We start from the raw sequence: 56,450 nt of genomic DNA, 5'->3' as shown, positions 1-56,450 counted from the left end.
CGAGGGCAAGCAACGAACGCCAGGTGGCGCCGCTGATTTCCCTTAAGGTGTTCATGGCTGTTTTCAATGGTAGTGGCCTCCTGTCGGGCGGCGAAGCGCCTCTGGGTCGAATTCGTCGGGGAGCCAGTAGGTGCCGCGGTGCTGTGCGGTCATGTTGTCGTGTTCGAGCGCACCACCGTGCCCGGATGCGATGTCGGCGATGCTGAACAACGATTCGTTCCCGGGTGTGAAGTAGGAGCTGTGGTCCTTCAGCGGGAAGGTCAGTCCTGGAGCTTCGGCCTTGAACCGTGTCGAACCCCAGCCTTCGACGGCCGGGTCGCTACCGAGGCCGACCGTGACGCCGGTCCCGGGCAGGTGTCCTTGGATGCCGCCGAGGTGGGTGATCGGGTCCGTGGATGCAGCGCCCACATAGACGTGTCCGCCTGCGGGAAGGTGGAAGTCACCGGCGTTGTGAGCAAGGTCGGTTCCCGGGCAGCCCACCAGGACAATGTCATTGGCGTGCATCCCGGATCCCGCCGCGGCATCGGCCACCGTGGTGGAGCCATAGGAGTGTCCGACCACGGTGACATGGGAGCCTCCCGGTTGATGAGTTACGCCGAGCGCGTCGACGTCTCCTGCCAGTAGGCCGCCTCCGTTTCTGGCGAGCGTCGTCTGCCCGATCTGGGGATCGATTGCGCTGTCGGGGGCGTGATATCCCATCCACACCAGGACCGAATTCAATCTGTTGGGATCGGCTCGTTGGGCTTCGTTGTAGACGTTTCGTCCGTCCGTGTGACTCAGATAGCCGTCGCGCACGCTGCTGCCCGTCCCCGGGACCAGCACCGTGGTGTTGTCGGCCTTGTCGGGGTTGCCGATGGCGATGGCTTCTCTGCCTCGACCGTCGAACGCTTCGGGATCGTAGGTCTGTAGAAACACCGGGTTTTTGCTGCCATCGGGGTTCGTACCGTTGGTCCTGAGACCGTCCTGCGTCTTGAGCGCGTTGTTGTAGCGGGTGATGGCTGATGGCGTCAGGCCGTACAGTTCCGGGTGTTGGGTCACCTGGTCAACGCCGACGTGGGCTCGGTCAGCGGCGGTTTGCACACGGGCGATGTCGTCATGCATCACGGCCTGGTTGGCCGTGTCTCGGTCGACGGTCTCAATGCCGTTGCGGTTTCCCAACTCTGACGGATGCTGCGCGAGCAACTGATCGCGTTGTTGCTGGCTCAGCGATTCCCACCACCGTTTGACGTCCTCGGGCTTGCTGCTCGGCGGCGGGATTTGAATCAGCTCGGGTCTGTCCTGCGCGTCTACCGGTGCGAGAGGCCTGGGATCATATCCGTCAGCGCGCAGATTTCCCAGCGAGTTCTGCAGCGTGGCCGAGTAGCCGTTGCGGGTCGAGTTCAGCTGATTGAGAGCATCTTTGGTGTCGTTGACGGCGGCCGCTTTGAGGGCATTGATGATCGCATGCAGTTCTTGCTGGCTTTGCGCGTCGGGGTGGTCACGCAGATCCTGTTCCGCCAAATCGATCAGATGGTCGAGCTGTTCCAATTGGGTTTCCAATTGGGCGATCTCGTGGGCTCCGGCCCGCTGCGCCTCGGCCAATGCGGCGGCGATGTTCTCCAAGTAGGCACCGATTTTGGGCAATTGCTCGGACTGCGCGCCAAGCGATTTGGCGGCGCGCTGCACCTGAGCGGCTTCGTTGATCGGGCTGGCGCCGTCCTGATGATTCCAGGCGGCGTTGAAGCGTTGCTGCGCCTGCGCGAAAGCGTGATCGGCCTCGGCGGTGTGCCGACCCGCCCCATGGAAGGCTTGCGCCAGACGTGCGATCTGGGCCGGGCTACCGGCCTGCAGGGTTCGGTTTATCGCCCACGGGTCGCCGCCGGCCGCCGCGATCAGCTCCGCGATGCTGAGATGCTTCAGCTGCATCGCATGCCCATGCCGGGCGGCGGTGACCGGTCGGCGATCCCCGCCGCGCACCGGTCGGGGCAGCGGGCGGCAGCGCGCCGCCAACCTCTGGCGATACGCATCGCCGCCCCTGCGCGCACGGCAGAAAGATTACCGCCGCGAGGTGGTCGAGCAATTCAGTTCAACGGCATCGGCCTGGTTTGACGGCCCTGCCGCCTCCCAACGCTGTCCCACTACCGTGATTAATCGGGGCGCCAAGGGATTTCGCCAAGCGGCGGGAAGAGCGAACCGCCATGAAAGCTCCACTTTCACCATGGTCTTGCGGCCGTCGTGGATGGGGAATCGCAGCGGGCGGTCCCACCGGGGGCGCGGCACAGGACACCCTCCCGGCGGACTTGGAGTTGGCGGAAGTACCGAGAGGGTGCCTGGCATTTGTCGACGGTGGTCACCTGGCCCGCGTATCACCTTCCACCACGAACAAGAGCCGATCAACGAAGGCGAGATCGTCGGCCAGCTTTTCGACCAGTTCGGCGGCGCGAGCCTGTCGGACACCGGCCAGGCGATCACGCGCGGACTCCGCCCACTCACGGGCACCGCTTACCGCGGTGCGGCATTCGCGCAGCGCACCGAGAGCGTCGGGAGAACCGGCCATGATCGCCCCCTGGCTGATGCTGTGGGGATGGATTCCCCCGAGCACGCCCGGCAACACCGGCTTCACCGAATCGTTACGACTTGTCTCGTATAAATTGCGCACGTGTCGCACAACCGGCACCCACGGCGAGCGTGAAAGAGGCACGGCACCGGTGAAAACTCTGGTGGCAGGTACAGGATTCGAACCTGTGAAGCTTTCGCGACGGATTTACAGTCCGCTCCCATTGGCCGCTCGGGCAACCTGCCGCCAGACAGGTTACAACGAGCGAGTAGACAAAGCACAAACGCCTATCACCGGATGAAGGGACGGAATGCATGGCGGACTCATCGTTCGACATCGTCAGCAAAGTGGATCGCCAGGAGGTCGACAACGCGCTCAACCAGGCCGCCAAGGAGCTGGCCACCCGCTTCGACTTTCGCGGCACCGACACCACGATCGCGTGGAAGGGTGACGAGGCTATCGAGCTGACCTCGTCCACCGAAGAACGCGTCAAGGCGGCCGTCGACGTCTTCAAAGAGAAGTTGATCCGCCGGGACATCTCGATGAAGGCGTTCGACGCCGGCGAACCGCAGGCCTCGGGCAAGACCTACAAGGTCAACGGCTCCCTCAAACAGGGCATTAGCAGCGAGAACGCCAAGAAGATCACCAAGCTGATCCGTGACGACGGCCCCAAGTCCGTCAAGACGCAGATCCAGGGCGACGAGATCCGGGTGACCAGCAAAAAGCGTGACGACCTGCAGGCCGTCCAAGCGCTGCTCAAGCAGGCCGACCTGGACGCGGCGCTGCAGTTCGTCAACTACCGCTGACCGGCGCGAGCCGCGTGGTGTGACGCGGCTTCGCGAGTTTCTGGCCCGACCAACCGGTGGGTCTCTAGGCTAGTGACCAGTCCCACAATTTCCAGCGAGGTTCGCGATGACCGTGACTCCCCAGCAAGCCGCCGATGGTGATGCGCCCGAGGCCGGGTACACCGACGTGATCATCGTCGGTGCCGGCATCTCCGGCATCGACGCGGCCTATCGGATCACCGAGCGCAATCCGCACCTGACGTACACCGTCCTGGAGCGGCGCGAGCAGATCGGCGGGACGTGGGACCTGTTTCGCTACCCCGGGGTGCGCTCGGACAGCAGCATCTTCACGCTGTCCTTCCCGTTCGAGCCGTGGACCCGAAAAGAGGGCGTGGCCGACGGCGTGCACATCCGCGAGTACCTGGCCGCCACCGCGCGCAAGTACGGCATCGACCGGCACATCCGGTTCAACAGCTACGTGCGCTCGGCCGACTGGGACTCCGCCACAGACACCTGGACGGTCACCGTCGAGCAGGACGGGGCGTGCAAGCTCTACCGCGGGCGCTTCCTGTTCTTCGGCAGCGGCTACTACAACTACGACGAGGGCTACACGCCGGACTTCCCGGGCATCGAAGTGTTCAACGGCACCGTGGTGCACCCCCAGCACTGGCCGGAAGACCTCGACTACACGGGCAAGAAGGTGGTGGTGATCGGCAGCGGGGCGACCGCGGTCACGCTGCTGCCCTCGTTGTCGGACCGGGCCGCCAAAGTCACCATGCTGCAGCGCTCGCCGACCTATCTCATTTCGGCGTCCAGGTACGGCACCGTCGCCGCCATCTCCCGAAGACTGTTGCCCCGCAAGCCCGCGCATCTCGTCGTGCGCATGTACAGCGCCCTGACCGAGGCGGTGTTCTTCGCGTTGTCGCGCAAGGCGCCGGGGTTCGTACGGTGGCTGCTGCGGCGCAAGGCGATCAACAGCCTGCCGGCCGGCTTCGACGTCGACACCCACTTCAAGCCGCGCTACAACCCGTGGGATCAGCGGATGTGCCTTATCCCCGACGCCGATCTGTACAACGCGATCACCGCGGGATCCGCCGAGGTGGTCACCGACCACATCGACCACTTCTATGCGACCGGCATCGCGCTCAAGTCCGGCGGACACCTCGACGCCGACATCATCGTCACCGCCACCGGCCTGCAGCTGCAGGGGCTGGGCGGGGCCGCGATCAGCCTGGACGGCAACGAGATCAAGACCAGCGACCGGTTCGTCTACAAAGCGCACATGCTCGAAGACGTGCCGAACCTGTTCTGGTGTGTGGGCTATACGAACGCGTCGTGGACGCTGCGGGCCGACATCACCGCCCGGGCGACCGCAAAACTGATGGAGCACATGGCCGCTCACGGCTACACCCATGCCGCCCCGCATCGCGGCAACGAGCCGATGGCCGAGAAGCCGTCGTGGGACATCAACGCCGGCTACGTGTTGCGCTCGGTGCACGCGCTGCCGAAGTCGGGCACCAAGCGGCCGTGGAACGTGCGGCAGAACTATCTGGCCGACGCCCTGGACTACCGGTTCGACCGGATCGAGGAGGCGATGGTGTTCGGCCGGGTCGGCGACCGGGCGCCGCTGGCGGGTTAGCCGAGCGAGAGTTCGTGAACTGCTACTAAATCGCAGGTGTCGGCAATACGCTGATCGCCATGGCATCTGACAAGCGCGAACCCAAAGTCGTTGTCCTCGGTGGCGGGTCCTGGGGCACCACCGTGGCGTCAATCTGCGCGCGTCGCGGCCCGACGCTGCAGTGGGTGCGCTCCGAAGAGACGGCCGCCGACATCAACGACAACCACCGCAACACCCGCTACCTCGGCAACGACGTTGTGCTCAGCGACACCCTGCGCGCCACCACCGACTTCGCCGAGGCGGCGAACTCCGCCGACGTCGTCGTGATGGGCGTTCCCTCGCACGGCTTTCGCGGGGTGCTGAGCGAGCTGGCCAAGGAACTGCGGCCGTGGGTGCCGGTGGTGTCGCTGGTCAAGGGGCTCGAGCAGGGCACCAACCTGCGGATGTCGCAGATCGTGGAGGAGACGCTGCCCGGTCACCCCGCCGGCATCCTGGCCGGGCCGAACATCGCACGCGAGGTCGGCGAGGGCTACGCCGCCGCGGCGGTGCTGGCGATGCCCGACCAGCATCTGGCGACCCGGCTGTCGGGCCTGTTCCGCACCCGGCGCTTCCGCGTGTACACCACCGACGATGTCATCGGGGTGGAGATGGCCGGGGCGCTGAAGAACGTCTATGCCATCTCGGTCGGAATGGGCTACTCGCTGGGGATCGGGGAGAACACCCGCGCGCTGGTGATCGCCCGCGCGCTGCGCGAGATGACCAAGCTGGGCGTCGCCCTGGGCGGCCATCCCGATACCTTCCCGGGCCTGGCCGGCCTGGGCGACCTCATCGTCACCTGTACCAGCCAGCGCAGCCGCAACCGGCACGTCGGTGAACAACTGGGGGCGGGCAAACCGATCGACGAGATCATCGCCTCGATGAACCAGGTCGCCGAGGGCGTCAAGGCCGCCAGCGTGATCATGGAGTTTGCCAACGAGTTCGGCCTCACCATGCCGATCGCCCGTGAGGTCGACGCCGTGATCAACCACGGCTCGTCGGTCGAGCAGGCCTACCGGGGGCTGATCGCCGAGGTTCCCGGCCATGAGGTGCACGGTTCCGGCTTCTGAACTGGTTGTTCGCGTCGGCGAATTCAAATCTTTGCGTTCTCTATGGGCACGGCCCGCCGGCTTGACCGGTCTTGGCCAGCACAATACCGTCGTTCTAGGCGGCCAGCGGTATCCGGCGCGATCACGCGGGTCAGCCCGGCGTAATCGTCTGTACGCCAGCGCGTTACGAAGAGGTAATGAGCGCAAGATGGGGCGGATATCGGAACATCCCCCGCAACTTTCGAACGAGGGACGCGACCGATGCACAACGTTGAGCAGTCGAGTGTTCAAACCCGTGAGAGCCGGCTGACCGAATCGCGCATCGATCGGTTGCGCGACGTCATCCGGCACGACCTACCGTCATCGCTCGTGGTTTTCCTTGTCGCGCTCCCGTTGTCGTTGGGTATCGCGATCGCTTCGGGCGCCCCGGTGCTCGCCGGCCTGATTGCCGCGATCGTCGGTGGCATCATCGTCGGTTCGCTGGGCGGATCCCCGCTGCAGGTCAGTGGTCCCGCGGCCGGCCTGACGGTCGTCGTCGCGGATCTGATCTCCGATTTCGGTTGGGGCATAACGTGTTTGATCACCGTCGCCGCTGGAGTAGTGCAGGTGCTGCTGGGGCTGAGCCGGGTGGCGCGTGCGGCCCTGGCGATCTCGCCGGTCGTGGTGCACGCCATGCTGGCCGGCATCGGCATCACGATCGCCCTGCAGCAGGCGCACGTGTTGCTCGGCGGGAAGTCCAAGAGCACGGCCTGGCACAACCTCATCGGCCTCCCGAGCCAGATCGCCGGTGCGCACCGTCCGGGGGTGATCCTGGGCGTGCTGGTGATCGTCATCCTGGTGGGCTGGCGATGGGTTTCCGCCAAACTGCGCCGCCTGCCGGGTCCCCTGGTCGCCATAGTGGCCGTGACGGTGATTTCGGTGGTCTTCGGATTCCAGGTGCGCCGGATCAACCTGGAGGGGTCTCCGCTGGACGCGCTGCGGTTGCCGGAGCTTCCCCACGGCAACTGGGGCGCGGTCGCGACCGGGGTGATCACCGTCGCACTCATCGCCAGCGTCGAGAGCCTGCTGTCGGCGGTGTCGGTCGACCGGATGCACAACGGGTTGCGCACCGATTTCAACCGTGAGTTGATCGGGCAGGGAACCGCCAACATCGCGTCGGGCGCCGTCGGCGGGTTACCGGTGACCGGCGTCATCGTCCGTAGTGCGACAAATGTCAACGCGGGCGCCAAGTCTCGCGCCTCGGCGATCATGCACGGCATCTGGATCCTGCTATTCAGCATCCCGTTCGCCGGGTTGGTCGAAGAGATCCCCACCGCCGCCCTCGCCGGTCTGCTCATCGTGATCGGCATTCAGCTGCTGAAGCCGGCTCACATCGAAACCGCAATGAAGCACGGCGATCTGGCGGTGTACGTCGTGACGGCCGTCAGCGTCATCTTCCTCAACCTGCTGCACGGCGTCATCATCGGGCTCGCGCTGGCCATCGCGCTGACCGGATGGCGCGTGATCCGGGCCAAGATCGAAGTCACGCCGACCGACGATGAATGGCGGGTGAGCATCGAGGGCGCGGCATGCACCTTCCTGGCGCTACCGAGCTTGACGCGGCTGCTGGCGTCGGTTCCGCAGGGCGCGACGGCGACGCTGACCGTTGCGGTCCACTACCTCGATCACGCCGCCCACCAGACGATCACCGACTGGCAGCGTCAGCACGAGGCGACGGGCGGGACGGTTCACATCCGGGGCGGGACCGACGTGGGCCGGCGCGGCGCGCACCAGTCGCTGGTCGAAGCCGACAGTCCTAACGCCGCAGCGTAATCGGATCTCCCACTGCCCGAGCCGGGGTCAGTCGATGTCGATACGGATGTGCAACCGCTTGCCGCAGACCTGCGCCAGCCGGTGCAGCTCGTCGACGCGGGGCACCTCGGTCCCGTTCTCCCACGCGGCGACGGTCGCGTGCGAAATACCGAGCGCCTCGGCCAGTTGGGCCTGCTTCATGCCCGCGCCGGCGCGTGTCTCGAAGATCAAGTCCGGCAGATCCAGGGCCAGCCCGGCCTCGTGAATATCGATTGAGTTGGATTCAGTCATCGCCAATCACCGTCCAACTCAGATGGTACGTGGGTGTGGGCCTACCGTCCGGCCATTTCCTCCAGTCGGCGGATGCGGTCCTCGATCGGCGGGTGCGTCGAAAACAACGACCCGATTCGCTCCCCCGCGCGGAACGGGTTGGCGATCATCAGGTGCGCCTGGCTGGCCAGCTGTGGCTCCGGCGGCAACGGGGCCGCCTGCACGCCACCGGATATCTTGCGCAGGGCCGACGCCAGGGCCAGCGGGTCACCGGTCAGCACCGCACCCGATTCGTCCGCCTGGTACTCACGTGACCGCGACACCGCCAACCGCACCACCGTCGCGGCGATGGGGCCCAACAACGAAACCAGCAGCAGTGCAAAGGGATTCTCGCCGTCACGGTCGTTACCGCCGAACATGCCGGCGAACATGGCCATGTTGGCCAGCGCGGTGATCACCGACGCCAGGGCGCCGGCGATGCACGAGATCAGGATGTCGCGGTTGTAGACGTGCGAAAGCTCGTGTCCCAATACGGCACGCAGCTCGCGCTCGGTGAGCATGCCCAGAATCCCGGTGGTACAGCAGACCGCCGCGTTGCGGGGATTGCGTCCGGTCGCGAATGCGTTGGGCGCGTTGGTGTCGCTGATGTACAGGCGGGGCATCGGCTGGTGCGCGGCGGTGGCCAGCTCCCGCACGATCCGGTACATGGCCGGCGCCTGCACCTCCGATACCGGCTGCGCGTGCATCGCCCGCAGCGCCAGTTTGTCGCTGTTGTAGTACGTGTAGACGTTCATCCCGATGGCGAACAGCACCGCGAGGAACATCGCGGTCCTGCCGAACAGCGAGCCGACGAACACGATCAACGCGGACATGCCAACCAACAACGCGAACGTCTTGAACGTGTTGTGATGCGGATGCCAGGTCATCGGTGTCTCCTCGGAACACTCGGATGCGCGTTATTGCCGATTACAGCTCATTGAACGCCCGAGGTGGCCCCATTGGTTCCACAGTGCGATTGCGGGCGGCGCTAGCCGTGCCGGCTGATCGTGTAGTCGACAAGCGTCTGCAGCGCGTGCCGGCCCGGCACGTCCGGCAGCTGGGCCAGCTCCTGGCGCGCCTGGTCCGCGTACTCCTGAAGCGACCGCTTGGCCCTGACCATGCCCGGCGATGCCCGCAGCAGTCCCAGCGCCTCGGCCACCGCCTCGTCGTCGTCGACGGGCCCGACCAGCAACTCGCGCAGCCGCGCCGCCTCGGGCCCGGGTTCGCGCAGCGCGTAGACCATGGGCAAGGTGTGCACCCCTTCGCGCACGTCGGTGCCGGGCAGCTTCCCGGATTCGTGCGAGTCGCTGTCGATGTCGATGATGTCGTCGGAGATCTGGAACGCGGTGCCCACGATGCCGCCGAGCCGGCTCAGCCGTTCCACCTGATCGGGGTCGGCGCCCGAGAACATGGCCCCGAACCGGCCCGCCGCGGCGATCAGGCAGGCGGTCTTCTCGTACACCACCCTCAGGTAGTGCTCGATCGGGTCGGAGCCCTCGACTAACCCGCGGGTCTCGCGCATCTGCCCCGTCACCAGTTGGGCGAACGTCTCGGCGATCAGCCGCACCGCCTCGGGACCCAGCCGCGACACCAACCGTGATGCCGTCGCGAACAGATAGTCACCGGCCAGGATCGCGACATTGTTGCCCCAGCGCACGTTGGCGGTGGGGGTGCCGCGGCGCACCTCCGCCTCGTCCATCACGTCGTCGTGGTACAGCGTGGCCAGATGCACCAGTTCGATGACGGCGCCGGCGATGGTCACGTCCGCGCTGTCCGGGTCGGGCCCCATCTGGGCCGACAGCACCGTGAACAACGGCCGGAACCGCTTGCCGCCGGCCTTGAACAGGTGGGTCAGCGACTCGGTCATGACGTCGTCGGCGCTGCGAAATTCCGCCTCCATGAGCTGCTCGATCCGGCCGACGCCGGCGCGTACGGTCGCCGCGAAAGCCGGGTCGCCGAAGTCAACGCCCGCCACCACCGTCGCCGGAGTACTCACGGGACCAAACATACTGGTGTGCATGAAGACGGCAGCGACCCGAGCCCAAGTGGTGGTCGTGGGCGCAGGGCCCGCCGGTGCGGCGGCGGCGGCCTGGGCGGCTCGCGCGGGCAATGACGTACTGGTCATCGATTCGGCGAGCTTTCCCCGCGACAAGGCCTGCGGCGACGGGTTGACCCCGCGCGCGGTCGCCGAGCTGGAACTGCTGGGGCTGCGCGACTGGCTGGACACCCGCATCCGGCATCGGGGACTGCGGATGAGCGGCTTCGGCGGCGAAGTGGAGGTCGATTGGCCCGGCCCGTCGTTCCCGTCGACGGGCAGCGCGGTGGCCCGCTTCGAGCTGGACGACCGGATCCGCAAGGTCGCCGAGGATTCCGGGGCGCGGATGCTGCTCGGAACGAAGGCCGTTGCGGCGCAACATGATTCATCGGGTCGGGTGACGTCGGTGACGTTGGCCGACGGCACCGAGGTCGGGTGCGGCCACTTGATCGTGGCCGACGGCGCGCGTTCGTCGCTCGGCCGCAAGCTGGGCCGGCGCTGGCACCAGGAAACGGTGTACGGCGTCGCCGCGCGCGGGTATCTGACCACCCCGCGCGCCGACGACCCCTGGCTGACGTCGCACCTGGAACTGCGCGGACCCGACGGCTCCACGGGCAAAGTGCTGCCGGGCTACGGCTGGATATTCCCGCTCGGCAACGGCGAAGTGAACATCGGCGTCGGAACGTTGTCGACGTCCAGACGGCCCGCCGACCTGGCGCTGCGGCCGCTGATCGCTTACTACACCGACCTGCGCCGCGACGAGTGGGGATTCACCGGGCAGCCCCGCGCGGTGGCCTCGGCGCTGTTGCCGATGGGCGGCGCGGTGTCGGGGGTGGCCGGCGCCAACTGGATGCTCATCGGGGACGCCGCGGCCTGCGTCAACCCGCTCAACGGCGAAGGCATCGACTATGGGCTCGAGACCGGGCGGCTGGCGGCGGCGCTGCTGGACTGCCCCGACCTGTCCCAGGTGTGGCCGTCGCTGCTGCGGCAGCACTACGGTCGCGGCTTCTCGGTGGCGCGCCGGCTGGCGCTGCTGCTGACGTTTCAGCGGTTTCTGCCGTCGACCGGACCCATCGCCATGCGCTCGACGCCGCTGATGACCATCGCCGTGCGGGTGATGGCCAACCTGGTAACCGACGACGACGCGGACTGGGTGGCCCGTGCCTGGCGCGGCGGCGGGCGGCTGTCGCGGCTGCTGGACCGCCGCACGCCGTTCAGCTGACCGGTGCGCGTATCGCCGCTGGTCGGCGGGCTGGTCCGGTCCGGCGGGGCCGGCGATCGGCGATCGGCTTTCACCCGCGCGCCCCCAGCGAGGCGTGTATAGTCCAGCTAATGAAGGGAACGAGGCTGGCTACTATCGGGGCCGCTGCCGCCGCCGCTGCTGCTGCTATCGCGCTGGCCGGGCCGACGCAGCTTTCCGTGCCGGCGCAGGCGGACCCGCCGCCGACGGCGCCATACCCGACACCGCGCACACCGTCGCCCCCGAGCGACTACGACGCCCCATTCAAGAACACCGTCAACGGCTTCGGCATCTACCAGCCGCAGGACCAGTTGGCGTGGCTGGGCAAGATCACCTGCGAGCGCATCGGCAGGGGCGTGGACGGCGACGCGTACAAGTCGGCCACCTTCATCCAGCGGAACCTGCCGCGCGGCACCACTCAGGGCCAGGCGTTCCAGTTCCTCGGTGCCGCGGTCGACCACTACTGCCCCGAACAGGTCGGCTTCGTGCAAGCCGCCGGCAATCACTAGAAGCCCTTCAGCGCAACGGTTTGTGACCGGCGTGTAAGGCGACGATGCCGCCGGTCAGATTGCGCCAGCGCACCCCCGACCAACCGGCCCGGCTGATCTGACGCGCCAACCCCGCCTGATCCGGCCACGCCCGAATCGATTCCGCGAGGTACACGTACGCGTCGGGATTGCTGGACACCGCCCGGGCCACCCGCGGCAGCGCCCGCATCAGGTACTCCTTGTACACCGTGGCGAACAGCGTGTGGGTGGGCGTGGAGAATTCGCAAACCACCAACCGGCCGCCCGGACGGGTGACGCGGGCCATCTCGCGCAGCGCGGCCTGGGTGTCGACGACGTTGCGCAGCCCGAAACTGATTGTCACCGCGTCGAATACGTCGTCACCGAACGGCAGCCGGGTGGCGTCGCCGGCGACCTTCGGAACGTTGCGCGCGGCGCCGGCCGCCAGCATGCCGACCGAGAAGTCAGCGGCCACACACCACGCCCCGGATTTCTTCAGCTCCACGGTGGATACCGCGGTGCCCGCGGCGAGGTCCAGCACCTTTTGGCCGGCGCCGACTTTCAGCGCCGTCCGGGTGGCCTTGCGCCAGTACCGGTCCTGACCCATCGACAGCACGGTGTTGGTCAGGTCATACCGGCGGGCGACGCCGTCGAACATCGACGCGACATCCCGGGGATCCTTGTCCAGCTCCGCGCGACTCACCAGAGAAACGCTACCTGTTCGGGGAATGACGTGGCGCGGTCGGCGTTGTATGGGGGCGTGACTGAAAAAGTTTGGTTTATCACCGGGACATCTCGAGGTTTCGGACGGGCGTGGACGATCGCGGCGCTGGAGCGCGGGGACAAGGTGGCCGCCACGGCGCGCGACACCGCCGCGCTGGACGACCTGGTGCGCAAGCACGGTGACGCGCTGCTGCCGATCCGACTGGATGTGACCGACCGAGCGGCGGATTTCGCGGCGGTCAAGGGAGCGCACGAGCACTTCGGCCGGCTCGACATCGTGGTCAACAATGCCGGTTACGGCCAATTCGGCTTCATCGAGGAGCTCTCGGAGCGGGACGCACGCGATCAGATCGAGACCAATGTTTTTGGGCCGCTATGGATCACGCAGGCCGCGCTGCCGTATCTGCGCGAGCAGGGCAGCGGCCACATCATCCAGGTGTCCTCGATCGGGGGTATCACCGCCTTTCCGTTGGTCGGCATCTACCACGCGTCCAAATGGGCGCTGGAGGGCTTCTCGCAAGCGCTGGCGCAGGAGGTCGCGCCGTTCGGCGTGCACGTCACGCTAATCGAGCCGGGCGGCTTCGACACCGACTGGGCCGGAGATTCCGCCAGGCACGCCGATCCGATTCCGGCCTACGACGACGTCCGCGCCGCCGTCCAGGAAGAGCGCAGCCGCCGGTGGGCCAGCCCGGGGGACCCGTCGGCGTCCGCTGCCGCGCTGCTGAAGGTGGTTGACGCCGAAAAGCCGCCGCTGCGAGTCCTTTTCGGTGCCTCGCCGCTGGAAACGGCCAGGGCCGACTACGAGAGCCGGCTGCGCAACTGGGAAGAATGGCAGCCCGTGGCGGAGCTGGCGCAAGGCTGATCGGACCCGCGACCTATTCGGTGGGGGCGTTCAGTTCTGAACGGGCCTGGTCGATTTGGTCGTAGGCGCACCGAGCCGTTTCAGCTGTGGTCATCGCCTTACCCTCGCCGGCGAATGATTCGTAGGTCTGCTCGCCGAGCGCATCACGTAGGTGAATGATCACCCTGCTGATCTCAGTGACCCAGTCTTGGTGATCGGACTGAACGCGTACGCGGCGATGGTTGCGGCCGGTGTGCTTGAACAGGAAGCCGCCGCGCGCCTGGATCGCGGAGCGCAACACCTCGTCATGGTCGGCCAGGGACACCCGCATGCCGTCCGCGTCCGATTCCCACCGACGGGTCGAACCCTCGATACCGGTGAACAGAAACGTCACCGCCCCCGAGGGGGCGGGTACCGCGGACACGCTCACAGGAATTCACGAGGAGCCCACCACCATCCAGCAAAGCGCTGCCGACTTTCCAAGGCCGGGGGTCAGGCAGCGCTCGGTGAGACTCCGCAACCCACGAAGCCTGAGGACAAGCGCGTGGCTCGGCAGGAAAAGGGGTAAGCGCTGCAGTACACCTGCAACGCAATTGAAGGACAAGCTATGGGCGGCGCGAATAAGGCTCGAAACAAGGTGCGGTTGGTCGCGGGCAAGCTCAAGGCGGCGACCGGCCGCGCCACCAACGACCCGGCGTTGGAGGCTGAGGGCAGGGCGGACCAGCGGACCGCCCATTTGCGAGACGCCGGTGAAAAGGTCAAAGACGCATTGCGGCCTCGCCGGCGCCGACAGGTCTAGCCGACGAATCCTCGCGGATGTCAACCGCGCGTCGTGGCATCGCCTCGGCCCCCGCACGTGCCCCTTCAAGCCCAGCCAGGTCGCCATGTCGGTAGCGGAGTCGCTGCGACGCCTCGTGCACCCGGTCCTGATGCGCGTAGCCAACCACCATCCCTGCCGTCGCGATCCCAAGTGACGCCTTGTCCCCCGCGGCGCCGCACAGCTGCCGCAATTCATCGAAGCGGTCACCGTCAAGGCTGGCGTGGACTCGCCAGCCGGTCCCGCACAACATGGTGCGCGGCGTGATGCGCATGGCCGGCCGGCGCGGGTGATCGGCGGGCAAGGCGTCGGCGATCTCTGCCGCCCGCCCCCAGCTCGCCCGCGCGGCGTTGATGTCACGGTTTGTCGCCCAGGTGGCGGCGCGCATGTGCCATTCGTATGCGGCGTGCAGATCACCGGCGGCCTGCAGATGTTCGGCGATCAACGCCGCGTTCTCGTCCGCCGATTGCGGATCGCGGACTTCGATTGCGGCGGCCACCCGCCGATGCAGCTCCGATCGGTCCGCTCTGAGTTGTGCGTCGTAGGCCACCGAATGAATGAGCGGATGGTGAAACACATACTCCGGTCGGCGAGTAAGGCTGACCGCGTCGATGAGCTGGGCCCTCAACAGTTCGTCGATCTCGGGCTCAACATCCAACGCCGTGAGTAGGTCGAGGCCGAACCGCGAGCCGATGACAGCCGCCGCGCTCAGCGTGCGCTTGGCTTTCGGATCGAGCCGGTCGATGCGCGCGGCGATGGTCGCCTGCAATGTGGCCGGCACGCTCACTTCGCTGATCTCCGTCGCCGACGTGTAGGCACCCGGCCCGCCTCGTAAGACACCGCGCTGCGCCAGTTCGCGCACCAATTCCTCGGCGAAAATATGGATTACCGGCGGCCCGCTCGGCGACTCTGCGGCCCAGGGCACCGACCGACAGGCCGGGCCCGAGGAGATGTGCGACCAATGCCGCGGTTTCTGAATTGCTCAGCGGCGCAAGGGCTATGGGGTGGGAATCGGACACTCGGGTCAACGCGCCCCGGTATTCCGGCCGGTGGGTGACCAACACCAGCGTGGGCGTCCGCGGGATCACCTCAAGGAAATCGGTCAGCATCGACTCGCTGATCTCGTCGATCCAGTGGGCGTCCTCGACGACATAGACCGCCGGGCGTTCGTCCGCCAGTCGGGCGGCGTGCACCAGCGCGGCCAACCGCCTTCGACGCGCATTGGGATCGACCGCGGGTACGGCCGTGCTCGGGTCGGCGATACCCAGCAGGTCGTCGAGCAGCAGCACGTCCTCGGGATCTGCGTTCGGAAATCGGTCCCGCACTCGTGCGCGGGCCACCTGCCCCTGTAGACCTTCGATGCCGGTCGTCGCCCGCAGCAGCCGCGCCACGGCATGGAATGGGACCTGGCTGGTGTGTGATTCACAGCAGGCGGTCAACACCTCCACACCCCGGACTGCCGCCATCGCGGCCACCTCGCGCACCAACCGGCTCTTCCCGATGCCGGGTTCGCCCACCACCACAACCACAGCGCCGCGACCGTCACGTGCGCGGTCCAACAAGCCCTCGACCGCGGACATCTCCCTCCGACGACCCACCAGTTCCGAGTCGGCGCGTCCGGCAGGCCGGTGCCGGTCTCCGATGCCCAGCAGCCGGTAGGCGGCGACCGGTTCGGTCACGCCCTTGATGCGGACCATCCCCGGATCGCTCAACGCCGCTGCGTCGTCAACCAGTCGCGCGGTGGAGACGCTGAGCATCACCCCGCCCGGCGGCGCGACCGATTCCATCCGCTGGGCCAGGCCCACCTGATCTCCCATCGCGGTGTAGCCGAATGATCCGGAACCGAGCTCGCCGGCGATCACCTGACCGGAGTTCAGCCCTACGCGCACGAGCAATGTCGCGTCGTCTCGGGCCTGCACCTCGAGGCCGAGAGCGTTCGCTTGCTCCTGAATGTTCAGCGCCGCGAGGCATGCGCGAAGGGCATGGTCCTCCATTGCCGCCGGCGCGCCGAACACCGCCATGATGCCGTCGCCGGTGAACTTGTCCACGGTGCCGCCGTACCGCCGGACGACCGCCGCGCAGCGGTCGGCCAGGTTGACCATGATCTCGCGCAGCCGCTCCGTCCCGACGGTCGCGGCGATGTCCATCGAGCGAACCACGTCGGCGAACAGGACCGTGACCTGCTTGTACTCGGCGCGGGTGGCACCGTCGCGGATCGGTGCGCCGCAGTGATGACAAAACCGGGCGCTATCCACAGTTTCGGTGCCACACGTCCGGCACGCTGCTATGGCCGTCATCCGACCCTCCGCTGATCCGGCGCCCACGTCTGCAGTCGTTCTGGCGAAAGGATAGGCCGCTGCACGCCCGCGAGGGGGCTGTTCGTTGCGGGGGCGCCAAGATCCCGCCACCAAGCCCTGAGCGCCTCGGGTACCGGTCATGCCGGACAGGTAGTCGACTACGCGTGTGCCGCGGGATCGTGCCGCCAAGACTTTTGGGGAGAAGGCAATCCATCGACGACGTACGGGACCTCACCATGACCATCACGATTGACACGCCGATTTGTGCGAACGTCTTTGATGCCGGCCTACCGACGATCGACTATGAGCTTTGCCAGAGCCTCGACGAGGCCCACGCGATCATCGGCGAGGCGCGCCGCCAGGCGCCGATAGCCATCGGCCCGCACGGGCCGGAATTTCTGACCTATGAACTGGTGCGGACGGTGCTACGGGACCCCCGATTGCGTGTGCCGCAAGGCATGTTCCTTGCCTCGCAAGGGATTACGAGCGGACCACTGTGGGAACGCGTCGCGACGAACCTGATCAGTCTCGACGGGCCCGAGCACCACCGGCTGCGCCGACTGGTCTCCCATGCCTTCACGCCGCGAGCCACCGCGCGTCTCGACACAACGATCGTCGAGGTGATCAACGAACTCGTTGACCGCCACTCCGCAGCCGGGCGCTGCGAGGTGGTCACAGACATCGCCCGCCAGTATCCGATCCCGATCATCTGTGCGCTCCTGGGCGCACCGGCCGAGGATTGGAAGCTGTTCTCGGCATGGACCGACGACATCTTCAAGGCCTTCAGCTGGGAGGTCGCCGCCCACCAAAGGACCATCTTGGCGGCCTGGGACGAACTGGACTCCTATATCGATGACATGGTCGCCCAGCGGCGCGACCGGCTGACCGACGACCTGATCTCCGAGCTGATCCGGGCCGAGGACGACGGCGATCGCCTCAGCATCGACGAGTTGCGGATGCTGGCGGCGGGCCTGCTGATGGCCGGCACCGACACCACCCGCAACCAGTTGGCCGCCTCGGTGCAGGTGCTGTGTGATCACCCCGACCAGTGGAGGATCCTGGCCGAGCACCCCGAGCTCGCGGCCAACGCGGTCGAAGAGACGATGCGGCATTCGCCGATCGCGGGCGGCGCTCTGCGCACCGCCCTCGAGGATGTCGAGATCGCCGGGTTCATGATCCCGGCCGGCACGCTGGTGATCGCCAACACCGCCGCCGCCAACCGTGACCCCGCCGCCTACGACCGCCCCGACCGGCTGGAAATCACCCGCACCGCGGCGCCGCCGATGCAGACGTTCGGCGCCGGCATGCACTACTGCCTGGGTGCCAACCTGGCCAGGCTAGAGCTCGCCGAAGCCCTGAGGGTGATGGCGCAACGCATGCCGAACGCCCACAGAGTCGGCCCTGCCCCATGGAAGCCGCTCACCGGACTGAGCGGACCAATAACGCTACCAATCGAATTCGACCCTACGAGGTGAACGGGAGCGTGACGGCCCCGGCTCATTCGCCCTGCGCGTAGCGCGTCGTGACGAGTTGTCGTCGGGCGAACGGCGACAGCACCGCCTCGTAGTGGCCGAGGAGCTCGTCACAGATGACCGGCCAGCTCCGGCCCACCACGCTGCGCCGGGCGGCCAGGGCGTAGCGCGGCCGTTCGGCGATCAGGTGTGCGACCGCGTCGGGTAACCGGGTCTCGAACTCGTTGACGGCCAACAACAGACCGGTACGCCACGGGGTGACGAGGTCACGTGGGCCGCCGGCGTCGGGGGCGATCACCGGCAGCCCCGACGCCAGCGCTTCTTGCACGACCTGACAAAACGTCTCGTGCTCACCGGGATGCACAAAGACGTCCATGCTGGCGTACGCCGCGGCGAGTTCGTCGCCGTAGAGCGCACCCGTGAAAACCGCTGTCGGCATTGCCGATTGCAGCTTGCCGCGGTCGACCCCGTCGCCCACGATGACGAGCTGAACCGCGTCGTCGGCGGCGAGCCCGATGAGTCGTTCGACGTGCTTCTCGGGCGCGAGCCGGCCCACAAATCCCACGATGGGCTTGCCCCGCGGCGACCACTGCCACCGCAGCTCCTCGCTGCGCGCGGACGGCGCGAACCGCAGTACGTCGACGCCGCGCGCCCAGCAATGTACACGCGGAAAGCGATGCGCGACAAGCGCTTCCATTGTGACACTGGATGGCGCCAGGGTACGGTCGGCGAGGCCGTGCAGATGACGGAACCAGGCCCACGCGGCTCGCGCGGTCATCGGGATGCCGTAGCTCGCCGCGAAGCCCGGGACGTCGGTCTGATACACCGCCACCGTCGGCACCCCCAGCCACCGCGCAGCGCGCAGCCCGCCGTAGCCCAGCAGCGCCGGCGACGCGAGGTGCACCACATGCGGGTCGAAGCCACGCAACACCTTCACCAGCCGGGGGGTGGGCACCCCGAGCGGCAGGCTGGTCACCTTGGGGAACATCCGCGACGGCACCCGGTGGACGCGGATGCCGTCGTAGATGCGGTCCGCCCGCGGCTGGCCCGGAGGCGTGTCGGGGGCGATGACGAGGGCTTCGTGGCCCGTCCGGCGCAGATGCTCGAGCACCCGGATCACCGAGTTGCTGACACCGTTGACTTCGGGGAGGAAGGATTCCGCGACGATGGCAACGCGCACACCACTACCGTGTCAGCGTCGACTGTCGGCAAGGTTGCCTGCGGGCATACGTCATTTGAAATTTGCAGGTCCGGCACCGTCGGCGACCGGGGTCTGCGGTCCGTCGCGGGGCGCGTCGCGCCGATCGAGCCACTTGTCCAGCAGCGCCAGCACGATCAGGATCGCCGCCGCGCCCAGCCAGCCCACCACCGCGATGGAGCCGGCCGGAATGATCGCCAACCCGGCGTTGCGGTGTTGCACGCGAACCAGGTTCGGATCGTTCTTGTTGTACTCGACGTAAATCCGCATGCCGGTGGCCAGATGGGAGGGATAGAGCACACCGAGCTCGGGACGATAGGTGACCCGTTCGGCGGTGACGAATTCGATGGTGGAGCGCCGCGGCCCGGCGCTGAGCACCTCCGCCTGCGCGACACCCATGTTGTGGGTGATCGCGATGTCGTCGCGCCAGGCACCGGCCACCAGCAGCAGCGACTGCAACGTGACCAGGCCGATGACGATCAGCACCGCAATCCGGGCCCACCGCAACACAATCCGGGCGCGCGTTTTCGGCGGCTTGTCACTGCGCCCGTGAATCACTATGTGCAGCAGCACTTTTGGGGGTATCGCCATCTAGGTGCGCCTCACAGCGCCGCTTTGATGGCGGCGTGCAACTGCCGCAGCGACGACCGGTCGGCCTTGACCTCCAGCACCCGCATCCCTGGCCCGGGTTCGTCGAGCGCCGCCGCCAGATCGCCGACCTCGATCTGGCGGCTCTCGACGTGATAGGCGCGACACAGCGCGCCCACGTCGACGTCGTGCGGGGTTCCGAAGACCCGCGACGATACGTCGGAGAACCGCGGGTCGCCCTGCTCGAGCAGTTCGAAGATGCCCCCGCCGTTGTCGTTGGAGACCACGATCGTCAGGCGGCGCGGCGTGGGCTCGGTGGGCCCGATCAGCAAGCCGGAGCTGTCGTGCACGAAGGTCAGGTCGCCGATCAGGGCGACGGTGCGCGCCGGGCTGTCTGGCCCACCCTGGCGTTCGTGGGCGAGCGCCGCACCGATGGCCGTCGAGACCGTGCCGTCGATGCCGGCCACCCCGCGGTTGGACCGCACCCGGATGCCGTGGGTGTCCAGACCGACCAGCGCGGCGTCGCGGACCGGGTTGGACGCCCCGAGCACCAGCTGATCGCCGGGCACCAGCGCGTCGGCCACGGCCGCGGCGACGTGCAGGCCGGTGGTCAGCGGGTGCGCCGCGAGTTGGCCGCGGACGGCGGCCAGGGCGTGCCGGTTGATCTCCGCGCAACGGTGCAGCCAGGCCGGGCTGGGTGCACCGGTGGTGACCGCCCGCGTGCCCGTGGCCTGCGAGTTGCCCGAGACGTCCGGCCAGCGCGGGCCGGTGGTCAGCGCGAAGACCGGCACCTGCGGGTCGGCCAGCAACGCCGACACCGGCCGATGCAGGGTGGGGCGGCCGGACATGATCACCTGCTTGGGCCGCAGCAAGGGCAGCGCCAGCGGGTGCAGCGGGTTGGCCGGGGCGGGCGCCGTCGGCTCCGCGACGGTCGGCAGCTGCGCCAGGTTGGGCTGCGCGCCCGCGCCGTGCCCGGCGATGACGACCGTGTCGGGCGATAGGTCGATGTCCAGGGGCTGGTCGAAGCTGACCGGCGGGGTGTAGGTCCACGGTCGCCCGCCCGGGCGGCCCTGAGGCGTCATCGCCTGGGGGTCGGGGTCGGGAACCAGGGGCTCACGCAGCGGGATGTCGAACTGCACGGGCCCGGCGTTGGCGGTGCGGGATCCGGTGGCGGCCGTCAGCACCCGGCAGGTGGCCGATCGCCAGGTGGCGTTGAGCGAATCCAGGCGCTCGGGGGCGTCTTCGGCCAGGCCCAGGCTGATGGTGGCCCGCACCTGGGTGCCGAAGTAGCCCAGCTGCTCCATGGTCTGGTTGGCCCCGGTGCCCAGAAGTTCGTAGGGCCGGTTGGCCGAGAGCACGATCAGCGGCACCCGGGCGTAGTTGGCCTCGATCACCGCCGGGCCGAGGTTGGCGACGGCGGTGCCGGACGTCATGGCGACGCACACCGGCGCGCCGGCCGCGATCGCCAGGCCGATGGCCAGGTAGCCGGCGGTGCGCTCGTCGATGCGGACGTGCAGGCGGACCCGGCCGGCGCGGTCGGCATCCTGCAGCGCGAAGGCCAGCGGGGCGTTTCGCGAACCGGGGCAGAGCACCACGTCGCGGACGCCGCCGCGTATCAGCTCGTCAACGACGACGCGAGCCTGTGTCGTCGAGGGGTTCACCCCTACAGGGTGTCACAGCCCGCTGACGATGCCCGCCGCGCAGCGGCGGGAGGAGGAAGCGGGCAATCGGGCAACAGCCCGCTGACGATGCCCGCCGCGCAGCGGCGGGAGGAGGAAGCGGGCAATCGGGCAACAGCCCGCTTTGAGCGCTAGTGCTCGGCGAAGAACTTGAGCATCGCGGCGTTGACGGCGTCGGGCCGCTCGAAGAAGCCGAGGTGGCCGGTGTCGGGGATCTGCACGAAGCGGCCGTTGGGCAGGGCGTCGGCGACCTCGCGGCCCAGGTACGGCGGGGTGAGCACGTCGTCGGAGAAGCCGATCACCAGCACGGGCGTCGCGATGCTGCGGTAGGCGGTCAGGCGGCTGGTGTGCGGCGTTACATCGAGCTGGGCGCGCAGGCCCGGCGTGGGCTTGACGGGCCAGGTGGAAAACATCGCGATCCAGTCGGCGATGGCGGTGTCGTCGTTGAGCGTTTTGCGGGAGAAGTTTTCCAGCAAGCGGGTTTTCGCCTCGTATGCGGCCGGCAGCGTGACGCCGGCGTCGGCCAGCTCGGCCTCGGCGTCGCGGAAGAACTGCCGGGCTCGGTCCATGCGGCCGCGGGTGCCCATCAGCACCGCCGAGCTGACCAGCTCGGGCCGGGCCAGCATGAGCTCCTGGGTGATGAACGCTCCCATCGACATCCCGACGATGCGGGCCGGGGCCGCATTCAGGCCTTCGATCAGCGACGCGGTGTCGTCGACCATGGTCTGCGTCGAGAAGGCCCCCGCGTTCTCGGTGGCGCCGATCCCGCGATTGTCGAAGGTGATGACGCGGTATCCCGCCGCCAGGAATGCGGGAACCTGATAGGGGTGCCAGGTTCGTCCGGCGCCGCCGTGGCCGGCGATAAAGACCACGGGCTCACCGGAGCCGCGGTCGTCGTAAGCCAGGTTGATCACCCGGACGACGGTACAAGCAACTGATGGCAGGCCTTGACCCGGTCGATCCACCACTGCCGCCGCTCCCGCGACGCCCGCAGCGCGTGTAGCCGCTCCGGGTCGGGCCTGACCGGGCCCACCGGCAGGGTCCCGTCGACGGGCGCGGCGGCCTCGGCGACGTCGTGCACAAACAGCCCGCCGGTGCCCAGGCCACAGGCGTGGCGAAGCTGCGGCAGGGCCGCGGCGGCGGTCAGGCCGGCGGCGATGCCGACCGCCGAATCCAGCGCGCTGGAGACCACCACCGGGATGTCGATCTGCGCCGCGATCGCCAGCATGGATGAAATCCCGCCCAGCGGAGCGACTTTGAGCACCGCGATGTCCGCGGCCTGCGCGCGGACCACGGCCAGCGGATCGTCGGCCTTGCGGATGCTCTCGTCGGCAGCGATTGGCACGTCGACGCGGCGGCGCAACGCCGCGAGTTCGGCGACCGTCGCGCAGGGTTGTTCGAGGTATTCCAACGGGCCGTCGGCGGTCAGCGCGGCCGCGGCGGCCTGCGCCTCCTCGACGCTCCAGCCGCCGTTGGCGTCCACCCGTACGGTCGGTATCACTGCGCGCACCGCGTTGACCCGGGCGACGTCGTCGGCCAGCGTCTGACCCGGCTCGGCGACCTTGACCTTGGCGGTGCCGGCCCCGGGGAAGCGGGCCAGCACCTCGGGAACGTCCGCGGCGGCCACGGCGGGCACGGTCGCGTTGATCGGGACGCGGTCGCGGCGGGTGGGCGGCGGCCGGCGATACGCGGCCTCGATGCCCGACGCCAGCCAGTGCACGGCCTCACGCGGCTCGTATTCGAGAAACGCCCCGAACTCGCCCCAGCCCGCCGGGCCGTCGATCAGCACGACCTCGCGGGTGGTGATGCCGCGAAACCGCACCCGCATGGGCAGCGCCACCACATGCAGGCGGTCCAGAAGGTCGGCGAGCGCCGGCACAAAAGGGTGGGTCACGCGCCGTAGACCCGGCGGCCCGCCAGATACGTCGCCCGCACCTCGAGGTTGGCGATCTGCTCGGGCGCTACCGCGCGCGGATCGGCCGAAAGCACCACCAGGTCGGCGTACTTGCCGACCTCCAGCGAGCCGATCACGTCGTCGGAGAACAGCTGCCAGGCCGCGTCGATGGTCTGCGCGCGGATCGCCTGCTCGACCGTCAGGCGTTCCTCGGGTCCGAGCACCCGCCCGCTCGGCGCCGTCCGGGTCACCGCGACGCTGATGTTGCGCAGCGGCTCCTCGGGCGTGACGGGCGGATCGTTGTGCAGCGAGACGCGCATCCCGGTGGCGATCGCGGATCCGGCCGGCATCCAACGACTTCCGCGCTCCTCGCCGAACAGGCCGTCGACGATGACGTCACCCCAGTAGTGGATCTGGTCGACGAAGATGCTGCAGGTGACGCCGAGGTAGTGGGCGCGCCGCAGCTGCTCGGGCCGGATGGCGCCCACGTGCTCGAGGCGCAGCCGATGGTCGTCGCGCGGGTGGCGCCGCAGCGCCTCCTCGTAGACGTCGAGGATGGTGTCCACACCGGCGTCGCCCTGGACGTGGCAGGCCATCGGCCAGCCCAGCGGGAAGTACGCGCCGACGATCTCGCGTAGCTGCTCGGCGGTGTAGTTGGCGCAGCCGCACGACCCCGGCGCAACGCCGATGATCCGGGTGGCCTCGGTGTCCAGGTAGGGAAATGACAGGTCGATGTTGCCGATCCACGGCGAGCCGTCGACCCAGATCTTGATGCCGACCTGGCGCAGCATGTCGTCGCCCTGCCCGGGGGTAGCGGCCGTCGACATCTGCGGGTTGGAGATCTCGTAGGTGCGCAGCCGCACCGTCAGCCGCTCGCGCAGCTGCTCGACCACCGGCCGGAAGTTCGGGTCGAACGCCATCTCCGAGCAGGTGGTCAGGCCGGCACGGTTGAGCCGGCCGCACTCGGCGAGCAGCATCCGCGGGTATTCGGCGAAGTCGATGGCCCCGCCCAGCAGCGGGAACACGGCACCGGTTTCCTCGGCGGTGCCGTCGAGTTCACCGTTGGCGTCGCGGCCGTACCTCGCGCCCTTGGGGTCGGGGGTGTCGCGGGTCAGCCCGTGCAACTTGGCGGCGCTGGAGTTGAAGAAGGCCTTGTGCCCGGAGTTGTGTATGATCACCAGCGGGCTGTCCGGCGCGATGTCGTCGAGCCAGCTCAGCGTGGGTTCCGGAAGGCCGTTCTGCAGCAACGGATCCCAGCCGTTGAGGAAGGCGCCGGCGGAGCCGCGCCGGGCGACTTCGGAGTGGATCGCCGCGATGACGTCGTCGGCATCGCGCATGGTGACCGGCCGGATGTCGACGATGCGGTCCGACAGCGCGACCGCCTCCATCAACGGATGGCCGTGTGCCTCAACGAAGCCCGGCATCACGCAGCCGTCACCGGCATCGACGGTCTGGGTGTCGGGGCCGGTGAAGTCGGCGACCTCGGCACGGGTTCCGACGGCGATGATCCTGCCGTCGGCGACGGCGAGCGCCTCGGCGGTGGGCCGCTGCTCGTCGACGGTGAGGATGGTTCCGGTAACGACGAGATCTGCCTGCCCCATGCGTAGGGATCGTAGTGGCGATCGCGAGGGCGGCGCAGCCGGTCGAAGCGGGTCGCCACGGATCAGCCCAGTGGCGATCGCGAGGGCGGCGCAGCCGGTCGAAGCGGGTCCCCACGGATCAGCCCAGTGGCGATTGTTGTTGAACAGGGCGCGGCTGACCCAAATTGCAACACGTTCTAGTCTGACCACATGACGGACGAGCTGTTGCGCAACCCGACCCATAACGGCCACCTGCTCGTGGGCGCGCTCAAGCGCCACAAGACCAAGCCGGTGCTGTTCCTCGGCGACACCACGCTGACCGGCGGTCAGATGGCCGAGCGGATCAGCCAATACATCCAGGCGTTCGAGGCGCTGGGCGCGGGCACCGGCGTCGCCGTCGGCCTGCTCTCACTCAACCGCCCCGAGGTGCTGCTGATCATCGGCGCCGGCCAGACCCGCGGCTACCGGCGCACCGCGCTGCACCCGCTGGGCTCGCTGGACGACCACGCCTACGTGCTGAACGACGCGGGTATCAGCTCGCTGATCATCGACCCGAACCCGAAGTTCGTCGAGCGCGCGCTGGCCCTCTTGGAAAAGGTGCCCGGACTCAAGCAGATCCTGACCATCGGGCCGGTGCCCGAGGCGCTCAGAGGGGTGGCCGTCGACCTGGCGGCCGAGGCGGCCAAGTACGACCCGCAGCCGCTGGTCGCCGCGGACCTGCCGCCGGATCAGGTCATCGGCCTGACCTACACCGGCGGCACCACCGGCAAGCCCAAGGGCGTGATGGGCACCGCGCAGTCGATTTCGTCGATGACCCAGATCCAGCTCTCGGAGTGGGAGTGGCCAGACCAGCCGCGGTTTCTGATGATCACCCCGCTGTCGCACGCCGGCGCGGCGTATTTCCTGCCCACTTTGATCAAGGGCGGCGAGATGCACGTGCTGGGAAAGTTCGACCCGGCCGATGTGCTGAAAACCATTGAGGAGAAGCGCATTACGGCCACGTTCCTGGTGCCGTCGATGCTGTATGCGCTGATGGACCACCCGGATTCGCACACCCGCGACCTGTCGTCGCTGCAGACCGTCTATTACGGCGCCTCGGCGATCAACCCGGTGCGGCTGGCCGAGGCGATTCGCCGGTTCGGCAAGATCTTCGCCCAGAACTACGGTCAGTCCGAAGCGCCGATGGCCATCACCTACCTGGCCAAGGGCGAGCACGACGAGAAGCGGCTCACTTCCTGCGGGCGCCCGACGCTGTTCGCCCGCGTCGCGCTGCTGGGCGAGGACGGCAAGCCGGTCCCGCAGGGTGAGCCGGGCGAAATCTGTGTCAGCGGACCGCTGTTGGCCGGCGGCTACTGGAACCTGCCCGAGGCGACGGCCGAGACCTTCAGGGACGGCTGGTTGCACACTGGCGACATGGCCCGCGAGGACTCCGACGGTTTCTACTTCATCGTCGACCGGGTCAAGGACATGATCGTCACCGGCGGCTTCAACGTGTTCCCGCGCGAGGTGGAGGACGTCGTCGCCGAGCACCCGGCCATCGCTCAGGTGTGCGTGGTCGGGGCGCCCGACGAGAAGTGGGGCGAGGCCGTCACCGCGGTGGTCGTGCTGCGCGCCGACGCGCCGCGCGACGACGCCGCGATCGAGAAGATGACCGCCGAGATCCAGGCCGCGGTCAAGGACCGCAAGGGCTCGGTGCAGTCGCCCAAGCGGGTGGTGATCGCCGACTCGCTGCCGTTGACCGGGCTGGGCAAGCCGGACAAGAAGGCCGTGCGCGCGCAATTCTGGGAGGGCGCCGGCCGCGCCGTCGGCTAGGTCTCGCTGAGCGTGGAAGTAGTTTCACGCTCGCGGCCGAACGTGAAACTAACTTCACGTCGGCGGGCGGGTGGGTACGAGGTAACGTCGCTGCCTATGGGAAGCGGCAAATCGATCAAGCCGCCGTGGTGGCTGAAGCCGGCGAACAAGGTCTTCATCGCGATGTCGCGGCTGGGCCTGAGTTTCGGCGGTGAGAGCCCGGTGGTGTTGACCGTGTCCGGCCGCAAGTCCGGGACGCCCCGGTCGACGCCGGTGACGCCGATGATGGTGGACGGCAAACGCTATGTGGTGGGCGGCTTTCCGGGCGCGGATTGGATTCGCAACGTTCGCGTCGCCGGATACGCGACACTGGCCCGCGGCCGGCACTCCGAGCGGGTGCGGATGGTGGAGCTGTCCGCAGACGACGCGCGGCCGTTCTTGCGGGCGTTCCCCACCGAGGTGCCCACCGGCGTCGGCTTCATGAAACGCTCGGGACTGGTGACCGACGGCCGCCCCGAGGAGTTCGAGGCGCTGGCGGGCGTGTGTCCGGTGTTTCGGCTGGATCCGGCGTAGGAGTTTGAAAAACCTTGAGCGACAACCCCTTTGATCCCCACCAGTGGCGACCCGTGGACGGGTTCGGCGACCTGACCGACATCACCTATCACCGCCACGTCGACGACGGCACGGTGCGGGTGGCGTTCGACCGGCCCGAGGTGCGCAACGCGTTCCGGCCGCACACCGTCGACGAGCTCTACCGGGTGCTCGACCACGCCCGGATGTCCCCCGACGTCGGCGTGGTGCTGCTGACCGGCAACGGACCGTCGCCCAAGGACGGCGGCTGGGCCTTCTGCTCGGGCGGCGACCAACGCATCCGCGGGCGCAGCGGTTACCAGTACGCCAGCGGCGAGACCGCCGACACCGTCGACACCGCCCGCGCCGGCCGGCTGCACATTCTCGAGGTGCAGCGGCTGATCCGCTTCATGCCCAAGGTGGTCATCTGCCTGGTCAACGGGTGGGCGGCCGGCGGTGGGCACAGCCTGCACGTGGTGTGCGACCTCACCCTGGCCAGCCGCGAACACGCCCGCTTCAAGCAGACCGACGCCGACGTCGGCAGCTTCGACGGCGGCTACGGCAGCGCCTATCTGGCCCGTCAGGTCGGCCAGAAGTTCGCCCGCGAGATCTTCTTCCTGGGCCGCCCCTACACCGCCGAGCAGATGCACCGGATGGGCGCGGTCAACGCCGTCGTCGCCCACGCCGAGCTGGAGTCCGAGGCCATTGGATGGGCGCGCGAGATCAACGCCAAATCCCCGCAGGCGCAACGGATGCTGAAGTTCGCGTTCAACCTGCTCGACGACGGGCTGGTGGGCCAGCAGCTGTTCGCCGGGGAGGCGACCCGGCTGGCCTACATGACCGACGAAGCCGTCGAGGGCCGCGACGCCTTCCTGGAAAAGCGCGACCCGGACTACGGCCGGTTCCCGCGCTACTTCTAAAGCGGCGGGGGCGCCTGGGGCCACCGCCTAGACTCGCGTCACGTGAGCAAGAGTCCCCTTCGCCGGATCGCCGACCAGTTCGTGCTGGCGACCATGCGCCCTCCGATGGCGCCGCAAGTGTTGGCCAACCGTCCGCTGATCAAGCCGATCGAGCTGGCCGGCAAGCGCATCCTGCTCACCGGGGCATCCTCGGGCATCGGCGAGGCCGCGGCCCGACAGTTCGCCCGGGCGGGCGCCACGGTGGTCGTCGTGGCGCGCCGCCAGGAGCTGCTCGACGCGCTCGCGGACCGCATCGCCTCGGCGGGCGGTGACGCCATTTCGATCCCGTGCGACGTCTCGGACCTCGACGCCGTCGACGCGCTGGTCGCCGACGTCGAACAGCGTCTCGGCGGAATCGACGTCCTGATCAACAACGCCGGCCGGTCCATCCGCCGGCCGCTGGCCGAGTCGCTGGAACGCTGGCATGACGTCGAGCGGACGATGGTGCTCAACTACTACGCGCCGCTGCGGCTGATCCGCGGGCTGGCGCCGGGGATGATCGAGCGCGGCGACGGGCACATCATCAACGTCTCGACGTGGGGCGTGCTGTCGGAGGCCTCACCGCTGTTCGCGGTGTACAACGCCTCGAAGGCCGCGCTGTCGACGGTGAGCCGGGTGGTGGAAACCGAGTGGGGCGACAAGGGGGTGCACTCCAGCACCCTGTACTACCCGCTGGTGGCCACCCCGATGATCGCGCCGACCAAGGCCTACCAGGGAATGCCGGCGCTGACGCCGGAGGAGGCTGGTGAGTGGATGATCACCGCCGCCCGCACCCGACCGGTGCGCATCGCGCCGCGGGTGGCCATCGCCGCCAAGGCGCTGGACACCTTCGGCCCGCGCTGGGTCAACGCCGTCATGCAGCGCCAAACCATCCAGCCCAACCGCAAGGGCGATGGCTGACCGGCGACGTGGTAGACACGATTTCATGGAGATCCTGGCCAGCCGGATGCTGCTGCGGCCGTCGGACTATCAGCGGTCGCTAGCCTTCTACCGCGACGAGGTCGGGCTGGCGATTTGGCGCGACTACGGCGCTGGCACAGTCTTTTTCGCGGGCCAGTCCCTGCTGGAGCTGGCCGGTTACGGCGAGCACGACCCCGCTGCGGCCGCCTTCCCCGGCGCGCTGTGGCTACAGGTCCGCGACATCGAGGCCACCCAGGCTGAATTGGTGAGCCGCGGGGTGCCGATCGCGCGCGAAGCTCGCCAGGAGCCATGGGGTTTGAAGGAGATGCACGTGACCGATCCGGATGGCCTCACGCTCATCTTCGTGGAGGTGCCGCCGGAGCATCCATTACGGCGTGACACCCGAAATGAACAGCCGGGAAACGCCGGTTAACTGAGAGGTAACATCTGGCGACGGTTCAAGGTACACCCGCGTTTCGACCGCCTCAGCATTCGACAATGGAATCCCCCAACAACCAGAATCAGGCGCTGTGAACATCCAATTGTTCCTCTTGATCATTGTCGTAATCACGGCATTGGCTTTCGATTTCACCAACGGCTTCCATGACACGGGCAACGCAATGGCGACCTCGATCGCCAGCGGCGCCCTCAAGCCCAAGACGGCGGTTGCGCTCTCGGCGGTGCTGAACCTGGTGGGCGCCTTCATGTCCACCGCCGTCGCCGCCACCATCGCCAAGGGCCTGATCGACGGGCACATCGTGACGTTGGAGCTGGTGTTCGCCGGTCTGGTCGGCGGGATCGTGTGGAACCTGCTGACCTGGCTGCTCGGCATCCCCTCGAGCTCCTCGCACGCGTTGATCGGCGGGATCGTCGGCGCCACCATCGCCGCCGTCGGCGCGCACGGGGTCATCTGGAAGGGCGTGGTGTCCAAGGCGATCATCCCGGCCGTCGTGTCGGCGATCCTGGCGATCGCGGTCGGCGCGGTGGCGACCTGGCTGGTCTACCGCATCACCCGGGGTATCCCCACCAAACGCACCGAGGCCGGCTTCCGCTACGGCCAGTGGGGCTCGGCATCGCTGGTCTCCCTGGCGCACGGCACCAACGATGCCCAGAAGACGATGGGCATCATCTTTTTGGCGCTGATGTCCTACGGCTCGGTGAGCAAGACCGCGTCCATGCCGCCGCTGTGGGTCATCGTCGGTTGCGCGGTGTCGATGGCGCTCGGCACCTACCTGGGCGGCTGGCGCATCATCCGCACCTTGGGCAAGGGGCTGGTCGAGATTCAGTCGCCGCAGGGCATGGCGGCCGAATCCTCTTCGGCCGCAGTGATTTTGCTCTCCGCCCACTTCGGGTACGCGCTGTCGACCACCCAGGTCTGCACGGGGTCGGTGCTGGGCAGCGGGCTGGGCAAGCCCGGCGGCGAGGTCCGCTGGGGCGTCGCCGGCCGCATGGGTGTCGCCTGGCTGGTGACGCTGCCGCTGGCCGGCCTGGTCGGTGCCCTGACCTACTGGGTCGTGCACCTGATCGGCGGCTACCCGGGCGCCATCGTCGGCTTCGCGCTGCTGGTCGCGGTCTCGGCCACCATCTACATCCGTTCTCGCAAGGTCAAGGTCGACCACCACAACGTCAACGCCGAATGGAAGGGCGACCTGACCGCCGGGCTCGAAGGGGCCGACGATCAGCACCCGCACTCGGATGCCGGGCCCGGCGCCGGCGGCACCGCTGTCCGGTACGACTCCGACGACCCGACGATTAAGGCGAACGCTTGATGAGTCATTTCAGCGACTGGTTCAACTACCAGGCCTCCCTCAAGATCCTGCTCTTCGCCATGCTGGCCGGCGCCGCACTGCCGGCGCTGTTCGCCCTGGGCCTGCGATTCCACGCGGTCGGCGCCGGCGAGGCCGGCACCGATGGCGGCTCACCGCAGAAGAATCCGGTGCTGCTGGCGCTCGCCTGGGCGATCTATGCGGTGGTGGTCCTGGTGATCGTCTTCGCGCTGGCCTACATCTCCCGGGACTTCATCGCCCATCACACCGGCTACCCGTTCCTCGGAGCGAAAGTTAAGTAGCATCGGCTGATGCCCACCGATTTGCTAGGCCAGACACCGGGGGTGTTGCGTGAACGGGTTTCTCAATTCGATCGTGTCCTGGCTCCGCGCGGGATACCCGGAAGGCGTTCCACCGACCGACACCTTCCCGGTGCTCGCGTTGCTAGCGCGCCGGCTATCCGGCGACGAGGTCAAGGACGTCGCCTGTGAGCTGATCCGGCGCGGCGAGTTCGACGATGTCGACATCGGCGTGCTGATCACCCAGATCACCGATGAGTTGCCGTCGCCGGACGACGTTGAGCGCGTGCGGGTTCGCCTGGCCGCCCAGGGCTGGCCGTTCGTCGACGAGGCCGGGGACCCCACATAGTCGCACTGCGCGCACTGCACGTCCCGCCGGGCGCGGCGGCCTCGACGCTGTTGCCCGCCCTGGAACGGGTGCTCGATGGTCGCGACCCCGCACTGGTCGCCCTGCCCGGGGGCGACGACCGCGAGTCGGCCGCGCTGCGGGCGGGCCTGCGCGTCGGGGAGGCCATCGACGACGACGTGGCCGTGGTCGTGGCGACGTCGGGTACCACCGGAGTTCCCAAGGGCGCGTTGCTGACCGCCGCCGCGCTGACGGCCAGCGCGGCGGCCACCCACGACCGCCTCGGCGGCCCGGGCAGCTGGCTGCTCGCCTTACCGGCGCACCACATCGCGGGGATGCAGGTCTTGGTGCGCAGCGCGCTTGCCGGTGCGGTACCGGTCGAGATGGACTTGTCCGCCGGGTTCGACATCACCGAATTGCCAAGTGCGATAAGAATATTGGGCCCGGGGCGGCGGTACACGGCGCTGGTCGCCGCGCAGCTGGCCAAGGCGCTGGGTGACCCGGCGGCCGCGGCCGCGCTCGCCGAGCTGGACGCGGTGCTGCTCGGCGGCGGCCCGGCTCCGCGACCCGTCCTCGACGACGCTGCCGCGGCGGGCATCGCCGTGGTCCGCACCTACGGGATGAGCGAGACCGCCGGCGGGTGCGTGTACGACGGTGTCCCACTGGACGGGGTGCGGCTGCGCACGGTCGAGGGCCGCATCGTCATCGGGGGCCCGACGCTGGCCAAGGGGTACCGCAACCCGGTCGACCCCGACCCGTTCGCCGAGCCGGGCTGGTTTCGCACCGACGATCTCGGCGCCGTCAGCGGTGCGGGTGTGCTGACCGTGCTGGGCCGCGCCGACGACGCCATCAGCACGGGCGGGCTGACCGTGCTGCCGCAACCGGTGGAGGCGGCGCTGTGCGCTCACCCGGCCGTGCGCGACTGCGCGGTATTCGGCCTGGCCGACGGCCGGCTGGGGCAGCGGGTGGCCGCCGCGATCGTGGTGCGCGACGGGTGCGCCGCGCCGAGCCTGGACGACCTGCGCGCGCAGGTGACCCGCACCCTGGACGCCACCGCCGCCCCGCGCGAGCTGCACGTCGTTGCCGCGCTGCCGCGCCGCGGCATCGGCAAGGTCGACCGGGCGGCGTTGGTGCGCCGGTTCGCCGGACGGAGCGATCAATAGGCTATTCGTCCGTGAGGATCGCTCGACGGCAGGCAGTGCGCGACGCGGCAGCCGTCACCGTCGGGGTGGTGCTGGTGGCGGCGGCGTTCGTGCTGCCGCGACTGAACCTCGTGGTGCGGCCCCGCCTCGACGTCGGCGCCGAGAAGTTCGCCACCCACGCCGGCTCCGCGCCGATCTTCGGCGAATGGCTGATCCACGCCGGCTGGGGGACCGGGCCGGCCATTGCCATCGCGATCGCCGTCGTGGTGTGGGGACCCGTTCTGGCGCAACGCATGCCGTGGCGGGCATTGACGCTGGGCAGCTGGGCCACCGCGTGCGGCTGGGCGTTCGCGCTGGCAATGATCGACGGTTGGCAGCGCGGCTTCGCCCGCCGGCTGACCACCCGGGACGAATACCTGTCGCAGGTGCCGAGCATCACCGACATTCCCGCCACGCTGCGCACGTTCGCCGGCCGGATCGTGGACTACCAACCGAACTCGTGGACCACCCACGTGTCGGGGCATCCGCCCGGCGCGCTGCTGACCTTCGTCTGGCTGGACCGGCTCGGCCTGCACGGCGGCGCCTGGGCCGGGCTGCTGTGCCTGCTGGCCGGGTCGAGCGCGGCGGCCGCGGTGGTGGTCGCCGTGCGCGCGCTGGCCGACGAGCCCACCGCGCGCCGCGTCGCGCCGTTCGTCGCCGTGACGCCGGCGGCCATCTGGGTGGCGGTCTCGGCCGACGGCTACTTCGCCGGGGTGGCGGCGTGGGGCATCGCGCTGCTGGCCGTGGCGGTGCACCGGCCGGTCCGCTTCCCCGCGTTGACGGCCGCGGGTGCGGGCCTGCTGTTGGGCTGGGGCGTGTTTTGCAACTACGGCCTGATGCTGATGGGGCTGCCCGCATTGGCGGTGCTGGCCTCGGCCCGGCAACCGGGCGCCCGCTGGGCGGACTGGCGCGCGATCCTGCGGGCCGTGGGTCCGGCGGCGCTGGCGGCGATCGCGGTGGCGGTGGCCTTCGCCGTCGCCGGGTTCTACTGGTTCGACGGCTATACGCTGGTGCAGCAACGCTATTGGCAGGGCATCGCCAAGGACCGGCCGTTCCGATATTGGAGCTGGGCCAACCTGGCGTGCGCGGTGTGCGCGATCGGCCTGGGCGGTGTCGCCGGAATCCGCCGGGTGTTCGACCGGGCCGCCATCCGCCGCCGCTCCGGTTTTCATCTGTTGCTGTTGGGTGTGCTGGCCGCCGTCGTCCTGGCCGACCTGAGCATGCTCAGCAAGGCCGAGGTCGAACGCATCTGGCTGCCGTTCACCGTCTGGCTCACCGCGGCGGCCGCCCTGCTGCCGGCGTGGTCAAGAATCTGGTTGGCGCTCAACGTCATCGGCGCGCTGGCGCTCAACACGATCATCCTGACGCACTGGTAGCTCGCTACAGGCCGGCCGCGCGGGTGACGCGCACGAACCGGCTGGCGGGCGCGCAGGCCTCGCGCACCACCGCGACGTCGTCGACGACGTCAACGTCGGGCAGCGTCTGCACGGTCACCACGTCGACGCCATTGTCGCGCAACGCCTTCAAGGTCAACTTGCCGGTGTCGGGCACCGACATCGGCACGGTGCGCAGGCAGTCCGCCATCGCCGGCTCCCCCACCCCCAGCGCCCACCAGCCGCCATCGCGGGCCGGCCCGAGGACGGCCGGCGACTCGAGCAGCCGGCGCGCGCAGGCGGCCAGCAGATCGGCGCTGACCTGGGGGGTGTCCATCCCGATCTGCAGCACCGGCAGCCCGTCGGCTGCGTCGACGTGCGCGTTGGACAGCCGGGCCGCGAAATCGTCGCCGCGCTGGGGGATCACGGTGAACGACGCCAGCCGCCGGCGGATTTCGGCGGCGTTCGCGGCGCCGGCCGGGTCCCCGGTGAGGGCCACCACCCGGGCCGCCACCGGAGCGGCGGCCACGGCGTCGAGCGTGTCCAGCAACGCGGCGGCGGCGATTTCGGCGGCGACCCGATCGCCGACGCTCGCCGCGAGCCGCGTCTTGGCTCGGCCCGGTTCGGGCGCCTTGGCGACCACCAGCAGGGTCACCGCCAGCACGCTCACGAAATCACCTTCCAGAAGTCGAGGATCGCGGTGATGCTGCCCCGCAGCGAACCGCTGACCTTCGACTTGCCGCCCGTGCGTGGGCCGTAGCTGATGTCGAGCTCGACGACGCGCCAGCCGGCGGCCGCCGCGCGCACCAGCAATTCCAGCGGGTAACCCGATCGCCGGTCCGCCACGCCGAGCCGCAGCAGGGCATCGCGACGGGCGACCCGCATCGGCGCGATGTCGTGCACCGGCAGGCCGTGGCGGGTGCGCAGCCGCCAGCTCATGACCACCGTGCCCACCCGGGCCACCCACGGCCAGTGCAGTCCGCGCACCGGGCGGCGCCGCCCGGTCACCAGGTCGGCGCCGCGCTGCAGCTCGGCGACCAGCCGGGGCAGCTCGCCACCGTCCATCGAGCCGTCGGCATCGATGACGGCCACGATCGGGGTGGTCGCGGCCAGCACCCCCGCGTGGACGGCCGCGCCGTATCCGGCCCGCGGTTCGGCGACGACGTGGGCGCCGTGCCGGCGCACGACCCCGGCGGTGTCGTCGGTGCTGTTGTTGTCCACCACCAACGCGCGGTAGCCGGCGGGGAGGGCGGCCAGCACGGCCGGCAGCGACTCCGCCTCGTTGAGGCAGGGCAGCACCACCGTGACCAGGCCGTCGGCGTCGGCCACCCTCAGAACCCGCGGTGGGGGTGCGGCTGCTGCGGGAACATTGGCTGCGAATGCGTCGGCGGCATCGTCTGCTGGGTGTGGGTCGGGGCCGGCGCCTGGGTGGTCACCTTGGTGCTTGGCGGTGCATATGTCGTCGTCGGCGGCGCGTGGGTGGTGCTCGGCGGTGAATACGTGGTCGCCGGAGGGGAATACGTGGTCGTCGGAGGGGAATACGTGGTCGTCGGCGGCTCGTAGGTGGTGCTCGGCGGCGAAAAGGTCGTCGTCGGGGGTGTGTAAGGCGGGTAGTTGTGCCCCCACCCCGGGATCGGGATGGGGATCGGAATAGGAACCGGGACAATGGGATTGGGGCGGGGCGCCCAGCCAGGGTCGGGATTGGGCACGACGCCGGGGTTGGCCGGGGCCTCGGGGACCGGACCGGCCGGCACGCCGCCTCCCGACGGCGGCGCGACCTGTTGCGGCACCGGGTTGTTCGGGGCCGGGACGGTGCCGCCCTGGAACCCGGCGTTGGGCGCATCGGCGGGGGGCGGCGGCAGCGGCGCCTGCTGCTGGCTCGGCAGGATCGGCATGAACTTGCCCGGGGTGCCGTTCTGCACCCCCACCACCGGCTGCCGGCTGGCGGTGGGCTCTACGGCGACCGCGATCGCGGTGGCCAGCGAGGCCAATCCGATGACGGCGAAGGCGACGACGGCGTTGCCGATCACCAACGATCGCCGCGACAGCTTGGCCTCGGCCTCGTCGACGTCGCCGTACTCGTAGTCGTCGAGTTCGGGGTCGTACTCGTCGAATTCGCCCGGATACTGCTCGCCGTCATCGGCCATCGAATAGGCCAGCTGCTGGTCTTCGGCGTTCGGATCGGCGAACTCCGCTGCCGGCACGACGGCCGTCTCGTCCCCCGCGGGCCCGGCCGCGGGCGCCATGGCGGTGGCATCCCCGAACGCCGGGGCCATCGCGGTCTCATCGCCGGTCGGCCCGACCGCGGGCGCCAGGGCCGTCGCGTCCCCCGCCGCGAGCGCCGGAGCGGCGGCGATGGCCGCGCCGCGCGCCAGCGCAAAGGTGGGGTCCTCGGCGACCTGCACGCGCATGGTCGAACCGTCGCGAAGCTCGTCGGCGACCCGGTTCAGCTCCGGCGAGGCGCCGAGCAGATACACGTCCTGCGGTGCGTCCGGGTGCCCGCCGAGGTTCGCCATCATGGTGTGGAACGCGGCGGTCGCGTCGCCGCCGGGGGCGTCGGCCAGCCGTTGGGTGGCCAGCACGGTCGGCGGCGCGTCCGGATCGCCGTCGCCGGAACCCACCATCGACAGCGTTGCCGTCGCGTCGTCCATCACCAGCGCCGCGCCGGGCCGGCCGGCCGCGCGCATCAGGGCGGCCACCGCCTGCGATTCGGAGAGCACCGCCACGTTGTGGACGCCGGAATCCTCCAGCGCCCGCCGCAGCCGGTCGGCGGCCGGGTGGTCGGTCCAGCACACTCGGGTGCCGAGGAGCCGGTGGTTCTCGTCGGCCAGCAGCCGATTCGTGCCCACCACCGTCTCGGTCAGAGTTCCGATCGGATTGTCAGCGAGGTCGACGACGGATTGGTCGATCACCTCACCCTGCGCGCCGGCCCCGACGAGCGCCAGGCGGGCGACGGGGCCGGTGACGGCGACCCCCAAAACGACGTCCATCCCGCTTCTCCTTCACCCCGGCTACCCCGCAACCAGCATGTCCGGCATCACTACACTTGCTACCGTTGGCAGTGTCAGCCAGCCAGGCGACAAGCTTCGCCTACTAGCGCAGCGTAACCAGCTTTTCGAACGACAGGACGCCTCGCCGCGGAATCATCTCCGCTCAGCAGCCGGTCCCAGCCACTGCCACGGCACCCGAACGGAGAATATGTTCGCAAGCGAGCAGTGCACCTGGCTCGGCAGGGTAAGCCCCCGCCGGACACCCGAAACTGCGCCACGAATATCGGTCCTTGAATCCCTGGGGGCATGGTGAGCCAGAGCAGTGACGACACGCCTACCGGCCCCATCCGCGGGCAGGCTCACCCGGCACCGGCCACCCGCATCATCCGCCCACACGCAACGGGCGGCGGCGGGCCGGCTCCCGCGGAGACCAAGCGGCACCGGCACGTCGCCGGCGACCTGGCCGCGGTGGCCCTGCTGATCCTCGCGCTGTTCTTGCCGTGGAACCTCTACTTCGGTGTGGGAATCCCTAACAGCAGCGCGACCCTGACCGCGGTGCTGATCGCGGTGACGGTGCTGGCCATCGCCTCGGTCGCCCTGGCCGGTTCCTGGCGCTCGGCCGGCGCGCGGTGCAACCCGGCCCGTTCCGCCCGGCTTCGCCTGGGGCTCAACGTCCCTTACCTGCTGCTGGTGCTCGGCTTCGTGGTGTTCGACGCGTACGAGACCGTCCGTTTCGGCGGCACGGTCACCGTGCCCGGCGGCGTCGGCCCGGGGGCGTGGGCCGGGGTCGCCGGCGCGCTGCTCAGCGCCCAGGCCGTGCCGGCGGGCGCACTCGCCGGACCGGTTCCGGCGGGCGACGAGTCCACCGGCTGGACCAGGTCGGCGCGGGTCATCGGCGCGCTGTCCATGCTCGCGGCGGTGCTCAGCTTCGGCTTCAACCTGTACTGGCGGGTGCGGTACGCGCTGCAAAGCACCGGCGGCGCGCAGGATTTCGGCAAGCAGAACATCGCCGTGATCGTGACCGCCGTGGTGTACGGCGTGGTGGCGCTGGTCGCGGTCCTGGTCGCCTCCAGGTGGCTGCTGCGCAGCACCCGCGAAAGCCGGCTGACGACGGTCGCGCTGGGAGCGTCGACGCTGGCCGCCGGGATCCTGGTGTGGTTCCTGCCCGCCGGTCGTGACATCGACGCGTTCCACGGCATCGCGCAGAACACGTCGACCGCCGGCGTCGGGTTCGAGGGTTACCTGGCGTGGGTGACCGGCGCGGCGCTGTTCGCGCCGCGGGCGCTGTTGGGGCACCGCGACGCTTCACCGACGGAGGAATCCGCGTGGCGCGCCGCGATCCGAAATGGCTTGCTGCTCATCGCCGTTTGGTGCGTGGGTTCGGTGGCGATGCGGATCACCGACCTGGTGGTCGGGGTGATCCTGAACTACCCGTTCTCCCGGTACAACAGCATCGTGCAGGCCGCGTTCGATCTGGCCACCGCGGCCCTCGCGCTCTGGCTGCGCCGCAGGCTGGCCACCCTGTCGCCGCGCATGGTCACCTCGCTGTGCGGACTCGTCGCCGCGCTCAGCGTCGCCCGCGTGATCGTGGGCGTCGAGTTGGCGCCGCGGTTCGCGGACTCGCCCAATTCTCCTGCGCTGCACCCGGTCTACGGCAACAACCTGGCCCAGCAGATCACCAGCGTCTTCGACGTGACGCTGTGCTGGCTGGCGCTGAGCATCATGGCGGCCGCCATCGTCACCGGGCAGCTGAGCGGTCGGCGGCTGGCCCGCCGCGCCGCCCGCAGGCGCGCCGCCGCGGCGAACGCGGCGGCGCCGACCACTCGGGTCCCCGTCGCCCAGGGCGCCGGGCCGTCGGCCGTGGCGACCACCCGCATGCCCGGCGGCGCACCCGGTGCGGACCACGAGCCGCCGACCGCCGAGATACCCCCGCTGGCGGGCGCGCCCAGGATCTTCCGCGGCGACGACACCGGAACGCGCCAGATCGCCGCGCAGAAGCCGCAGATCTACCGTCCCCCGCAGGGATAGCGGTCACCGAAGCGGCGCGAACGCGAAGTCGCGCAGCCCGTCCCCCGGTGCGACGGCCGCACGGAAACCCAGCACCTCGGCGGCCCGGGACGGGTCGGCGACGATGTGGCGCACGTCGCCGCTGCGATACTGCCCGGTGACCACCGGGGACACCGAACCGCCGCGCGCGTCGCACAGCGCACCGGCCACTTCCAGAATCGAAATGGGTTGCCCCGAGCAGACATTGAATGCGGTGAAACCCTCGCGTGGCTGGGTGGCCGCGACGTTGGCGGCGGCCACGTCGTCGACATGGACGAAGTCGCGCATCTGGCCGCCGTCCTCGAAAACCCTTGGCGGATCGCCTTTTTCCAGCGCCGACCGGAAGATGGCCGCTACCCCGGAGTAGGGGGTGTCGCGCGGCATGCCGGGACCGTAGACATTGTGGTAGCGCAGCGCCACCACCGAGCCGCCGGTGGCCTCGGCCCAGGCCAGCGCGTAATGCTCCTGGGCGGTCTTGCTGGCGGCGTACAGGCTTCGCGGCCGCAGGCAGGCATCCTCGTCGACCAGGCGCCAGTGCAGTTCCTCCCCGGCGATGGGGCAACGGTGCTCGAAGGCCCCGGCGTCCAGGTCGGCGCGCCGCCGCGGCAGCGGATCCACCGGCCCGTGCCGCCGGCAGTGATAGGCCCCCTGCCCGTACACCACCATCGATGAGGCCAGCACCAGGCGGCGCACCCCCGCGGCGAACATCTGCGCCAACAAGACCGTGGTGGCCAGGTCGTTGTGGCCGCCGTAGGCGGGGGCGTCGGCGGCGTCCACGCCCGCACCCACCATCGCCGCCTGGTGACACACCACGTCCACGCCCGCCAGCAGGGGTGCCAGCGCATCGGCGTCACGCACGTCGACGCGGTGACATCCCCGCGGCAGCACCGGGTTCGGGCCGTGCGCGGCGGGCAGCAGAGCGTCGACGGCGACCACCTCGTGTCCCGCCGCCCGCAGGGCCGCGTCGACCCGCGAACCGATGAAGCCGGCCGCCCCGGTCAGCAGCACCCTCACGGCAGCTCGATGGGCAAGGTGACGCCAGCGTGCGGCAGGCAGTGCGTGCAGCTGCGGTCGGCGGCGATCCGGGCGATGGCCTGGCGCACCAGCGTCTTGAACGCTTCGACGTTCCTCTCGAATTGGGCGAACACGTCGACGGCCCTCACACCCTCGCCAGCGCTCACCCCGGCGTCCAGGTCAGTCACCAAAGCGATTGCCGCGTAGCACATTTCGAGTTCGCGTGCGAGCACCGCCTCCGGATAGCCGGTCATGTTGACCAGCGAGAAACCGGCCGAGGCGAACCACCGGCTTTCGGCGCGGGTGGAAAAGCGCGGACCCTGGATCACCACGATGGTGCCGCCGTCGATTACGTCGGGCAGGCCGGTCACCGCGTCGCGCAGCGCCGGGCAGTACGGGTCGGCGAAGTCGACGTGGATGCCTCCGGAGTCGAAGTAGGTGTCGGGGCGGCCGCGGGTGCGGTCGACGAGTTGGTCGGGCACCACGACGGCGCCCGGGCCGAGTTCGGGTCGCAGACTGCCGACGGCGCACGGCGCGAGCACGCGCCGCACGCCGAGCTTGCGCAGCGCCCACACGTTGGCCCGATACGGCACGGTGTGCGCGGAGAATTCGTGCTTGAGGCCGTGGCGGGGCAGGAAGGCCACCTCGTGGTCGCCGACGGCGCCGACGGTGACCGGCGCGCTGGGCGAACCGTACGGAGTGTCGACGGTGACGTCGCGGGCGTCGGATCCGAAGAAGGTGTAAAAGCCGCTGCCACCGATGACTCCGAGCATCCGACCATTGTGGTGCATGACGTCTTCGGTCATCGCCGGTGCGGCCGGCGGTCCGCAGGCCCGCGTCCTGGCAGGATGGTCGGGTGGCCAACTTCCGGCAGTGGATTTCGGGCGCGCGGCCGCGGACGTTGCCCAACGCGGTGGCACCGGTGGTGGCTGGCACCGGAGCGGCGGCATGGCTGGGATCCGCGGTGTGGTGGAAGGCGTTGCTGGCGCTGACCGTCGCGCTGGCGCTGACCATCGGCGTCAACTACGCCAACGACTACTCGGACGGCATCCGCGGCACCGACGACGACCGGGCCGGCCCGGTGCGCCTGGTCGGCTCGCGGCTGGCGGCGCCGCGCGCGGTGCTGGCCGCCGCGGTCGCCAGCCTGACCGTCGGCGCGCTCGCCGGGCTGGCGCTCGCGCTCTACAGCGCACCGTGGCTGATCGCGGTGGGTGCGGCCTGCATCGCCGGGGCGTGGTTGTACACCGGCGGGTCGAAACCGTACGGCTACGCCGGTTTCGGCGAGGTCGCCGTGTTCCTGTTCTTTGGGCTCGTCGCCGTGCTGGGCACCCAGTACACCCAGGCGCTGCGGGTGGACTGGGTGGGCCTGGTGCTGGCGGTGTCGATCGGGGCGCTGTCGTCGTCGGTGCTGGTGGCCAACAACCTGCGGGATATCCCGACCGACGCCCGCTCCGGAAAGGTCACCTCTGCGGTGCGGCTGGGGGATGCCCGGACCCGGATCCTGTACCAGGCGTTGCTGGGGACCGCCGGGGTGCTGACCCTGGCGCTCATGCCGGCGGCACCGTGGTGCGCCGTCGGATTGGTGGCCACACCGCTGGCTTTGCGCGCGGCGACCCCGGTGCGCTCGGGCCGCGGCGGGCCCGGCCTGATCCCGGTACTGCGCGACACGGGGCTGGCGATGGTGGTGTGGGCGTTCGCGGTCGCGACGGCGTTGACGGTGACTACCTAACGACCGCGGAAGGGTTACCCACAGTGCACGCAAAGACCTCCGAGCCCGGCGCTTCTGGGGTACCTTTGCGTCTGCTCGGCGACAGCGGAGGACCGCAATGAACAAGATTGCCGCGACCAGCGGGCCCAAAAACGTCGGCTTGCTCAGTGTGGGGTCATACCGCCCCGAGCGGGTGGTCACCAACGACGAGCTCTGCGAGAACATCGACTCGTCCGACGAGTGGATCTTTTCGCGAACCGGAATCAAGACCCGCCGGTTCGCCAGGCGCGACGAGTCCGTCACGTCGATGGCGACAACGGCCGGGCTGGAGGCCATCGCCAAGGCGTCGCTGGCGCCGGCCGACATCGATTGCGTCATCGTCGCCACCAGCACCCATTTCACGCAGACCCCCGCGTGCGCGCCGGCGGTGGCGACCGCGGTGGGTGCGGGCGGCGTGCCCGCGTTCGACGTCTCAGCCGGGTGCGCCGGCTTCGGCTACGCGCTCGGGGTGGCCGCCGACATGGTCCGCGCCGGGACCGCCGCCAAGGTACTGGTGCTCGGCTCGGAGAAGCTGTCCCCGACGGTGGACATGACGGACCGCAGCAACTGCTTCATCTTCGCCGACGGCGCGGCCGGAGTGGTGGTGGGCGAGACGCCCGACCAGCGCATCGGCCCCACCATCTGGGGCAGCGACGGCGCGCAGGCCACCGCCATCCGCCAGGACATCGAATGGATCGACTTCCTGGACAACCGCACCGGTGAGCGCCCGTACTTGAGGCTCGAAGGCAGCGCGGTGTTCCGGTGGGCGGCATTCGAGATGGGCAAAGTCGGGCGCCAGGCCATGGACGCGGCGGGCGTGCGGCCCGACGAGATCGACGTCTTCCTGCCGCATCAGGCCAACAGCCGGATCAACGAGGTGTTGGCCAAGAGCCTCGATCTGCGCCCGGATGCGGTCGTGGCCAACGACATCGAGCACACCGGAAACACCTCGGCGGCGTCCATCCCCCTGGCGATGGCCGAACTGCTCACGACCGGGGCGGCCAAGGCCGGCGACCTGGCCCTGCTGCTCGGCTACGGCGCCGGCCTGAGCTATGCCGCGCAGGTCGTGCGGCTACCGAATGGCTAGCCGCGCCCTGATTCTTGCTCACCGCCCTCGTCGGCGCCCCCGTCCGGGGCGTCCCCGTGCAGCCGGGCCTGCAGCAGGTCGCGCTCGCGGCGGCGTCGTTCCCCGGCGATCGCCAGCGCCGCGGTGGCGCGCCGACGCAGCGGGGCGAACACCCAGATGCCCAGCGGCATCGCGATGATCAGCGCGAACAGCACGGCCACCACGATCGGGAACTGGGTGATGCCCGCCAAGCGCGCGATCCCGCAGATGACGCCGGTGAGCGCCGCCGCCAGCAGCACCCGCGCCGCCATGTACGCCAACACGGGCGCAACGACGCGGTTTTCGGGGCGTGGCGCCGCGCCGTCGTTCGCGGCGGGGCTCGGCGCGTTCGCGGTGCTGTCGTCGCTAGCTTCGTGTGACACAGGGTGAGCCTACGGCGCGGGTATATTCGCCCAAAGGAGGTGTTGCGTGCTCTACCTGCTGCTCGTCGTGATTTTGGGGACGCTGATCTACGTTGGCTGGCGTGCGGCGCGATCGCAGGCCCACCGGCCGAAGACGCGCGTCATCGGGCCCGACGACGATCCGGATTTCTTGCGGCGGTTGGGTGACAACCCGCGCTAGCTCGATCGCGGCGGCCCCCCGCGCCCCGCTTCGCCCGCTTGCAACCGCCGCCAGTATCAGCCCAGCACTCCCGGGTTGTGCTGGTCGCCGGGGAACCCGTCGGCGACGATGGCGGCCAGCTCGGTGAGCGCTTCGCGCGTTCCGCGCCGCAGCCGGTCCAGTTCGATCTCGGCACCCTCCTCGAGGTGCGGGTCGAACGGCACCAGCTGGACCGCGCGGCAGCGCCGGGAGAAGTGGTCGATCACCTTGTTCATGTCGACCTTGCCCGAGCGTGGCTTCACACCGTTGATGACCGCGATGGAATTGCGGACCAGGTTCTCGTGGCCGTGGGCGTCCAGCCAGTCCAGCGTCGCCGAGGCGCTGCGGGCGCCGTCGATGGACGCCGAGCTCACCACGACGAGCGCGTCCGCCTTCTGCAGCACCGAGCCCATCACCGAGTGCAGCAGCCCGGGCCCGCAGTCCGTGAGCACCAGGGCGTAGAACCGTTCCAGGATGTCCAGGATCCGCTCGTAGTCCTTCGCGCTGAACGCTTCCGATATGGCGGGGTCCGTCTCGGACGCCAACACCTCCAGGCCGCTCGGCCCCTTGGAGGTGTAGCGGCGCACGTCGCTGTAGCGCTCGATGGTTCCGGCGTCGTGCAGCAGCTGGCGCACCGTCGCGGCGGTCTCCAGCGGAATCTTCTGGCTCAGCGTGCCGCGGTCGGGGTTGGCGTCCACGGCCACCACCCGGTCACCGCGGATGGACGCGAAGGTGGCGCCCAGCGTCGCGGCGATCGTGGTCTTGCCGACGCCGCCCTTCAGCGACAGAAACGCCACCCGGTAGGAGCCCCGCAGCGGCCGGTTCACCTGGGCGACCAGGTTGTTGTGCCGGGCCGCCCGTGGGCTCTCGCCCAGGTTGATCAGCCCGCCGGAGAGCTTGAACAGCAGCAGCCGCCATCCGTCGGACGGCGGTGGCGCGACCGGCCGCAGCAACATGCCCGTGGACAGTTCCGGATAGGGCGTGTGCGGCAGGTGCTCCGGACGCTGCTGCGGGGGCGCTTGGATCTGGGTGGGCGGCGCGTCCGGGCCGGCGTAGTAGGCGCCGTACGCCGTGGGGTCCACGCGTGGGATGCCGGTCATCGGCGTGGGGTCCCAGGGCGGCATTCCGCCCGGCCTGGGCGCCGTGGGCGGCGCCGCGGGCTGGCGTTCGGGGCCGGGGACGCGGCGTTCGGTGCGGAATCCGGCGAAGGCGCGGGTGGGGGCGTCACCGCCGGACTCGGCCTGCGGTGGGGGAGCGTCCTGCTGCTCCGCCGCCTGCGGCGTCTGCGGGGGTATCTGCGTGGTCGGTTGTTCGGGCGCCCCAACGCCCGTCGTTGGATGCTCGGTCACTGCACTCCCCCTTGTTGTGCGCTTTTCCCGTTCAGTTTTCTATTCGGGCCGGTTGTGCACCGTCACCCGACGCCCGCATAAGAATGCAGACCGACAGTGACCAGGTTAACGAAGAACAGGTTGAAGACCATGGCCACAAATCCCGCCACATTGATCCACGCGGCTTTCCTGTCCCGCCAGCCCGCGGTCGACCTGGCATGCAAGTAGGCGGCGTAAATGACCCAGGCCACAAACGACACCGTCTCCTTGGGGTCCCAGCCCCAATAGCGGCCCCAGGCTTCTTCGGCCCAAATTGCCCCGAAAATGACGCCGAAGCCGAACACCGGAAAAGCGAAAATCGTCGTCCGATAGGCGATGCGGTCCAGCGTCTGCGCGTCGGGGAATCGCTGCACCAGCCGGCTCAGCGTGCTGTGCGTGCCGCGTTCGGGGTCTGCCAGCGGCGACGTGCGCAGCAGGAACAGAATGCTGGCGATGCCGGCGACCAGGAACACCCCCGACCCCAGGCTGACCACCGACACGTGGATCGGCAGCCAGTAGGACTGCAGCGCGGGCATTACCGGCGCGGCATTGGTGTACAGCCAGCGACCCGACACCGTCAGCAGGATCAGCACCGGCAGCAGCAAGAAGACCCACAGCGGCCGGTATTGCGGGCGGCGCAGCACGACCGCCCCGGCGACCAACCCGCACAGGCAGGTCAGGTTGATGAATTCGTACATGTTGCCCCACGGCACCCGCAGGGTGGCCAGCCCGCGCAGCACCAGGCAGCCCAGCAGCAGGCCGATGCCCAGGTACACCACGGCCAGCCCGGCCCGACCGACGCGCTCGTCGAGCGGGCGCCGGGTTGCCTCTTCCACCACCCCGGGGGTGGCGGAGTCGGCGCTGACGGCACCGGCAAGCACCCGGGCGCGCTGCCCCCCGGCTCGGGCCCCTACTCGGGCCCCTACATAGGCCAGCTCGAAGGCCAGTAACAGCAGGGCGATCACCAAAGCGACCACCGCGGACGTGAACGCCCAGTCGGAGTAGCGCGCCAGCTCGATATTGACGTGCACCGTATTCATTTGACGTCCACCTCAGAACTCCTTTTGGACGCTGCGGGTGTCGCGTCACCGTCCGACGCGGTGGGCGTCGCGGCCGTCGCGGCGCCGGGGGCTGACGACCCGGTTCGGGGGTACCACCCGCTTGCGGGGGACAGCCGCTCGGACAGTCGCTCGAACTCGTCACCCCAACCGGAGTTGTCGGTGCGCGCCAGGCCGCCCAGTTCGACGTTCACCGTACCTGCCGACCCGCCGGCGTCGGGCGTCAGACGGACCCACACCCTGCGGCGGCGCACCAGCAGCGACACCACCAGGCCGGCCATCATGGTGATGGCGAAGACCAGCACCCAGGTCTGGCCGGGGTCGTGGGAGACCTGCAGGTTGACGAACGGCACGGCGCCGTCGAAGCGGATCACCGTGCCCGCCGCCGGCCCCTGGTCGATCCGCACCGACTGTCCCGCACGCAGATTGACCCGCTTCTCCTTGGCCAACCGGTGCTGCTCGATCAGGCGGGGATCCAGGGTGAACAGCGACTGGGGCCGCCCGGTGTCCAGCCCGGTGTCGCCGCGGTAGATGTCGACGGCCACCGCCGGGGCGTCCAGGGCCGGGAAGCGCGACGACAGCAGCATGCCGTCCAGCTGCTCGGTCGGCGCCAGCAGGCCCTGGATGGCGATCTCGTGGTTGCGGCGTTCGGAGGCGTTGGGATAGCTGCCGGCGGGCGGATCGATGCGCACCACGCCCGACGAGAGCAGGGTCTGCGGGTTGTCGGGCCGCCACTGCATGGTCGCCGTGCGGATCTGCCCGTCCGGGAAGGTGATGCTGAAGGTGGGCGCGTAGCCGTGCCCCTGCAGGTACACCCGGTCACCGCCGAGCCGCAGCGGGTGGTTGACCTCCAGCTGGTAGTGCCGCCACCGGTTGGCGTTCAGATCGTCGCCGGACTGGTAGTCGACGTGCGCGGCGAACGAGGTGGCCTGCCCCGAGGGCAGGTAGCGCGCCGTGAAGTCGTCGACCCGGATGCACAGCGGGTGCAGCGAGGTGCCGTCGACGGTGTTGCCGGCCCTAAACGAGTCGAACGCGGCCGGCGAGGCCGAGCAGAAGCCGGGTCCGCCGTCGGCGATAACGATGACGTTGCCCTCGTAGCCGAACAACTTGCCCACGGCCACCGCCACCAGCAGACCCAGTAAGGAGAAGTGGAAGACGATGTTGCCGAATTCGCGCAGGTAGCCCTTCTCCGCGGACACTTCCACGATGTCCGCGCCGCCCTGCTCGGTGGCGTCCCGGTGCCGGATGGCGGTGCGCCAGCCGCGCAGCCGCGCGGTGATCGCGTTCGCCAGCGCGTTCAGCTCGTCGGCGCCGGCCCGGATCTGCTGCTGCGAGTACTTGGGCAGCCGGGCCAGGTTGCGCGGGGCGGCCACCGGGGTGGACCGCAGGCTGCGGACGTGTTCGATCATCCGCGGGGTGAGGCAGCCGACCAGGGACACGAACAGTAGCACGTAGATGGCGGTGAACCAGAAGCTGGAGAAGACGTTGAAGGCTTGCAACCGATCCAGCCACGGGCCGATCACCGGGTGCGCCTTCAGGTAGTCGTCGACCTTGCCGGCGTTGAGGCTGCGCTGGGGCAGCAGCGCCCCCGGGATCGCACCGAGGGCCAGCAGGAACAACAGCACCAGCGCGGTGCCCATCGAGGTCAGCGCGCGCCAGGTGTTGCGCACCCGCGCGCCAAGTGCCGCGAGCAGACGCAGAATCGCACTGGGAGGGGCTTTTTCGTGCGATTCTGCGTCTGCTCGCCGCTCTACCGGGGCGCTCAAATCGGCAACCTCACGTCGGACACGAACGCGTCGCGCAGCCAGGAGACGAAGTCGTTCCACACCCCGGTGACCAACAGTGCGCCGACCGCGATCAGCAGCACACCACCGAAGATCTGGATGGTCCGAGTGTGCCGGCGCAGCCGGCCCAGCCCGCCGACCGCGCCCGCCGAGCCGAAGGCCAGCAGCACGAATGGGATGCCCAGCCCCAGGCAGTAAGCGATCACCAACACGATTCCGCGCGCCACGCTGGCGCCGTCGGTGGCCGAGGCGACGGTGATCACGCCGGCCAGCGTCGGGCCCAGGCACGGCGTCCAGCCCAACGCGAAAACCGCGCCCAGCACCGGCGCGCCGGCGACCGTCGTCAGCTGCCGCGGACTGAACCGAACCTGGCGTTGCAGGGCCGGGATGAGGCCCACGAACACCAGGCCCATGACGATGGTCAGCACTCCCCCGGCCCGCTGCAGCAGCAGTTGGTTGGTGATCAGCGTGGTCGTCATGCCGAGGACGGCGACGGTGCCGAGCACGAACACCGTGGTGAACCCGGCGACGAACAACGCCGCGGACCCCGCGACCCGCCACCGGGCGGACGGCGGCGCTTTGACGGCACCCGCCGGCGGCTGTTCGTCGACGCCGACCACCGCGGCCAGATAGGACAGATAGCCGGGCACCAGCGGCACCACGCACGGCGAGGCGAAGGACACCAGCCCCGCGAGCAGGCACACGCCGAGGGCCAGCAGGAGCGGTCCGGCGGCGGCGATCTGGGTGAATCCGGTCATTGCTGTGCCGGCCCCGCCTTGGCCGGGGTGGGTGCCGCCTCGCCCGCGAGCCGCTGCACCACCGGCCGCAGGTCGGTGGCCAGCAGTTCGCGCAGGAAGACCGCCGCGACGCGGTGCTGGCGGTCCAGGACCAGCGTGGACGGGATCACGGTGGTGGGGTATTTGCCGCCGAACGCGATCAGCGTGCGCATCGCCGGGTCGTAGATGGACGGAAACGTCACCCGTCGGTCGTTGACGAAGTCCATTGCCGCCCGCCGGTTGTTGTCCCGGACGTCGATGCCGAGGAAGGACACCCCGTCGCGGGTGGCGTCATACACCTGCTGCAGCTGGGTGACCTCGGCGCGGCACGGGCCGCACCACTGCCCCCAGATGTTGATGACCACGACCCGGCCCGCGAAGATCGGGTCATCCAGCGACAGCGTGTGCGCGGGGTCGGCCAGGTCAGGCCCGGACAGCGATCCGGGGCGGCCGCGGTCGGACGGCGGGTCGTAGTAGATGTCGGTCTTGCCGCCGGGCGAGACGAATTCGAAGGTCCCGCCCTGGGCGACGGCGTCGTGGCCCGAGGAACAGCCGGCGAGCAGGGCCGACAGCAGCGCCGCCAGCACGGCCCCGGAAATCGCCTGTCTTGCCCAGCCGATCAACGCGCCGCCGGTTCGCTGTACTCGACGCCGGCCAGCCGGTCGCCGTCGTAGACCAGGGTGGTCACCGACGCGAGCCCGCACTGGCGCCGCCGCGGGTCGTGCCACAGCCGCCGGCCGGTCACGTGCAGCCGCAGCGTCCACACCGGGAGCTGGTGGCTGACGCACACCACCTCGTGGCCGGCGCCACGGGCGCGGGCCTTGTCGACCGCCGTCTGCATCCGGGCCGCGATCTCGGCGTACGGCTCACCCCAGGACGGCCGGAACGGGTTGCGGAGCTGCCACCACACCCGCGGGTCGCGCCAGGCGCCGTCGCCGGGGCTGACGCGGCGGCCCTGGAAGAAGTTGGTCGATTCGATCAGGTCCGGATCGGTGTCCACGGCCAACCCGTGTCTGGCGGCGATGGGCGCGGCGGTCTCCTGGGCCCGTTGCAGCGGCGAGGCGATCACCGCCACGATGTCGCGGTCGGCCAGCGCATCCGCCACGGCGGCCGCTTGCGCGCGGCCGTTGTCGGAGAGGTGGAAGCCGGGCAGCCTGCCGTAGAGGATGCCGCTCGGGTTGTACACCTCGCCGTGCCGCACGACGTGCACCCGGGTGTGCTCGGCCATCAGGGCTCACTCCCCTCGGCTTGCGCGGCGGCCCTGGCCGCGGCGGGCAGGGCGTCGGCGATGCGGTCGAACGCGGCGTCGTCCAGCGCGGTCGAGACGAACCAGGCCTCGAAGGCGCTGCACGGCGGGTACACACCCGCGTCCAGCAAGGCATGGAAGAACGGCGGATAACGCCAGGTCTGGGTGGCCCGCGCGGACGCGAAGTCCGTCACCGGTGTCTCGGAGAAGAACACACCGAGCATGTTGCCGGCGCGCGGAATCTGGTGCGCCACACCGGCATTCGTCAGGGCGTCGGAGAACATCCCGGCCAGGCGATCGGCGTTGCCGTCCAGCCTGGCGTAGGCGGCGGCGTCGGCGTTGCGCAGGGTGGCCAGCCCGGCGGCCATCGCCACCGGGTTACCCGACAGGGTGCCGGCCTGATAGACCGGTCCCAGCGGCGCCAGCCGCTCCATCACCTCGGCGCGCCCGCCGAACGCGGCGGCCGGCAGCCCGCCGCTCATCACCTTGCCGAAGGTGAACAGGTCGGCGTCGACGGGATCGATTCCATACCAACCGCTTCGGCTGACCCGGAAGCCGGTCATCACCTCGTCGATGATCAGCAGCGCGCCGTGCTCGGCGGTGATCGCGCGCAGTGCCGCGTTGTAGCCGGGCGCGGGTGGGACCACGCCCATGTTGCCGGGGCTGGCCTCGGTGATCACCGCCGCGATCTGGTCGCCGAACCGGGCGAAGGTCTGCCGCACGGCGTCGATGTCGTTGTAGGGCAACACGATTGTGTCGGCCGCCGTCGCACCGGTGACTCCAGGCGAGGACGGCAGGCCCAGTGTCGCCACCCCGGAGCCCGCGTCCGCCAGCAACGCGTCGACGTGGCCGTGGTAGCAGCCGGAAAACTTGATTACCTTGGCCCGGCCGGTGCAGCCGCGGGCCAACCGCACCGCACTCATGGTGGCCTCGGTGCCGGAGTTGACCAGCCGGATCCGTTCGACCGGTGCCACCCGCGAGATCATCTCGGCAGCCAGCTCACTCTCGGCCGGGGTGGGCGCCCCGAACGACAGACCCGACGCGGCCGCCTGTGCCACCGCCTCGACGACGGCCGGGTGCGCGTGTCCCAGGATCATCGGGCCCCACGAGCACACCAGGTCGACGTAGCGGTTGCCGTCGGCGTCGGTCAGCAGGCACCCGCGCGCCTGCGTGATGAACGGCGGCGTTCCGCCCACGGCGGTGAACGCGCGGACCGGAGAGTTCACCCCACCGGGAATGACGGCGCAGGCGTCGTCGAACAACCGGGCCGACGCCGCGGTGGCCCGACGGGCCCCGGTGGCGTGCGCGGTCGCCTGATCACTGCTTCCCATGACGACTAGTGTCCCAGCCCGCGCGAGCCTTTCCACTACAGGGTGTAGCAGAACGTGGTATGAGAGGGCGGCGGGAGAAAGCGGGTTGTCTCGGCCCGGTGGCCGCGAGTTGGATGGCGATATGCGATTTCCAGAACGCCTCGCCCGGTTCAACCGCCACGTCACCAATCCCATTCAGCGAATGTGGGCTGGTTGGCTGCCGGGGTTCGCGATCGTCGAGCATGTCGGGCGGCGCTCCGGCAAGCCGTACCGCACCCCGGTCAACTCGTTCCTCACCAGCGTCGACGGCAAGCCCGGCGTGGCGATCCCGCTGGCCTACGGCCCCGATCGGGACTGGTTGAAAAACATCGAGGCCGCCGGAGGTGCGCGATTGCGCCGCAGCGCCAAGACGTTTGGCATCGCCGGTCCGCGCGTGGTGAGCAAGACCGAGGCGGCGAAATACGTGACGGGCGCGGGGCGCGTGCTGTTCGCACGGATGCCGTTCGAGGAAGTGCTGCTGCTCGATCGCACCTCCTGAGGCGGGAGGTGATGCGAATCACCAAAATTGTGGAGCGTCCGGTGGTCCTGGGTGCCGACGCCTGCGACCGCCCGACGCGCTGACTGGGCGCAGCCAAGCCGGGTATACGGCACCGGCATACGGATGAGAGGAAGCCGCCGATGACCGAAACCGTCGCCGACTCCGGCCGCGAACAGCGACTGACCGAGCGCGTCGAGCAGCTCTACGCCAACGACGCAGTTTCGCGCCGCCGCGTCGTCACCGGAGGTAACCGGCGCCGCGCATCGGCCGGGACTGCGGCTGGCCGAGGTCGTCGACACCTATCTGGGCGGCTATGCCGACCGGCCCGCGCTGGGGCAGCGCTGCTGCGAGGTGATCCGCGATCCGGCGACGGGCCGCGCGGTGAACACCCTGCTGTCCGGCTTCGACACCATCACCTGCCGCGAGCTCGGAAAGCGGGTCGCGGCGGCCGCACAGTCCGTCGGTGGACATCGGCAGGCCGATCCCGGCGATCCACCTGCAATACATGCCGCTGTCGCACGTGTACGGGTTGGAGTGGCTGATCGCCACCCTGTCCTCCGGGGGCATCGGCTACTTCGCCGCCAAGAGCGACATGTCCACCCTGTTCGACGACATCGGCCTGGTCGGGCCCACGGCCCTGAACCTGGTTCCGCGGGTGTGCGACATGTTCTTTCGGCGTTACCGCCGAGAGCTCGATCAGCGCTTCGGCGGTGAGCTTTCCGGCAAGCAGCTCGACGAGGCGGTGAAAGCCGAACTGCGGCAAGAGATGCCTGGCCCGCGGCGCCGACCCGACCGCCGGACGCCAGCGCATCGAAGCCGCGATCGACAGCGGAGACGCCGAATTGTCCGGGCGCTTCCGGCAATTGGCCGACCAGCACCTGCGGGTGCTCGTCGGTGACGTGGGAGCGCCCAACCTCGGCCTGGACACGCCCACCTACGAACGACTGGCCGAGACCGTCGACCTCGTGGTGCATTCGGCCGCCCTGGTCAACCACGTGCTGCCCTACAGCCAGCTGTTCGGCCCCAACGTGGTGGGCACCGCGGAGATAATCAAGCTCGCGATCACCAAGCGGCTCAAGCCGATCAACTACATCTCCACCGTGGCGGTGACCACGCTGCCCGACGGCAATTTCTTCGGCGAAGACGTCGACGTCCGCTCGGCGAGCCCGTCGCGGTCCCTCGACGAGCTCGACGCGTCCGGCGATCCGCAGCGCGCCCATTACGACGGGCTGCCGGCCGATTTCACCGCGGAGGCCATCGCCACCCTCGGGGCGCGCGCCCGGCAGGGGTACCACACCTACAACGTGCTCAACACCCACGACGACGGCATTTCCCTGGACACGTTCGTCGACTGGCTCATCGCGGGCGGGCACAGGATCGAGCGCGTCGACGATTATCAGCAGTGGCTGGCCCGGTTCACCGAGGCGATGCGGGCGCTGCCCGACAACCAGCGCAAGAACTCGCTGCTGCCGCTGATGAGCGCCTACGCGAAGCCCGGTCAGCCGACACAGGGCACCGGCATGCCGGCCGAAAAGTTCCGTGCAGCAGTGCAATCCGCGGGGATCGGCAGCGACAACGACGTGCCGCACGTGACCAAGGCGTTGATCGACAAATATGTCACCGACTTGCAGCGGCTCGGTCTGCTGCGCAGTCACACCGGCGCGCGCGCCGGATAGCGGGCCTCAGCCTTGCGACGAGATCCGGATGCGGCCGCGGGAGCGGGCAATCAGGTACAGCCCGATCACCACCGCCCAGGACAGTAGGCTGAGCCATAGCTGGCTGCGCGCCGCGTGGTCGAATGCCATTTGCACCAGCACGGCGGTGATCGCGGCCAGCGTGAAGATCGACAGCATCGGGTAGCACCACATTTTCACCGTTAGTTTCTCGGCGGGCGTGCGGCGCCGCAAGATGATCTGCGAGCACGCGATCAGCCAGTAGACGAACAAGATGACGGCTCCCGACGAATTGAGCAGGAACAAAAACACCGTGTTCGGCGCGACCCGCGCCATGACGACGCATCCGAATCCGACCGCCGACGAGCACAGGATCGCGACATGGGGGACGCCGCGTCCGCTCAATCCGATCAACCGCGTCGGCGCCTCGCCCCGCTCGGCGAGCACGAACAACATGCGCGACGCGGTGTACAGACCGGAGTTCAGGCAGGACAGCACCGCGGTCAGCACCACCGCATTCATCACCTGATCTGCGCCGCCAAGCCCCATGTGTTTGAGCGCGGCCACGTACGGCGAGGCACCGAGTTCCACGGAGTCCCAGGGCAACAGCGCCACGAGCAAAAAGACCGAGCCGACGAAGAAGATGCCGATGCGGGCCACCACCGATCGGGTCGCCTTCCGGACCGCGAGCTCGGGGTCGCGGCTTTCCGCGGCGGCGACGGTGACGATCTCGGCGCCCACCATGGAGAAGATCACCACGACGATGGCGGCGAACACCGCCCCGACGCCGTGGGGAAAGAACCCGCTGTGCGATCCCAGATTGGCAAGACCGCCGTGATGGCCCGGCACCAAGCCCAGGACGTACGCGATGCCCACGACGAGAAAGATCACGATGGTCGCGACTTTGATTCCGGCGAACCAGAATTCGAATTCGCCGAACGACGACACCGAGAACAGGTTTGTCGCCGTCATCAACACCATCAGGCACAGCGACAGCAGCCATAGCGGTGCGTGGAACCAGTAGTTGAGGACCTTGCCGCCGGCAACCGCCTCGAAGCCCACCACGATCACCCAGAAGTACCAATACAGCCACGCGACCGAGAAGCCCGCCCAGCCGCCCAGCGCCTGGGCCGCATAGTCGGCGAACGATCCGGTCGAGGGGTTGGCCGCCGCCATCTCGCCCAACATCCGCATCACCAGCACGATGAGCAGGCCGCATAGCGCGTAGGTGAGGAACGCGGCCGGGCCGGTGTTTTCGATCACCACTCCGGATCCGACGAACAAGCCGGCGCCGATCACGCCGCCCAGGGCGATCATGCGCAGCTGCCGTTGCGACAGTCCTTGACGCAGTTGCGGATTGCTAGGCATGCCCGGACGCTAGCGGGCTTCGCGGCCCGCAGCAACGACGACTTACAAATGGAGGTCCCGATCGCGGATCAGGGCCGTCGCGATCACGCTGATCACCGCCGACGCGACCAGATACCCACAGGCCAGCCACGGCGCGCCGCCGGCGGCCGCGATCAGCGAGGTGAGAATCATCGGCGTCACCCCGGACGCGTACACGCCCGAGAACTGGTAGACGAACGACAAACCGGTGTAGCGGGTGCCGGTTGGATACAGCGACGAGTACAGGGTGCCTTGGGCGCCGTAGAACAGCGCGTGCACGACGCCGAACACGAGGACCATCGCCAGCCCGAACCAGATCAGGTTCCTGGTGCCGAACAAGGCGAACGCCGGAAAGGCCGCCGCGCCGTAGAGGGCCACACCGACCAGGTACACCCGGCGTGCGCCGTACCGGTCGGCCAATGCCCCCGATACTGGCAACAGCACCGCCATCAACAGGGCGGCGACGGTCACCACGATCAGAACCGAGACCTTGTTCAAGCCCAGGGCACCGGTGGCGTAACTGATCGCGAAGACGCCCCAGGTGTTGAAGGCCGAGCCCTCCGCCCAGCGAGACAGTAGCCCCAGCAACGTGTTTCGTCGGGATCGGGGTTCGCGGATGATGTCGCGGATGGGCACGGTGGACGCCGCCCGGAGGTCACCCAATTCACGAAAAGCCGGGGTCTCTTCGACCCGTAGCCGCACCACGACCCCGATCGCCACCAGCAGCACGCTCAACACAAAGCCGATGCGCCAGCCGTAGGACAGAAACCGCGTCTGGCCCAAGGCGACCTGTAAGAAGGCGAACACGCCGGTGCCCAGGGCTAGACCCAATGCCAATCCCACTTGCGGGATCGCCCCGTAGCGGCCGCGCCGGTCGGCGGGACTGTGTTCGACGGCCAGCAGCACCGCCCCGCCCCACTCACCGCCGAGCGCGAAACCCTGCAGCACCCGCAGGAGGAGCAGCAGGACCGGCGCCCACGCCCCGATCTGGGCGGCCGTCGGCAATGCCCCGATCAGCGCCGTCGCGCCACCCATGATGAGCATGGTCAACGCCAGGCTGCGTTTGCGGCCGATCCGGTCGCCGATGTGGCCGAACACCAGCCCGCCGATGGGCCGCATGACGAACCCCACGGCGAAGGTCGCGAATGCCAAAAGCGTTCCCACCAAAGAACTCTCGTTGGGAAAGAACACCTTGTTGAACACCAGGCCCGCTGCGGTGGCGTACAGGAAGAAGTCGTACCACTCGACCGTGGTGCCCAGCAGGCTCGCCGCGACCACAACGCGCAACCGCCGGCGCCGCTGCGCGGCGGATTCGTCGACCGCGTCGGGCGCACGGCCGGCGGGTGCGGACGCGGGCAGGGTGACTGCCATGGCGCCTCAGTGCGCCGAGGCGACCGCGAACGGCGTTCCCGCGACCGGGTGCGAACGGCGGTTGGGGTGGCGCCACAATCCCATCCGCTCCAGAATCGGCAGCACCCCCTCGCCGAACCAGTAAGCCTCTTCCAGATGCGGATACCCCGACAAGATGAAGTGCGAGATGCCCAATTTGGCGTATTCGGCCAGCCGTTCGGCGACCTCGGCGTGCGAGCCGACCAGGGCGGTGCCCGCCCCCCCGCGGACCAGTCCCACCC

Annotated in this window: 55 protein-coding genes, 1 tRNA gene and 4 pseudogenes (1 of these 60 running past the window's edge); 26 read left to right on the top strand and 34 right to left on the bottom strand. The window is 69.3% G+C overall.

Going from position 1 to position 56,450, the window contains the following annotated elements; translation table 11 throughout:
• The 4 genes from BST14_RS04545 to BST14_RS04530 form a co-directional block, all read right to left on the bottom strand.
• Positions 1-55, bottom strand: partial view of a lipoprotein LppJ family protein gene (locus tag BST14_RS04545; RefSeq protein ID WP_497795572.1) — the 5' end (the start) only. It extends 491 nt beyond the left edge of the window; the window shows 55 of its 546 coding nt (coding positions 1-55); it begins with the start codon at positions 53-55; the stop codon falls past the left edge of the window.
• A gap of 8 nt (positions 56-63) precedes the next feature.
• A complete protein-coding gene (locus tag BST14_RS04540; RefSeq protein WP_083063396.1) occupies positions 64-1,905 on the bottom strand; it encodes a putative alpha/beta hydrolase in 1,842 nt (613 codons plus the stop codon).
• Between the two features lie 424 nt (positions 1,906-2,329).
• Entirely contained in the window at positions 2,330-2,656 is a 327-nt protein-coding gene (locus tag BST14_RS30735; protein WP_245845300.1) for a hypothetical protein, read from the bottom strand.
• A 41-nt stretch (positions 2,657-2,697) separates the two neighbouring features.
• Positions 2,698-2,781 (bottom strand) — tRNA-Tyr (locus BST14_RS04530).
• Between the two features lie 69 nt (positions 2,782-2,850).
• Here BST14_RS04530 and BST14_RS04525 point away from each other — a divergent pair.
• The 4 genes from BST14_RS04525 (at position 2,851) to BST14_RS04510 (ending at position 7,836) form a co-directional block, all read left to right on the top strand.
• A complete protein-coding gene (locus BST14_RS04525) occupies positions 2,851-3,342 on the top strand; it encodes a YajQ family cyclic di-GMP-binding protein (RefSeq protein WP_083063395.1) in 492 nt (163 codons plus the stop codon).
• Positions 3,343-3,448: 106 nt separating this feature from the next.
• On the top strand, positions 3,449-4,960 hold the full coding sequence (locus BST14_RS04520) for a flavin-containing monooxygenase (RefSeq protein ID WP_083063394.1): 1,512 nt from the start codon (positions 3,449-3,451) through the stop codon (positions 4,958-4,960).
• 59 nt (positions 4,961-5,019) lie between these two features.
• The gene (locus BST14_RS04515) at positions 5,020-6,045 is read left to right on the top strand and encodes an NAD(P)H-dependent glycerol-3-phosphate dehydrogenase (protein ID WP_083063393.1); all 1,026 of its coding nucleotides are present in this window, start codon (positions 5,020-5,022) and stop codon (positions 6,043-6,045) included.
• 240 nt (positions 6,046-6,285) lie between these two features.
• Positions 6,286-7,836, top strand: a complete 1,551-nt coding sequence (locus BST14_RS04510) for a SulP family inorganic anion transporter (RefSeq protein WP_083063392.1) — start codon at positions 6,286-6,288, stop codon at positions 7,834-7,836.
• A 27-nt stretch (positions 7,837-7,863) separates the two neighbouring features.
• Here the strand turns inward: BST14_RS04510 and BST14_RS04505 are convergent, their stop codons facing one another.
• The 3 genes from BST14_RS04505 to grcC1 all read right to left on the bottom strand — a co-directional run bounded on the left by BST14_RS04505 (position 7,864) and on the right by grcC1 (position 10,120).
• On the bottom strand, positions 7,864-8,106 hold the full coding sequence (locus BST14_RS04505) for a helix-turn-helix transcriptional regulator (protein ID WP_083063391.1): 243 nt from the start codon (positions 8,104-8,106) through the stop codon (positions 7,864-7,866).
• Between the two features lie 41 nt (positions 8,107-8,147).
• Positions 8,148-9,011 (bottom strand): zinc metalloprotease HtpX, encoded by an 864-nt coding sequence (gene htpX / locus BST14_RS04500; RefSeq protein ID WP_083063390.1) that lies wholly within the window; start codon positions 9,009-9,011, stop codon positions 8,148-8,150.
• Positions 9,012-9,112: 101 nt separating this feature from the next.
• Positions 9,113-10,120 carry a nonaprenyl/(2E,6E)-farnesyl/geranylgeranyl diphosphat synthase gene (grcC1, locus tag BST14_RS04495; RefSeq protein WP_083063389.1) on the bottom strand — a complete coding sequence of 336 codons (1,008 nt, stop codon included), beginning with the start codon at positions 10,118-10,120 and terminating at the stop codon, positions 9,113-9,115.
• 22 nt (positions 10,121-10,142) lie between these two features.
• Between grcC1 and menJ the strand changes: the two genes are divergently transcribed.
• A complete protein-coding gene (gene menJ / locus BST14_RS04490) occupies positions 10,143-11,381 on the top strand; it encodes a menaquinone reductase MenJ (RefSeq protein ID WP_083063388.1) in 1,239 nt (412 codons plus the stop codon).
• Positions 11,382-11,491: 110 nt separating this feature from the next.
• Positions 11,492-11,908 carry a DUF732 domain-containing protein gene (locus BST14_RS04485; RefSeq protein ID WP_083063387.1) on the top strand — a complete coding sequence of 139 codons (417 nt, stop codon included), beginning with the start codon at positions 11,492-11,494 and terminating at the stop codon, positions 11,906-11,908.
• A 7-nt stretch (positions 11,909-11,915) separates the two neighbouring features.
• On the opposite strand, the gene BST14_RS04480 is transcribed toward BST14_RS04485, so the two are convergent.
• The gene (locus BST14_RS04480) at positions 11,916-12,608 is read right to left on the bottom strand and encodes a demethylmenaquinone methyltransferase (protein ID WP_083063386.1); all 693 of its coding nucleotides are present in this window, start codon (positions 12,606-12,608) and stop codon (positions 11,916-11,918) included.
• Positions 12,609-12,665: 57 nt separating this feature from the next.
• On the opposite strand from BST14_RS04480, the gene BST14_RS04475 reads away from it, so the two are divergent.
• Positions 12,666-13,490, top strand: coding sequence for an SDR family oxidoreductase (locus BST14_RS04475; protein WP_083063385.1), 825 nt, complete (start codon positions 12,666-12,668; stop codon positions 13,488-13,490).
• 13 nt (positions 13,491-13,503) lie between these two features.
• Here the strand turns inward: BST14_RS04475 and BST14_RS31535 are convergent, their stop codons facing one another.
• Positions 13,504-13,893: a nucleotidyl cyclase domain-containing protein gene (locus BST14_RS31535; RefSeq protein WP_142279265.1), complete on the bottom strand. Its 390-nt coding sequence runs from the start codon at positions 13,891-13,893 to the stop codon at positions 13,504-13,506.
• A 183-nt stretch (positions 13,894-14,076) separates the two neighbouring features.
• Here BST14_RS31535 and BST14_RS04465 point away from each other — a divergent pair, with 183 nt between their 5' ends.
• Positions 14,077-14,268 (top strand): CsbD family protein, encoded by a 192-nt coding sequence (locus BST14_RS04465; protein ID WP_083063383.1) that lies wholly within the window; start codon positions 14,077-14,079, stop codon positions 14,266-14,268.
• On the opposite strand, the gene BST14_RS32595 is transcribed toward BST14_RS04465, so the two are convergent.
• A complete protein-coding gene (locus BST14_RS32595; protein ID WP_438502128.1) occupies positions 14,228-14,944 on the bottom strand; it encodes a hypothetical protein in 717 nt (238 codons plus the stop codon). The genes BST14_RS04465 and BST14_RS32595 overlap by 41 nt on opposite strands.
• On the bottom strand, positions 14,934-16,583 hold the full coding sequence (locus tag BST14_RS04460; RefSeq protein WP_438502127.1) for an AAA family ATPase: 1,650 nt from the start codon (positions 16,581-16,583) through the stop codon (positions 14,934-14,936). The genes BST14_RS32595 and BST14_RS04460 overlap by 11 nt, the downstream gene beginning before the upstream one ends.
• Before the next feature lie 236 nt (positions 16,584-16,819).
• Between BST14_RS04460 and BST14_RS04455 the strand changes: the two genes are divergently transcribed.
• Positions 16,820-18,058, top strand: coding sequence for a cytochrome P450 (locus BST14_RS04455; protein ID WP_083063382.1), 1,239 nt, complete (start codon positions 16,820-16,822; stop codon positions 18,056-18,058).
• A 22-nt stretch (positions 18,059-18,080) separates the two neighbouring features.
• Here the strand turns inward: BST14_RS04455 and BST14_RS04450 are convergent, their stop codons facing one another.
• The 6 genes from BST14_RS04450 to BST14_RS04425 all read right to left on the bottom strand — a co-directional run bounded on the left by BST14_RS04450 (position 18,081) and on the right by BST14_RS04425 (position 25,015).
• Positions 18,081-19,235, bottom strand: a complete 1,155-nt coding sequence (locus tag BST14_RS04450; protein ID WP_083063381.1) for a glycosyltransferase family 4 protein — start codon at positions 19,233-19,235, stop codon at positions 18,081-18,083.
• A gap of 51 nt (positions 19,236-19,286) precedes the next feature.
• Positions 19,287-19,844, bottom strand: coding sequence for a DUF3592 domain-containing protein (locus BST14_RS04445; protein ID WP_245845299.1), 558 nt, complete (start codon positions 19,842-19,844; stop codon positions 19,287-19,289).
• A gap of 11 nt (positions 19,845-19,855) precedes the next feature.
• Positions 19,856-21,502, bottom strand: coding sequence for a 2-succinyl-5-enolpyruvyl-6-hydroxy-3-cyclohexene-1-carboxylic-acid synthase (menD, locus tag BST14_RS04440; RefSeq protein WP_083063380.1), 1,647 nt, complete (start codon positions 21,500-21,502; stop codon positions 19,856-19,858).
• Positions 21,503-21,651: 149 nt separating this feature from the next.
• Positions 21,652-22,434, bottom strand: coding sequence for an alpha/beta fold hydrolase (locus tag BST14_RS04435; protein ID WP_083063379.1), 783 nt, complete (start codon positions 22,432-22,434; stop codon positions 21,652-21,654).
• The gene (locus tag BST14_RS04430) at positions 22,431-23,348 is read right to left on the bottom strand and encodes an o-succinylbenzoate synthase (RefSeq protein ID WP_245845309.1); all 918 of its coding nucleotides are present in this window, start codon (positions 23,346-23,348) and stop codon (positions 22,431-22,433) included. Before BST14_RS04430 ends, BST14_RS04435 begins: the two co-directional genes overlap by 4 nt.
• Before the next feature lie 62 nt (positions 23,349-23,410).
• Positions 23,411-25,015: an amidohydrolase gene (locus tag BST14_RS04425; protein WP_083063378.1), complete on the bottom strand. Its 1,605-nt coding sequence runs from the start codon at positions 25,013-25,015 to the stop codon at positions 23,411-23,413.
• A 189-nt stretch (positions 25,016-25,204) separates the two neighbouring features.
• On the opposite strand from BST14_RS04425, the gene fadD8 reads away from it, so the two are divergent.
• The 10 genes and pseudogenes from fadD8 (at position 25,205) to BST14_RS04375 (ending at position 34,182) form a co-directional block, all read left to right on the top strand.
• A complete protein-coding gene (gene fadD8, locus BST14_RS04420; protein WP_083063377.1) occupies positions 25,205-26,806 on the top strand; it encodes a fatty-acid--CoA ligase FadD8 in 1,602 nt (533 codons plus the stop codon).
• A gap of 96 nt (positions 26,807-26,902) precedes the next feature.
• Positions 26,903-27,358 (top strand): nitroreductase family deazaflavin-dependent oxidoreductase, encoded by a 456-nt coding sequence (locus tag BST14_RS04415; protein ID WP_083063376.1) that lies wholly within the window; start codon positions 26,903-26,905, stop codon positions 27,356-27,358.
• Positions 27,359-27,372: 14 nt separating this feature from the next.
• Entirely contained in the window at positions 27,373-28,275 is a 903-nt protein-coding gene (locus BST14_RS04410; RefSeq protein WP_083063375.1) for a 1,4-dihydroxy-2-naphthoyl-CoA synthase, read from the top strand.
• 42 nt (positions 28,276-28,317) lie between these two features.
• Positions 28,318-29,214, top strand: coding sequence for an SDR family oxidoreductase (locus tag BST14_RS04405; protein WP_083063374.1), 897 nt, complete (start codon positions 28,318-28,320; stop codon positions 29,212-29,214).
• A 25-nt stretch (positions 29,215-29,239) separates the two neighbouring features.
• A complete protein-coding gene (locus tag BST14_RS04400; protein ID WP_083063373.1) occupies positions 29,240-29,647 on the top strand; it encodes a VOC family protein in 408 nt (135 codons plus the stop codon).
• Between the two features lie 97 nt (positions 29,648-29,744).
• Positions 29,745-30,966 (top strand): annotated as a pseudogene (locus BST14_RS04395) (inorganic phosphate transporter); the annotation flags it as partial.
• 16 nt (positions 30,967-30,982) lie between these two features.
• Positions 30,983-31,282, top strand: a complete 300-nt coding sequence (locus tag BST14_RS04390; protein ID WP_083063371.1) for a hypothetical protein — start codon at positions 30,983-30,985, stop codon at positions 31,280-31,282.
• 49 nt (positions 31,283-31,331) lie between these two features.
• Positions 31,332-31,628, top strand: coding sequence for a DUF3349 domain-containing protein (locus tag BST14_RS04385; RefSeq protein ID WP_083063370.1), 297 nt, complete (start codon positions 31,332-31,334; stop codon positions 31,626-31,628).
• Positions 31,629-31,696: 68 nt separating this feature from the next.
• Complete coding sequence (gene menE, locus BST14_RS04380) at positions 31,697-32,788, top strand: o-succinylbenzoate--CoA ligase (RefSeq protein WP_245845308.1); 1,092 nt, start codon at positions 31,697-31,699, stop codon at positions 32,786-32,788.
• An 11-nt stretch (positions 32,789-32,799) separates the two neighbouring features.
• A complete protein-coding gene (locus BST14_RS04375) occupies positions 32,800-34,182 on the top strand; it encodes a hypothetical protein (protein ID WP_142279264.1) in 1,383 nt (460 codons plus the stop codon).
• A 4-nt stretch (positions 34,183-34,186) separates the two neighbouring features.
• Here the strand turns inward: BST14_RS04375 and BST14_RS04370 are convergent, their stop codons facing one another.
• The 3 genes from BST14_RS04370 to BST14_RS04360 are packed head-to-tail and all read right to left on the bottom strand — an operon-like array spanning position 34,187 to position 37,169.
• Complete coding sequence (locus BST14_RS04370) at positions 34,187-34,849, bottom strand: TIGR04282 family arsenosugar biosynthesis glycosyltransferase (protein WP_083063367.1); 663 nt, start codon at positions 34,847-34,849, stop codon at positions 34,187-34,189.
• Complete coding sequence (locus tag BST14_RS04365; protein WP_211280654.1) at positions 34,846-35,508, bottom strand: glycosyltransferase family 2 protein; 663 nt, start codon at positions 35,506-35,508, stop codon at positions 34,846-34,848. Before BST14_RS04365 ends, BST14_RS04370 begins: the two co-directional genes overlap by 4 nt.
• Before the next feature lie 2 nt (positions 35,509-35,510).
• The gene (locus BST14_RS04360; protein WP_083063366.1) at positions 35,511-37,169 is read right to left on the bottom strand and encodes a DUF7159 family protein; all 1,659 of its coding nucleotides are present in this window, start codon (positions 37,167-37,169) and stop codon (positions 35,511-35,513) included.
• Between the two features lie 306 nt (positions 37,170-37,475).
• Between BST14_RS04360 and BST14_RS04355 the strand changes: the two genes are divergently transcribed.
• The gene (locus BST14_RS04355; protein WP_083063365.1) at positions 37,476-39,197 is read left to right on the top strand and encodes a DUF7937 domain-containing protein; all 1,722 of its coding nucleotides are present in this window, start codon (positions 37,476-37,478) and stop codon (positions 39,195-39,197) included.
• A 3-nt stretch (positions 39,198-39,200) separates the two neighbouring features.
• Here the strand turns inward: BST14_RS04355 and BST14_RS04350 are convergent, their stop codons facing one another.
• Both BST14_RS04350 and BST14_RS04345 read right to left on the bottom strand, forming a co-directional pair.
• A complete protein-coding gene (locus tag BST14_RS04350) occupies positions 39,201-40,229 on the bottom strand; it encodes an NAD-dependent epimerase/dehydratase family protein (protein ID WP_083063364.1) in 1,029 nt (342 codons plus the stop codon).
• Positions 40,226-41,002, bottom strand: a complete 777-nt coding sequence (locus BST14_RS04345; RefSeq protein ID WP_245845298.1) for an S-methyl-5'-thioadenosine phosphorylase — start codon at positions 41,000-41,002, stop codon at positions 40,226-40,228. Before BST14_RS04345 ends, BST14_RS04350 begins: the two co-directional genes overlap by 4 nt.
• Before the next feature lie 83 nt (positions 41,003-41,085).
• Here BST14_RS04345 and BST14_RS04340 point away from each other — a divergent pair, with 83 nt between their 5' ends.
• Both BST14_RS04340 and BST14_RS04335 read left to right on the top strand, forming a co-directional pair.
• Positions 41,086-41,958, top strand: coding sequence for a 1,4-dihydroxy-2-naphthoate polyprenyltransferase (locus BST14_RS04340; protein WP_083063452.1), 873 nt, complete (start codon positions 41,086-41,088; stop codon positions 41,956-41,958).
• Between the two features lie 97 nt (positions 41,959-42,055).
• On the top strand, positions 42,056-43,063 hold the full coding sequence (locus BST14_RS04335; protein ID WP_083063363.1) for a beta-ketoacyl-ACP synthase III: 1,008 nt from the start codon (positions 42,056-42,058) through the stop codon (positions 43,061-43,063).
• Here BST14_RS04335 and BST14_RS04330 read toward each other — a convergent pair.
• Complete coding sequence (locus tag BST14_RS04330) at positions 43,060-43,464, bottom strand: DUF4229 domain-containing protein (RefSeq protein WP_083063362.1); 405 nt, start codon at positions 43,462-43,464, stop codon at positions 43,060-43,062. The two genes, BST14_RS04335 and BST14_RS04330, sit on opposite strands and share 4 nt — an antisense overlap.
• Before the next feature lie 46 nt (positions 43,465-43,510).
• Between BST14_RS04330 and BST14_RS29350 the strand changes: the two genes are divergently transcribed.
• Positions 43,511-43,663 (top strand): hypothetical protein, encoded by a 153-nt coding sequence (locus tag BST14_RS29350; protein ID WP_142279263.1) that lies wholly within the window; start codon positions 43,511-43,513, stop codon positions 43,661-43,663.
• 56 nt (positions 43,664-43,719) lie between these two features.
• Here the strand turns inward: BST14_RS29350 and BST14_RS04325 are convergent, their stop codons facing one another.
• The 7 genes from BST14_RS04325 to hemL all read right to left on the bottom strand — a co-directional run bounded on the left by BST14_RS04325 (position 43,720) and on the right by hemL (position 51,243).
• Positions 43,720-45,030: a MinD/ParA family ATP-binding protein gene (locus BST14_RS04325; RefSeq protein WP_083063361.1), complete on the bottom strand. Its 1,311-nt coding sequence runs from the start codon at positions 45,028-45,030 to the stop codon at positions 43,720-43,722.
• A 62-nt stretch (positions 45,031-45,092) separates the two neighbouring features.
• Positions 45,093-46,088 carry a c-type cytochrome biogenesis protein CcsB gene (gene ccsB / locus BST14_RS04320; RefSeq protein ID WP_083063360.1) on the bottom strand — a complete coding sequence of 332 codons (996 nt, stop codon included), beginning with the start codon at positions 46,086-46,088 and terminating at the stop codon, positions 45,093-45,095.
• Positions 46,085-47,746, bottom strand: a complete 1,662-nt coding sequence (locus BST14_RS04315; protein ID WP_083063451.1) for a cytochrome c biogenesis protein ResB — start codon at positions 47,744-47,746, stop codon at positions 46,085-46,087. The genes ccsB and BST14_RS04315 overlap by 4 nt, the downstream gene beginning before the upstream one ends.
• 122 nt (positions 47,747-47,868) lie before the next feature.
• Positions 47,869-48,648, bottom strand: a complete 780-nt coding sequence (locus BST14_RS04310; RefSeq protein WP_083063359.1) for a cytochrome c biogenesis CcdA family protein — start codon at positions 48,646-48,648, stop codon at positions 47,869-47,871.
• Positions 48,645-49,265 (bottom strand): TlpA family protein disulfide reductase, encoded by a 621-nt coding sequence (locus tag BST14_RS04305; protein ID WP_083063450.1) that lies wholly within the window; start codon positions 49,263-49,265, stop codon positions 48,645-48,647. The genes BST14_RS04310 and BST14_RS04305 overlap by 4 nt, the downstream gene beginning before the upstream one ends.
• A 20-nt stretch (positions 49,266-49,285) precedes the next feature.
• Positions 49,286-49,894, bottom strand: a complete 609-nt coding sequence (locus BST14_RS04300) for a histidine phosphatase family protein (protein WP_083063358.1) — start codon at positions 49,892-49,894, stop codon at positions 49,286-49,288.
• Positions 49,894-51,243, bottom strand: coding sequence for a glutamate-1-semialdehyde 2,1-aminomutase (gene hemL / locus BST14_RS04295; protein ID WP_083063357.1), 1,350 nt, complete (start codon positions 51,241-51,243; stop codon positions 49,894-49,896). Before hemL ends, BST14_RS04300 begins: the two co-directional genes overlap by 1 nt.
• A 121-nt stretch (positions 51,244-51,364) precedes the next feature.
• Between hemL and BST14_RS04290 the strand changes: the two genes are divergently transcribed.
• A complete protein-coding gene (locus tag BST14_RS04290; protein WP_083063356.1) occupies positions 51,365-51,760 on the top strand; it encodes a nitroreductase family deazaflavin-dependent oxidoreductase in 396 nt (131 codons plus the stop codon).
• Positions 51,761-51,997: 237 nt separating this feature from the next.
• On the opposite strand, the gene BST14_RS30725 is transcribed toward BST14_RS04290, so the two are convergent.
• Entirely contained in the window at positions 51,998-52,231 is a 234-nt protein-coding gene (locus BST14_RS30725; protein ID WP_245845297.1) for a hypothetical protein, read from the bottom strand.
• Between the two features lie 34 nt (positions 52,232-52,265).
• Between BST14_RS30725 and BST14_RS32590 the strand changes: the two are divergent.
• Positions 52,266-52,469, top strand: a pseudogene (locus BST14_RS32590) (hypothetical protein); the annotation flags it as partial.
• A 58-nt stretch (positions 52,470-52,527) separates the two neighbouring features.
• A pseudogene (locus BST14_RS30715) lies at positions 52,528-53,436 on the top strand (SDR family oxidoreductase); the annotation flags it as partial.
• Positions 53,437-53,442: 6 nt separating this feature from the next.
• Here BST14_RS30715 and BST14_RS04280 read toward each other — a convergent pair.
• From BST14_RS04280 to BST14_RS04270, 3 genes and pseudogenes are all read right to left on the bottom strand, one after another.
• The gene (locus BST14_RS04280) at positions 53,443-54,801 is read right to left on the bottom strand and encodes an amino acid permease (protein WP_083063355.1); all 1,359 of its coding nucleotides are present in this window, start codon (positions 54,799-54,801) and stop codon (positions 53,443-53,445) included.
• Between the two features lie 42 nt (positions 54,802-54,843).
• Entirely contained in the window at positions 54,844-56,190 is a 1,347-nt protein-coding gene (locus BST14_RS04275) for an MFS transporter (protein WP_083063354.1), read from the bottom strand.
• Positions 56,191-56,196: 6 nt separating this feature from the next.
• Positions 56,197-56,450: pseudogene (locus tag BST14_RS04270) on the bottom strand (LLM class flavin-dependent oxidoreductase); the annotation flags it as partial.

This window comes from Mycobacterium arosiense ATCC BAA-1401 = DSM 45069, from assembly GCF_002086125.1.
Taxonomy (GTDB): Bacteria; Actinomycetota; Actinomycetes; order Mycobacteriales; family Mycobacteriaceae; genus Mycobacterium; species Mycobacterium arosiense.
This window is presented reverse-complemented; position numbering and strand designations above follow the sequence as displayed.

Coding starts and splice junctions, on each gene's coding strand:
- BST14_RS04360 (WP_083063366.1), bottom strand. CDS start 37,169: ATGGACGTCGTTTTGGGGGTCGCCGTCACCGGCCCCGTCGCCCGCCTG.
- fadD8 (WP_083063377.1), top strand. CDS start 25,205: ATGACGGACGAGCTGTTGCGCAACCCGACCCATAACGGCCACCTGCTC.
- BST14_RS04390 (WP_083063371.1), top strand. CDS start 30,983: ATGAGTCATTTCAGCGACTGGTTCAACTACCAGGCCTCCCTCAAGATC.
- BST14_RS04345 (WP_245845298.1), bottom strand. CDS start 41,002: ATGCTCGGAGTCATCGGTGGCAGCGGCTTTTACACCTTCTTCGGATCC.
- hemL (WP_083063357.1), bottom strand. CDS start 51,243: ATGGGAAGCAGTGATCAGGCGACCGCGCACGCCACCGGGGCCCGTCGG.
- BST14_RS04510 (WP_083063392.1), top strand. CDS start 6,286: ATGCACAACGTTGAGCAGTCGAGTGTTCAAACCCGTGAGAGCCGGCTG.
- BST14_RS04455 (WP_083063382.1), top strand. CDS start 16,820: ATGACCATCACGATTGACACGCCGATTTGTGCGAACGTCTTTGATGCC.
- BST14_RS04485 (WP_083063387.1), top strand. CDS start 11,492: ATGAAGGGAACGAGGCTGGCTACTATCGGGGCCGCTGCCGCCGCCGCT.
- BST14_RS04415 (WP_083063376.1), top strand. CDS start 26,903: ATGGGAAGCGGCAAATCGATCAAGCCGCCGTGGTGGCTGAAGCCGGCG.
- ccsB (WP_083063360.1), bottom strand. CDS start 46,088: ATGAATACGGTGCACGTCAATATCGAGCTGGCGCGCTACTCCGACTGG.
- htpX (WP_083063390.1), bottom strand. CDS start 9,011: ATGACCTGGCATCCGCATCACAACACGTTCAAGACGTTCGCGTTGTTG.
- BST14_RS04525 (WP_083063395.1), top strand. CDS start 2,851: ATGGCGGACTCATCGTTCGACATCGTCAGCAAAGTGGATCGCCAGGAG.
- BST14_RS04460 (WP_438502127.1), bottom strand. CDS start 16,583: ATGACGGCCATAGCAGCGTGCCGGACGTGTGGCACCGAAACTGTGGAT.
- BST14_RS04445 (WP_245845299.1), bottom strand. CDS start 19,844: ATGGCGATACCCCCAAAAGTGCTGCTGCACATAGTGATTCACGGGCGC.
- BST14_RS04315 (WP_083063451.1), bottom strand. CDS start 47,746: ATGGGCACCGCGCTGGTGCTGTTGTTCCTGCTGGCCCTCGGTGCGATC.
- BST14_RS30725 (WP_245845297.1), bottom strand. CDS start 52,231: ATGTCCACCGACGGACTGTGCGGCCGCCGCGACCCGCTTTCCGAGCTC.
- BST14_RS04275 (WP_083063354.1), bottom strand. CDS start 56,190: ATGGCAGTCACCCTGCCCGCGTCCGCACCCGCCGGCCGTGCGCCCGAC.
- BST14_RS04280 (WP_083063355.1), bottom strand. CDS start 54,801: ATGCCTAGCAATCCGCAACTGCGTCAAGGACTGTCGCAACGGCAGCTG.
- BST14_RS04300 (WP_083063358.1), bottom strand. CDS start 49,894: ATGGCCGAGCACACCCGGGTGCACGTCGTGCGGCACGGCGAGGTGTAC.
- BST14_RS04310 (WP_083063359.1), bottom strand. CDS start 48,648: ATGACCGGATTCACCCAGATCGCCGCCGCCGGACCGCTCCTGCTGGCC.
- BST14_RS04505 (WP_083063391.1), bottom strand. CDS start 8,106: ATGACTGAATCCAACTCAATCGATATTCACGAGGCCGGGCTGGCCCTG.
- BST14_RS04540 (WP_083063396.1), bottom strand. CDS start 1,905: ATGCAGCTGAAGCATCTCAGCATCGCGGAGCTGATCGCGGCGGCCGGC.
- BST14_RS04355 (WP_083063365.1), top strand. CDS start 37,476: ATGGTGAGCCAGAGCAGTGACGACACGCCTACCGGCCCCATCCGCGGG.
- BST14_RS04335 (WP_083063363.1), top strand. CDS start 42,056: ATGAACAAGATTGCCGCGACCAGCGGGCCCAAAAACGTCGGCTTGCTC.
- BST14_RS04515 (WP_083063393.1), top strand. CDS start 5,020: ATGGCATCTGACAAGCGCGAACCCAAAGTCGTTGTCCTCGGTGGCGGG.
- BST14_RS04400 (WP_083063373.1), top strand. CDS start 29,240: ATGGAGATCCTGGCCAGCCGGATGCTGCTGCGGCCGTCGGACTATCAG.
- BST14_RS04430 (WP_245845309.1), bottom strand. CDS start 23,348: ATGCGGGTGCGGTTTCGCGGCATCACCACCCGCGAGGTCGTGCTGATC.
- menJ (WP_083063388.1), top strand. CDS start 10,143: ATGAAGACGGCAGCGACCCGAGCCCAAGTGGTGGTCGTGGGCGCAGGG.
- BST14_RS04425 (WP_083063378.1), bottom strand. CDS start 25,015: ATGGGGCAGGCAGATCTCGTCGTTACCGGAACCATCCTCACCGTCGAC.
- BST14_RS04290 (WP_083063356.1), top strand. CDS start 51,365: ATGCGATTTCCAGAACGCCTCGCCCGGTTCAACCGCCACGTCACCAAT.
- BST14_RS04520 (WP_083063394.1), top strand. CDS start 3,449: ATGACCGTGACTCCCCAGCAAGCCGCCGATGGTGATGCGCCCGAGGCC.
- BST14_RS04465 (WP_083063383.1), top strand. CDS start 14,077: ATGGGCGGCGCGAATAAGGCTCGAAACAAGGTGCGGTTGGTCGCGGGC.